This is a genomic window from Bacillus sp. LR_5 (assembly GCF_042709275.1).
The window spans coordinates 1-48047 of record NZ_JAVAXX010000023.1 but is presented as its reverse complement, the minus strand read 5'-3'; the positions used below and the strand labels follow the sequence as shown (position 1 = coordinate 48047).

The window sequence follows — 48047 nt, the reverse complement described above, 5'->3', positions numbered from 1 at the left end:
TTTCATCAACGGGTTTCATGATACGGCAAACGCAATTGCGACTTCGGTATCAACAAAAGCGTTAAAACCGCGCCATGCCATTATATTGGCTGCTGTGATGAACTTTGTCGGAGCAATGACGTTTACAGGTGTTGCCAAAACCATTACGAAAGACATCGTAGATCCTTATACGCTGGAAAATGGCTCTGTTGTCATTTTGGCTGCGCTACTCGCTGCAATTGCCTGGAACCTTATCACATGGTACTACGGTATCCCAAGCAGCTCATCCCATGCCATCATCGGCGCTATTGCCGGTGCAGCCATTGCGGCAGCCGGATTTGCAGCGTTAAACTATAAGGGCTTCATTAAAATCATTGAAGCACTGATCCTATCACCAATTATTGCCTTTGTCCTTGGTTTTATTCTTTATAGCATCGTTAAGCTGATTTTCAAAGACAGCAACTTGGCGAAAACGAATAAGCAATTCCGCAGAGTGCAGATTGTAACAGCTGCCCTGCAATCGTATACACACGGAACAAACGATGCGCAAAAAGCAATGGGAATTATCACAATGGCTCTCATCACAGCGAATTTACATACTTCTGCTAATGATATTCCTACCTGGGTGCAATTCGCCTGCGCGACAGCCATGGGTCTCGGAACATCAATCGGCGGCTGGAAAATCATCAAAACCGTTGGCGGAAAGATCATGAAAATCCGCCCGGTAAACGGTGTTTCCGCTGACTTAACCGGAGCAGCCATTATTTTCGGCGCCACGTTTATTCATTTGCCGGTCAGTACAACCCACGTCATTTCTTCATCAATTCTTGGCGTCGGTGCGTCACACCGGGTAAAAGGCGTAAACTGGGGTACGGCCAAGCGAATGCTCATTACATGGGTCATCACGCTTCCGATTTCAGCGACACTTGGTGCCATCGCCTACTTTATTTTAAATATGATATTTTAATGTCACACCGCTTCTGTCAAAGGAGCGGTTTTTTTGATGGAACAGGAAAACCATCCGGATCTCTCGAATACAATAAGCAGAACCTATTTCAGATATGAGGGATTCGAATATGGTTTTATTCTTTCAGATCATGGTCTGGTGCATCGTGGCCGGACTGGGGTTATACGTGTATGCCACGTGGCGTTTCGAAGCGAAGGTCAAAGAAAAAATGTTCGCCATCCGGAAAACTTGGTATTTGCTGTTTGTTCTGGGCGCTATGGTATACTGGACATATGAGCCCACTTCCCTATTTACCCACTGGGAACGGTATCTCATTGTCGCAGTCAGTTTTGCTTTGATTGATGCTTTTATCTTCTTAAGTGCATACGTCAAAAAACTGGCCGGCAGCGAGCTTGAAACAGACACAAGAGAAATTCTTGAAGAAAACAACGAAATGCTCCACATGTATCTCAATCGGCTGAAAACATACCAATACCTATTGAAAAACGAGCCGATCCATGTTTATTATGGAAGTATAGATGCTTATGCTGAAGGTATTGATAAGCTGCTGAAAACCTATGCTGATAAAATGAACTTAACGGCTTCTCTTTGCCACTATTCGACACAGGCTGATAAAGACCGGTTAACCGAGCATATGGATGATCCGGCAGATGTACAAACACGGCTCGATCGAAAGGATGTTTATTACGACCAATACGGAAAAGTGGTTCTCATCCCTTTTACCATCGAGACACAGAACTATGTCATCAAGCTGACGTCTGACAGCATTGTCACGGAATTTGATTATTTGCTATTTACGTCATTAACGAGCATATATGATTTGGTGCTGCCAATTGAGGAGGAAGGTGAAGGATAATGGAACGTGCGTTTCAAAACAGATGCGAGCCCAGAGCGGCGAAGCCGTTTAAAATCCTGAAAAAACGTTCAACCACCAGTGTCGCAAGCTATCAAGTCAGTCCGCATACAGCAAGAATCTTCAAAGAAAACGAACGGCTGATTGACGAGTATAAACGAAAAAAAGCATGATCACACTAAAAGGACAAGGGAAAACAGCTCTTGTCCTTATTCCTTTTCTTAAAGGGTTACATATAATAAATACAAACAGAGGATAATGTCAGGTGATACAGTGAAAAAATTGGTGAGGCGTGTGAAGTTTGTTGCTTACGGAAGGTTTGGGCTTTCCGGGTACTCGCTTCGGGTGAGGGAGCGCAGTGCTGGAATTATTAAAAAGTTGAAGAAGAAAAAATAAATCCCGGAGCAGCTCCGGGATTTTTATGGTCTGTGATCAGCTTAATTGCGCTGCGATCTTCGCTTTCGTCGCAGGCCCGTAGATACCGTCAGCAGTTAGACCGTTAACAGACTGAAAACGGGCAACTGCGTCAGCTGTTTTCGGTCCGTAAACGCCGTCAATTCCGTTGTTAACAGCGCCTTTATCAGGGTAAAAATACAGAGCCGCAAGTGCTCGTTGCACCTGAAAGACGTGTTCTCCTGAGGTATAAGGTGTTGTCAATTGAATGATACCATCAGGGAGCGGATAGAGCTCGGGTTCTTCAGCGGACGATGGAGCACTTACAATTAATACTTGACCAACGCGAATAAGATTCGGGTCTTCGATATTGTTCCACTCTTGCAGCTGAGCAACCGTAACACCAAATGCTCTCGCTATAGATGTAAGTGTGTCGCCCTGTTTCACGACGTAAGTTTGGCTGCCGCCTCCCCCAATTCCTGCTTTGAACGAATCCCACGTATCTAACAATTTTCGTGGACATTCCTTCCCTGACCAATACTTATGAGGGACGACATTGGCGAGACTGATATTATGTTCAGCCATTAATGTTTTGATGAGCCACTGGGCATTTGCTGTTGCTTTTGCAAAATCGCCATCGGCATTTTCGCAAATTTCAATTCCAATAGAAGCCCGGTTGCCGCTGCCATTTCCGTCTCCCGCATGCCAGCCGTTTTCATTTAAAGGCAGATGCTGATAAATTTCTGTATCATCAACTGTAAAATGCCAGCTTGTCGTCGTATCAGGATTTTTCAAATAGCGGGCATGCGCTGCAGCATCTGCTCCTACTGCGGTATTCGCTGTGTTGTGCACCGTAATGTAAAGCGGCGTCATTGCGTAGCCTGGACGGTTATTTGCGCCAACCGGAATAAAGTCTTGAATAATGTTAACCATTTTCATCTCTCCTTATTTCGTCAGATTATTGTCCCTTAACAAGTCGCGCTGTTTTTTCCCTTTTTCTGTTATATAGTTGTTTTTAAACCAAGCGGCAAGTGTCGTTCCAATTGTAAATGCGATGGAACCGGCTGAATAAAGAGCGTCAGCGAGCTGATTGACCTGCTCCTCCTGAATGTCCAATGGTGATTTGCCGAGCATCAGCATGGTCTGGTTGATTAAAGCAATTAAAAGAAGCACCGTCCTGATGACCGTGCCCTTGTCAAACGTGTTCATGAAAATCCCCCTTTAATGCTGCAGCAGGCTGTACATAATGGCGATGGCTCCGCCAATGATGCCTGTAGACACTGCTGTAATGATGGCACCTGTGATGGTGCGTTTAATCCACGTTGTGTTTTCTTCAATTTTGTTTAATTTCTCATTCAGCGTCATGATTTGCTGGTCTTGACGGTCAGACACGCGTTCTAATGCGGAAACCCTCTGCTCAAGTGCTTTGTGCTCGCCTTTTATGTCTGCTAAGTCCTGCTGAAACACATTCACATCTGCCTCTTGCTGCATTATTCACTCCTCCTTTACATGCAGATCACCTCCCTTCCGAGGGCCAAAACTGTTATGAAACAGCGGTCCCTTTTACCGAGAGAGTACCGCCGGTGATACTGACGATCTCCATGATGATCTCCTTAAACCCTTTAATATCGAAGGCCCATGTCTCAGCTTTTCCTAATGTACTCAAAGCAGAGGTGGCATCATCAGTTTTCACGCCTCTGATCGGCAGTTTCTGTCCTGACACCGATTTGCCCCAAAATTTGACTTCGCTCATTTCCGCTGTGCCGTAGATTTCAACGAGTAAATGCGCGGCACCGTCAACAGGTAAAGCTGCCCCCTCGCCGGCGGACTCTGCATTTTCATGAAAGACAAAGTCAAATGTTTTGCGAGCCTCGACTTTCAGCCGTCCATCGTGTGTTTGATTCTCCGCAAAGTCAATCTGTAAAGGCGTTTTTCCATTGACACGCACATCCATCTCACCCGCACCGACTGATTGGTATAATACAAACTCAGATTGCTGAAGATTCCCGTTCACATAGCGGAAACGGTAATAGCGTTTAGAAAGATATACCCAGTCCGTCGCTGTCAGGACACCTGCTGCGACATTAACTGCTGCTGTCGTTGTCCAAACATTGTTATTGTCACTTTCTTCTATAAAGAGCGTACCTTCACGATCTGCATACGCCCAGCCCTTCACTTTCGAAATCAGAACTGCGCCAAGCCTATCCTGCCCGAGCTGACTGTATGCCTCAGTAGCCTTTAAAGCAGCATTTGTTAAAATCTCCGCTACGCCTGACAAATTCGAAACAGGTGTCACAAAATCATTTTTTCCTCCTCGATAGGGCTTTACAGCGCCGGCTTTTCCAGCCTTATCGAGAGGAAATTCATATTGATACTTCAATATCTTCATCCTCCTTTGATCTAAAAACAGGCAAAATAAAAAAGCCTTACATGGCTTTACCGGTAATTTCTTTATACTGGTCAGCTGTGATCAGCTTTTTGTTCACACCCTCTGCCAGATCCTCAATTGAACAGTCTTTATATGCTAATGCTTGTTTTACCATATCTGCTGTCGCCCACTCATAATAGAGGGCAAGCACCCAATAATTCATTCAGAGTAATCTCCTTTCAAAGAAAGTAGTGAAAGCTTTATACCTGCCAGCTCGTTTCCCAAAGTTTTGTTCAATTCTTCAAGCTGCTTGCGTGCCAGCTTTTCTTGTGACAATTCTTGAGCGAGAAGCTCCACCTGATCAGGCGGCTCGTACGGCGGGTTTTTTTGTGATTCCTCCCACCAGGATTCGAGTTCTTTTTGTGTTGGGATTGGGGCGCGCAGGTTCCACTCGGCTATATAAGACCCTTCCCCGTCATTTTGAACGATAAAATCTCTTGTTGGGTCTGCACTGGGGTATTTAAACATGATTGCTTCTGCGATCATCATTTTGCCTCCTATCTTATACTGTAGGATAGTTAAGTCCTCCAAGTTCTTGGATGTCTATATAGTTGTATAGCTCGTTAAAATCGGATACACCTCTTCTATCATCACCGCTATAATTGCAATAACAATAGATCTCTATATAGTCACCTTTGTTCATAGGAACGGTTACATTACCATTTAATGCAAGGTACATTTCATTTTGCTTATCAACAAAGTCCCCTCTCTTATGGTCAATCGGTTTATACAATGATCCATTGAGATAGAGTTTCAGGTGAAAATTGATGTAAGCCGGTGTATTTATCATATACAGCCCAACTCCCACTAAAAACATTCCATCATTAGGAGCAACGAATCTACTATTATTTGTGTCAAAAGCATTATGAGTATCTTTTATTTTGCGTTTAAACTGAATTTTTGTATGGTTAGCTTTATTTAAATATTGTATGCTGTTGGCCCGAATATTGGCATGTGCAAATCCAGAAATTTTATGCCAGGCTGTCCAGCCTGAATCTGCCCACCAATGGCGAATCCAAGAACCTGTGTTGGCAAAGTAGGAGCTAGATTCATTTCCAGTTCCATAAAAATACTGAGTAAATCTATAATTACTGTGTTTTTCATTTTTTACAATACCATAGGTAAGAGGGTATCCTGTTGTATTATTTGCTCCTATATCCATAAAAGTCAGCCCAGCTGGATACTCATTGCCGCTTGTTCTAGCGTCTTGAATTGCATTGGATCCTGTAAGAACTGTTAATTTATTATTCGTATAATTAGAGTCAACATAGTTTTTAGCATCAGCTAAGGCTTTATCTGCTTTAGCCTGAGCGCTGGTTTCAGTTTCAACCTTGTTCCATCCTTGCCATGCAACAGTACTTCCATCATAATAATTCGTAAAAACGTTGTTTCTGTAATCGGTAGCTAAGACCCAACCAAACATACCTTTCCCCTCAGTTGATTGGCTAGTCAAATGAAATACTCCTCTTATTGAAAATGGTGATGGAGCGTTTACAGCTTTTCCATGTGCATAAAATGTGCCCATACCTCTACCTTGATCAATTATTTTTTGAAGAATGTCCTCTCCTTCGTTTGCTGCAATGGACACCCCTCCTATATCACTTGTTATTTTAGTAAGCTGAGCTCCATTCCATTTACTTCTCTCAACAGATGTAATGTGTATTGCTGAGTCCTTAGCATGATTAGATACCTTTTCCTCTGCTCCAGCTGTTGTCTCTAATTCAATCCAATCTGACCAGATTCCTCCTGAGATCGTCTTTCGATACGTTTTATTTGTATTGTCAAAAGCGATAATTTGCCCGTAATTTCCAGTCGCATTAATAGTCCATAAGCCCCTGACTGAAGTACCAGGGCCGTTTAGTGTATTTGGTGCAGAAGCAAAATGAACCAATCCAGTGTTCTGTGGAACAATTTTATGAAAATCATCTGTTTCGCTTAAGTATAGTTTTCCTTGACCGTTGTCTGCAGTAATTTTAAAAAGCTGGCTGTTATTCCACTTGTCTTTTTCTGCTTGTGTGACATGTATGTCTGAAATGTCTGCATGAGCGTTCACTTTTGTTTGAGCGCCCTCTGTCGTCTCCAATTCAACCCAATTTGACCAGATACCGTTTAAGAGAGTTTTACGAAAAGTTTTATTATCATTTGTCACCACAATTACATGACCATTTAATTTGCTGTCGCTGCAAGTCCAAAATCCTCTTCCTGAGCCGCCTGGTGAATTTAGAGGCGTGCCAGTATAAGAAAAATAAGTCAATGTAGGATAGTTCAACAGTTCCGTATGGAAATCACTCGTTATATTGAACATAGGCTGTCCATCATCTTTTGTAATCTTAGATAATTGACCTTTGTTCCATTTCTCTCGCTCTTCCTCTGTAACATGCCGCACCTGATCTTGCTCATGCTTGTCAAAATCCTTCTTAGCCGCCTGCTGCACATTATCCACGTTCCCCAGCCCGATTTGCGCCTTTGTTGTGTTGTGGGGGTTGTTCATGTCGTTTTTGTGGGCAGCCATGTCGGTGTGGGCGTCTTTTATGCCTTTTTCCCAACGGTTGACGTCATCTTCGTTGATGGGATCATCCGGAAGCCAGTCTGTTTTTTCTTCGTATGCCATGTTTACACCACCTCAAAAGTAAATCTGAAATCGAGTGTTCTGTTTTCGCTAACGTCCAGGTCAGTCTTTCTCTCTGTGATCACATTGCCCAGCTCGTCAAAAATTTGTACCGTTTCGATATGCTTGATGTCTTCCTCACGTTTTGTCAGAACGGTGACTGTCGCACCGTCAATGGCGAGCTCTACTATTTCTGTTTTTTGGCCGTTGAGCAGCACGTGATCGATTCTGCTTTTTAGATCAGCCGCTGTGCGTTCTCTGTATATGGTTGAAATCAAGTTAAAACCACCTCATTGTTGTTAAGAGTGACAGAATAACCGACCTTGAGCTCACTGGCTGTTCGGTATCTGCGGTGATTCAGGATGACTGTATCTTTGATTCGCAGCGTCTCATTCAATCCGCCTCTGAGCGTATACGCCAAATGAGCGGGTTTCATGTTTTCTATCGCTTCGATCAGCTCATTCATGTGCTGGAGGTCATCAACATTGATATCGACGTTAAATCGGTATTCGCCGGGAAGCAGGCGGACCTGTGCAGACGGGTTTTTCAAGAAACGGTTTACCGCCTGCTCAATGGCCCTGTATGTGATTGGCGGGATGTTCGACATTTTGGAAATGAGCCGCAATCGTCTGATCTCATCAGTGTCGCCTGATTCCCGCGGGACGTTTAAAATTTTTTCCCAGCGGCTGAGCCCCCAAGTCGCCGTCGGTACGAATAACTGATCCGTCAGATCAAATATGCTGTCATTTTGTTTATCAAACTCAGGCGCTTCCGCTTTCAGCAGCTCAGCCATTTCTTTAAGGCTGGTAAGAAACGGCGGCAGATACGCTGTCATGTCATCTTGTTTGCTCAATGATCTTCACCTGCCCAAGCTTAGGAATTTCCACGTCGCTCAGCACCAGATTTTCAGACGTGCCGTTGATTTGAATATTGGAGTAGTCACTGACTGATGGTGAATTATAGACGATATTGTTAATTTGAGAAAGGCGGATGACGTTATCTTCAAAAGCCATTTTCTTAAAGAGATTTAAAACGCCTTCCTCAATTTCTGACTTCACTTCATCAATTGAGTGATTGATCTCAGGCAGCACTTCGGCAGAAATCTCAACTTCTTTCCAGACCGCGCTCTCCACTGTGACAACGGCTCCGATTGGCGCCTGTCCCTCTCCCTGTCCTGGTTCAGGGTCGATATAATCTTTCACTTTTTGAATTAAAATAGGAGAAGCGGGCTCAAGATTCGCATTGGTGACGACAATTTTGACAGTGCCTTCACCGTTCCAAAGCGGGAAGATCTTTGCCTTTCCCACACCGTCCACTTCCTCAGCCCACTCTTTATAATGCATTTTATTGGCACTGACGGCCTCACGCCGAACCCTTGTAAAATACCGTTCTCGCAAGCTGTCATCTCCCTCTTCCTCGCGTCCCGGAATCAGGATTTCTTTGACTATGGCCGTTTCTAAACCGGGAATGGTATCCAATGACAATAAATTGCGTCCGGTCAGATTGGCGTTTCCTTCTTCACCAGGTGTTTCACAGATGAGCGTCCCATCTGCCGTATATTGAAAATAAAGATTATCCACGTAAAAGCGGGAGCCGACAGGAATAGTAACTCCAGATGTAAACTCTCCCGCTCTGACCGCCTTTGTCGCGGCTGTCCGTTCAATTCCCGCTTCCGCTGCACGCCTGTCTAAAAATTCGCCTTGTGCGGTATCAGAAAAAACTAGCTCAAGCACAGTATCCAGCCATATATAAGACTTCGCAAGCTCGGCCGCCGCCGGGGCTAACGCATTATAAATGACGCTGCCTTCTCTTGTGTCAATATCTGCGGAAATGCTGTTCAGCATACGCTCCATAATCGCTTCAAAAGTCTGATCTTCAAACATCTTCGCCAATCACCTCCTCAATCTCAAGCGTTCCTTCATCCGTCTCCACCACGAAGGACACATGAAACGCGTCGCCTTGTTTTTCAATCTCAAAATCTGTTACAGCAGATATCCGGTCATCATAAACCAGCGCCTCTTCTATCAGTCTCGGAATCTCCATCTTTTTATACGCATCAGTCGTCTCATGATCTGTCAGCACGTCCTGAAGCTCGTTTCCGACATTATGGCTGTATATGGAATATGCATAGCGTTCTGTCTGTAAGGCGATATACACGAACTGCCTGATCGCTTCAAGCCCGGTAATCAGCTCATTCGTAATTCTTCCGTTTTCAAAATCTATTTTGTACGTTTGCGAGGTTTCAATGACTTCGCTCTCAACTTCAATATCTTCAAACTCCACTTCTGGTGTCAGGGCCATGTTGCCCACTCCTTTTACATGCTAAATAAAAACCCCTTCGTACTGAAGCGGTTTTGTCTATACCTTATCTAAAATAAAAAACGATTGCCCGCCAGTCAGAGCCGCGGTCATGAGGCGATCCCCCGGCTCGAGTGCATCGTCTCCTCCGGACTGCATTCGTTTTGGGATAATGATGGCGTCTTCCGGTATGATCAGTTTGCTGTTTTCTTTTAATTTGATTTCCACAGGAGAAACCGAAACGACTTCAGCCGGGAGCAGTTCTACCGGAGACTCAGCGTCAACTGCGCCGACTGCCAAATGTTTTATAGCCTCACTTAATCTCATCAGGAAACTCCTTCCGGCATCGTATTCTTTTCGACAACATCGATCGTCATCGTATGTTTCGTTCCTTTAAATTCGTGCCGGTCCGTATCTACCCAATAGGTTTTCTTGATGCCGGCCTCCGGAATAGAAATATAGACAGGCAAGCCGCTCTGCACTTCCGGGATGCCCACTGCCTGAATATTTTTCAGTTCTTTTTTCACGCCCTTTTTTTCAGCAAGCCGTACATCTGCCCGCTGCTGAAGCTGTGCCTGGTTGATGTCATCTGTGACCGTTTCCGTATATTGAAGCACACCGTATTTATTTAAGCCTGAACTGTCCTTGGCAGAGGCTTTATATGTCTTATTGTCCTTCTGCCGGCGAAGTACCACCCGAGTAGCAGTGTCGTTTATAGAAGTGCTGTATTGGTAGCCCGTGATATTGACGCCCGTTTCAAGCACCCATACCTCTGACGGATCTGGCCAAGCGCGCAGACCGAGCTTTCCTTTTTCCGAATACAGCTGGTAATGTCGTCCTGTCTGGCTTTTCGTCTGTTTCAGCGCTTTTAATATGATGTCATACAATGTCGTATCATTTTTAATGACAAGACTTTTGATCGTATGGCCTGTGTTTGCAATCGAGGTTGTCGGTATCTGGAAGTCACTCGCAATCCTTCTGATGATCTGGTCGGCCCGCTGATTAGAAAACACGTACATATCCTGGTTTTTGACCAGGTACTGAAGCATGTCATAAGCGCTGAAGGCAAGAGTATGCTCGTCCGGGGTTCTTGCAAAAACAATGCCCCGAAACAGCTCTTTTCCCTTCCATTTAAACAAAACCGTATCTCCTTCTGAGACACTGTAATACGTCTGGTCGCCCTGCTTGGTGACGATGGTCGCTTCAATAGAACGCGGCGCCTGATAACGATGGCCTTCAAGCGATACGCTTTCTGCAACCAGCTCAAGCCACTCTGTGTCTTTAATGACGAACAGTTCTATCATCATACATCACCTGTTTCATTGCGGTATCTTTAATTTTTGGCCGGGAAAAATCCAGTGGCCCGGCTGCCTGATGTTCCGTTTGCTTCGTTTGATCATTGCTGTTTTATTGGCGTTCCAAATTTTGCGCCATTGGGTGCTGTTCCCGTAAAACCTGCCTGCAATGTCCCATAGCGTATCTCCCTTTTTCACTGTGTACGTCTTCGGCGCAGCCTTCGACGGACGTTTTGCCTTTGTTTTTTTCTTCTGCTTGATTTTCCGCGGGGAAGCGGTTTTGTATTCTTTTAATACAATATCAAAATCCCGATCTCCTATTTCATTGTCTCCCTCACTATATTTAAGGCTTTCAATACTGCATGTCATATTGATTTTTGTTCCCGTAATTAAAAATTGAACAGGCTTTTTTGCCTTCATCCATTTTTCAATTTTCGCAATGGCATTTTCCGGAGACGGGAGATTTTGATATTCAGCTATCGGCGTATACTTTTTTGGAAAAAAAGAAGAAAATGAAATTTCTTTTGCTCCGGGTTCTTCAATAAACGTTAGTTCACCCAATCCCGTTATCTTTACTGAGTCATTTTGTACACTATTCGCTATATCAATCGCTTCAGGAAGAACCGGGAATCGCAGCTTTTCTTTCCCCTGTGATATCCAAAATTCATAGATAGACTTAGTCAAAAGCCACGACCCCCTTTGTTCCGGTGTTAATGTCTTTTTGTAATTCATCAAGTAATGCCTGCTTGATTTTCGCAACCAGGCCATCAGCATCCTGTCCATTATGGAAATGCTGATCGCCGTTAAACTCAATCTTTATTTCTTTCGTTCCAGCTGTTTGTATCGTTTGCCGTGTACCGGATGTAACTGCTGAAACTTGTCCTGAAGAAAGCTCAGACTGCTGGGATTGAGACGGATCTGTCACTTCCATACCAAGAGCTTGCGCAGCTCTCTGAAGGAGGTAGCGGCCGCGGATGCCTCGCTCCTCCGGAATGATCCATTCCCGCTTGTTTCCTTCTCCGACACGGGCAATTTGTTCTTTTGTAATCAGCCCGCCGTTTGCGTAACCGACATACGGTCCGCCATGATTCAGGCTTTTAATACCCGGCACATTGTTGATTGATCCATATCTGCTTTTAATATAGCCGATCGCAGCAGCTGCGTTGTGAATCGGGTTTTTAATGTTACCCATACCCGGTGCTTTATGGTCATTAAAGGTGCTTGGGATCGTCTGCATCAGCCCTTGTGACGGATGCCCCGCTTTTGCGTTGCTGTCCCACAAGTTAATTGCATTCGGATTGCCTCCGGATTCATACTGCGCAATCGTCATGAGTCCCGGTAGCCAGCTCATCGGTGTCTTGGTGGCCATGAGAGCAGCCATAATCCATTGTTTTACGTTCCCGCCCATGGCTCCCATTCCGGAATAGGCAGCCGCCAGTGATCCGGCTTGTTTTTCAGCATATTTCTTTACATCTACTGAGCCAAGGCCTTTGACAACACCAATTGAAGCAAAACGTCCCAAGCTCATCATGACACGGGAAGGTGAATGAATATCTAGCTCCTCACGGAAAGCCTGCTCCACTCTCTTGGCCATATCCTTTGCTGCTTGTTTTACTTCACTGGATTTAGAATTCATGCCTGTCACAAAGTTTCCGATCAAACCGGAGCCCCAGCTGTTCGATGTGTCTTTTGAACGCAGGAACGGTTTGTCAACATGTGTACTCACATACTGTGCAGTCCCTGTTTGGGTTGAGTTTTGTCCTTGCGCAAAGCCTTTGACCGTTCCTGTGCCCCATGAAGACGATTTGTTCACAGTGGCTTGGTACGGCGTTTTAACTTTTGATTGCAAAAAGCCGTCTGTTCCAGTTGCAGTGCCGCTTTGGCCCTTGGCATACCCGCTTACCATTTGTTTACCGTAATTTGGTGAAGCAGAAATCATTTGTGTAAATGGCGTATTGATGTTTTTCTTTTTCCAGTCTTCCATTTTGACCGGCTGATCGCTGATGCCTTTACCAAAGCCTTCTGAAAATTGCTGTCCGAGTGTGGACGCTTGGCCTGTAAGATTTGCAGTGTTCATTGCTGGGGAGGCTGAGCCTGATAGAGGACTGACAGCTGCTCCTCCTGAAACAGATGCTGGACTTCCGCCAGAAGACGAAGCTGCGCCCATGTCGTCTACAACTTGCATACCCAGCTTAGACGCCGCTTGTGAAAGAAGCATCTTCCCCCGGCCTCGGTTGTTATCAACCGGGATAACGAATTCCTTGCCGGCTTCACCGATCCACGAGATGGTTGGTTTGGTGATGTAGCCGCCTGTGGCATTTTTATCCGGATCCTTACCTTTATTCGGATCACCGCCGCCGGTTACAAAATTAATTACTTTACTAGCTACGCCGCCAGCTTTATCCCAGATTTGCTTCACCCAGCCGAACGCTTTAGAAAAAGCATCTGAAATTGCTTCTCCCACCTTTGTAAGAGGTTCTTGAATATTCTTTTTAAACCAGCCGCTCAGGCCTTTCCAAATGTTCTTAACGGTGTCTATCGCTTTTTTGAAAGCATCTGAGATTCCCTTACCTACATCTGAGACTGTATTTTTAACCGGGTTCCAAACTGTATCCATGAACCATCCCGATACTGTACTGAAAACACTCTTAATCTTATTCCAAGCACCGGTCATTTTATCCCAGATTGTAGTTGCCGCTCCTATTACAGCAGATTTGACTGGCCCCCACACATTACTCATAAACCATGAAGCAACTGTACTGAACACATTTTTAATTGTCGTCCATGCATTTACGATTTTAGACCATATTGCTGTTGCTACACCCACAACTGCTGATGAAACCGGCGTCCAGACATTGTCCATAAACCATGTTGCCACCGTGCTGAATATCGTTTGAATCGTTGTCCATGCATTTACGATGTTGGACCATATGCTTGTTGCTACACCCACAACTGCGGTTGACACTGGCGTCCAGACATTGTCCATAAACCATGTTGATACAGTTCCCCAAGTATCCTGAATGGCTGACCAGGCATTTTGCGCACCCTCTGTGATGCTGTTCCATGTATCCTCTAGAGCGCCGGCATCAATTGCCTTCCCTAAACTTTCACCGCCGAAAGTACCGGCAATTCCTCCTACAACACCGCCAATAGCCGTCCCGACTCCCGGCACAACGCTTCCAATAGCCGCTCCTGCAGCGGCTCCTGCTAAACCTCCGCCGGCTGAACCTACTTTTTCACCAGCATTATCCTTATTGATACCGGCTAAGTCAGTAAGGGACAGTATTTCGCCTAATCCCGGTATTCCTTTTGCCGCTCCTTTTAAGCCCTTCAGTCCGCCTTTTAAGCCTTTTGATTCACCCAATGTTTTCAGAAGGCCTGAAAAACCTTTGCCTGATGCTCCTTTAGCAGATTTAGGTGTATTCACAGGATTTGTTTTATTCCCTTTTGTTGATGAACCGTTTCTATTTTTCACTTTTTTGCTTTTGCCTGTACTGATTCCGGCACAGCAGCAACCACAAGCCCCGCCCCATTTGCCGCCTGACTTTTTCGATTTTGAACCTGAAGATTTTTGGTTCATAGAAGGTTTTTTAGTGCGGTTTGAATTGTTAGAAGTTGAGTTCTTTGTATTGGCTTTTGAAGCTTTTTGTTTGCTTTTGCTTCCGCTGGATTTGCCGCCAAGCAACCCGCCAATATCCAGATTCCCCAGCTTCTCAGCAATGCCTTTTATAATTTTTTCAAAAAACTCTCCCACTTTTTCAATAATTTTATCAGGGCTGAATTTCTCGAATTTCTTGGCGATTTTTGAAACAATGTTATCAACAAACTTTTCTGCTTTATTAGCGATTTTATCCGGGTTCAGGAAATTAAATTTCTCTGAAATTTTGTCAACAATATTTGTTACAAAGTCTTCCGCTTTAGTAATAATGGCGTTTGGACTGAATTTGCTGGCGACATCATCTACTTTTTTCATAAAGGAATCTGTAAACTTGTCAAGCTCGTTAAAAATCGTTTCCGGGCTGAATTTACTTACGACATCGTCCACTTTTTTCATGAAGGAATCTGTAAACTTGTCAAGCTCATTAAAGATTGTTTCCGGGCTGAATTTACTTACGATATCATCCACTTTTTTCATGAAGGAATCTGTAAACTTATCAAGCTGCTTAAAAATCGCTTCTGGACTGAATTTGCTTGCAATATCATCCACTTTTTTCATAAAGGAATCTGTAAACTTGTCAAGCTGCTTAAAAATCGCTTCTGGACTGAATTTACTTGCGATTGCATCCACTTTTTTCATAAAGGAATCTGTAAACTTGTCAAGCTGCTTAAAAATCGTTTCTGGACTGAATTTACTTGCGATTGCATCCACTTTACTCATGAACGATGTTGTGAATTTATCTAGCTGCGACAAAATCGTTTCTGGACTGAATTTCGTCGCAATTGCGTCCACTTTACTCATGAACGATGTTGTAAACTTATCCAGCTGTGCCAGAATCGTTTCTGGACTGAATTTCGTCGCAATTGCGTCCACTTTACTCATGAACGATGTTGTAAACTTATCCAGCTGTGCCAGAATCGTTTCTGGACTGAACTTCGTTGCAATTGCGTCCACTTTATTCATGAACGATGTTGTGAATTTATCCAGCTGCGACAAAATCGTTTCTGGACTGAATTTCGTTGCAATTGCGTCCACTTTATTCATGAACGATGTTGTGAATTTATCCAGCTGCGACAAAATTGTCTCTGGACTAAACTTTGTGGCGACTTCATCCACCTTATTCATGAACGATGTCGTAAATTTATCCAGCTCTGTTAAGATTGTTTCCGGGCTGAACTTTGTGGCGATTTCATCCACCTTTTCCATGAATGAAGCAGCAAATTTGTCCAGTGCTGTCAAAATCGTTTCTGGATCAAACATGCTCGCAATATCTCCTGTACCTCCTGCTGAAGGCGCTCCTTTTTCGGAGGGACCTGAACTTCCCATGCTGTCAATTCTTTTCTGCAATGAATCCAGCTTATTTGACACCTTGTCATTAATAGCGAGCTCAAGTTTGTTGTCTTTTCCTGTTAAGGCATTAATACCAGCAGAAATACGACCGACTGTTTTCATGACGTGATCAATCACGCGTATCGTAACAGAGTAACCATTTTTAAGTGCAGTTTCCATATAGCGCTGTATTTTTTGCACAGCTGGCAACACTTGATCTTCTGCACTCAGCATAATCGCAAAGCCTTTAAAACCTGCCACGAGCTCTCTTAATCGTTCAAACTTTTCGGTTGCTTGGTCACTAGCATCTATTTTAATAGATACAGATGACGGCAATCCCTGCAATTGAACATTAACCTGCTGAATAATACTGCTGGCTTTATCCTCAGTTGAAATGGAGATCATTTGGGCGCCAAGCTTTTTCTTTAATGATTTTTGTATGCGATCAATTGTCCTTAATACAGTTTTGCTTTCTTTTCGTACATCAATAGCGCTTTTTCGCTGCACCATTTTTCTATATTTTTCAAGAGCTCTAAACCCATTCTGGATCTTTCTTAACTTTTTACTTACACGGTCTTCCATTTCAAACCTTGCTGTCAGCTTTGCCAATTACGATGCCCCTCCTTTCTTTGCTTGTTTTTCAAGGAGATCGAGCTTATATCCAATCAGTCCATACAACAGCGCCTTGAAGTTTCGAGGCGCTTCATACAGTTCTAATAAATCTGATGGAGAATAATGAAGCTCGTGCATCGCATAGTAGAGATACACGGCTTCTTTATGCCCATCCTTGATTAGTTTTTTGCTTCTTCTTCCAGATCCTCTAATTCATCTTCAAATCCATTAATCTCAATCGCTTTGTTTAACCAGTTCGCATACTCGCCTCCAACTGAGAGCACGCGTTTCGCAACTTCTACCGGGTCAGCCGTTTTGTAAGCTTCTCGAAGCTCTTTTGAACGGAAGTCCGGATAAACGGTTGATTCAACTGCGATTCGGGCATAAAAGCGCTGGCTGTCTAAATCTTTTACACGGCCTCTGCCTTTGACATTTTTATACGTTGTTGTTTCTTTCTCCAATTCATCAATGCGCTCCGTCGTGATCGCTTTAAAAATAAATGGCACGATGTTCCCTTTTTTATCAACAAAACGCTTTGAGATCGGCACTTTGATTTCCTCAGCTTCAATTGTTTTTCCCGGCATAAAAAAGGAAAGATCATATACGTTTTCGTTCTTCTCGCTCATGTAAAAAACTCCCTTGTCTATTGTTTGGTTTCATCTTTTAAAAACAGACCTTTCTGAGAAAGGTCTGCGTATGGGCTGATTCAGCTTTGATTAAAACGTGTCAGATAGCTTTTCAGGGACGTCGAAGTCTTCGAATGTAAATGGAACTTCTTCCTCTAACGCTTCTGAATCGACATCAAGGCTTGCGATTTTGGCAGAGTCAAAGTTGACGTCGTACAGCGTGACTCGCTCTGTGCCCCGGCCGGAGGATTGATCATCCAGCACGGCTTGGAGCGTGAAATAAGGGTCGCTGCCTTTTTTGACATAGTCCATCATCAATAGCACGAATTTTGATGTGACTTTGTAGAACGTCGCGGTCCCTGTTCCATTTGCCCCTGTTGTTTTATGGCCTGTCATGCGGCGGCCCATAATGTTGACTTCGGATTTGTTTTTCTCAACGTTTGCTTCAAATGTTTTGATGTGCGCCATTTCCTCACCATCGAGAAATAAGCGGCCTTCTTTTCCTGAAATTGTGTTTTGTGCTTTTAATGCCATATTAGTTTACCTCCACATTAAAGTAGAATTTTTCTGCTGCGTCGACAGGCTGAACAGCCAGGTCAATCAAGAAGCCGTCACGATCTTCATTCATTGAAATTGTGATATCTTCATCGGAATCAAAGCCAGTGATGCCGCCTGCATCCTGAAGCGTTGTCATGTATTGCGTGATCATCGTTTTTACATACTGCAGTCCGTCTTCAGATGCCGGAATATCGCTTCCGCTGCCTTTTCTTGATTTAATTAAGGCTTTCAGCTCGCGTGTTAAATCATTATTCACAGCATCCAGGACACGAACGATTTTGTTCTTCGCAAATTTCTTGTTTTTCTCAGCTGTGAACGTCACGAGTGAGTTAATGTCCTTTTCTACGCTGACGGATTTGTCACGGGCGTCGAATGTGAATAAAAATTCACCTTTACCCAGACGTTCAACAATCGTATCGTGGTCAAGGCGGTGTAACACATCAACTGCGCCTTCGTACTCTACAAATGTAAGTGATTGGTTAAAGGTTGCTCCTGCACTCGCTCCAGCTACCCAAGCTGTTGCTTTGTCCGGTGTAACTTCCGTGCCATCTTCAAGCAGCACACCCTCGGTTACGTTGATGATGCCTTCATAATCACCGGCATAATTGGCTGTGACGCCTTGCACTTTTTGTCCTTGGCCGTCGCGCAGGCGTTTAATGAAAGCAGCAAACGTCGCTTTCAACTGGTCACCTTCTGCAACAGGCAGCGCAATCACATCAAAGCTCTCCGTTTCAGCCGCGGCTAAGAAATCTGTATAGTCGGAGTTGACAGGGGCTTTATCCGTACCGCCAGATAAACGGATTCCCGCGGATGCATTCAGCGTCTCAGCTGCAGTGTCTCCTTCTGATCCAGTGAGAGGAATCGTTGAAGAAAGATCGCCTGTTCCGGTAAAAGTGACATAGCCGTTAGCTGTTAATTCTTCAGCCTTTTTGACAGTCTGTTTATCAACCTCTGATTCGTCCATATATGTTGTCACATCGAAAGAATTAGTATCCAGCACATTTTGATTGATGCGGATGATAATGTCATTTCCTTTTGTTCCGCCATATACTGCAGTTGCTTTGACGCCTTCAGCAATATCAGCAGACGCTCGGACACCTTCGGTTAGACGGTACATCAATACCGTTTTCGCATTTTTCTTCGCTTCACGCAGCAGCAATAAAGACGGGTCATCAATGCTGAGGCCCACTTTTTTGTTTAAGTCTTCAACGCTGGAAATGGAGACGAACGTTTTCGCTTCGCCCCAGCTTGATGCGACCGGAAGTGCGACTGTTCCCCGTTCACTGAGTGATACCCGCTCCTGTGCCGTCGTTTTAAAGTTAAAATAAATGCCTGCACGTTCTTTTTCTTTGCCTGTTGTAAATGTTCCGCCATTCATGATGACATGACCTCCTTGGTTAGAAATGTTTGAATCAATTGGTTGGCTTCTGATTTCGTCATACGTGGTTGATCCACGCCAAATAAAGCCCCCTGAAGAATATCCGGCTTAACGCCGAACAGTTCCTTCGCGTGCTTAATCAAATCCGCTGTATCAAATAGAGCTTCCCGGCTCTTTGTATGTACAGCCTTCTTCTGTTGTTTGTCCTTTGACACCGTTTATTTCACCCCGCTGTTCATGTCGATATCCTGTAAGACAGGCTGTTCTGTTTTGTGATAATAATATCGGCTGCTCCACCTGATCACCATGGCCGCCTCGCCCCTGTCTCCTACCCTTGTCTCGATTTGGGAGAGGCGAACCATATCCCCCGTCTTCTCGCCGGATTCACTCAGCAGCGGAATCATATTTCTCGCTTCTCTGATGGCATCCGCGAGCCTGTCCGCTTCATCCAGCGCCTGAACGGAGTCCAGATGAAACAGTTTTACATTGAGACTGTAGGTTTTTTTAAATGTGGAGACCGTATCTGTTTCCTCGAAAACAGATGGTGGCGGGACGTATAACGACGGCACCTGAAAGTGATCAGGAAGCTCGCGTTCATAAATTGGAACAGACCACCGGCTGTACAAAAACGCCATGATCGATCCTGTTTCACTGTTCATCCTGCTCCTCCTTTACAGCTTCTTCAGCCACTGGCGCAGTTTGCTTTCCAGCGATTTTTCAAACAGCTGTTCATATAAAAGCAGTGCATGATCCCAGTAGCCCGTGCCCGGTATCCATTTTTTCTTGAGCGCCATTCCCGTTGAAGCCGCTGGATCATAAATAAACCGTGAGCCTTGAAAACGCCCCGGCACCCATCTCACATCTTGTTTTGACGTCCAATGGCCGTCATTAAGAAATGAGGCGTAATCAAGCTGTGTCCCCACCTCAAGCGAAAGCCCGCCGCTTTGCACAATCCAGAGATTGTCCTCTGCGCCTTTCTCAAAGGAACTGAGCAGTTTTTCTGTATCAATCGTTTGTGTGCTGATGAGTTCAGATTGGACGATCTCCAGAAAATCTTGCCCGCACTCCTCAAGCCACCGGGACGCCTGTCTGGAAAAACCGCCTGAAGCCGCTTCTTTTAATGCCGTGTTCAGCTGTTTCAATCCCGCTATTTTCATAGGCTTTCATCCCTGACTGCGACGACCTCCCAATGATGATGTCTGATCCTTTTCGGCAGCTTTAGTATATATTTATGATTCTCCCAAATGATTTTATCGTTCACGCGGATGTCCGCTGACAACGGAAAATGGACGAGAAAGCTATGATATACAGTTTGATCCGGCTCCTCCTGAATCAGCTGCTGTGTTTTTTCGGTAAAATAACAAGGAACATCTTGTTCATCGGGTGTATCGGGATATGAAATCACCGGCTGCAGCCTGTCTGCCGGAATCCCAAATCGGCCTGCAGACGGCGCTTGGGCTGCTTCATGATAAATGTCGCAACGGTGAATGAGCATCTGCTTGTAGCTCATAAAGATCTCACCTTCAGTCTGGAGGATTCAGGGACGTAACCCGGCTTGATAAACTCTTCGAGCAAATGATACACCTCTGGCCGCTGAATCCCGCCTTCTCCGGAAACCGTGTAGGAATAATCCCCCATTTTCTCAGACTGATAGCTTGATGAGGCAGATTCATCGCTGTTGACAAGCGCAAAATACTGGGCAAGCTTTACTAAAGCCAGCTTCACCTTGCCGGGCAGCGGATCATACAAGCTGTCTTCAAAGCGGTGGCCCGTGATGAGAGCCGCTTCTGCTTCCGCCTCGATGATATCCTGCGCCAGCAGCTCTTCCGGCCTGTTTTTCACCCGATCATAGACCGAATAGGAGGCTACGTCAGTCGGTTCAATGAGCATGAGCTGACCACCTCGTTTCTATTATTCTTTTACGTTAATTAATTTCGCGCAGGCATCCTCTTCCTCGAACTTGCTGTCCAGCTTGGCCGTTAAGACAATAATGAATTTACGGGAGCGGATGTCTTTGTCGACTTCAATTCGGATATTGCGGGAGAAGCCGAGAATGATATTTTTCGGATGTGTGAGAATGATATCAGAAGCGTCATATTGCGCGTCTCCCTCACCGACTGTGTACGGCTGAATATTGGATACTCCTTTGACCGGTACGCCGAATGCTGTTGACAAGCCGCCCTGAACAGCCTGGTCCCCAAGGTTTGTCTGGCGGTCTGCCACGCGGTCCTTCCATTCGATTTCTAAGCCGTGAGACGTATAGAATCTGAATTCCTGAGGGATGCGCAAATATTTTGGCGGAACTGCCTTTAAGCCTTTCTTGAATGTCGCTCTGGACAGTTCTTCACCGTTCATGTCAACGATATGGGAAACCGCCTGTTTACGGATGCCGTCCAGCTGTGCCAGATACGGATCAGCTGATGCTGTATCACCGTTAACGATCAGCTCTTCAATATCAACTGCTGCGCGCTCTGCTAAAATTTGCATGATTGTCTGCTGCAGGCCGTCTTTTTCAATATTGTTTTCAAGTGTGTCATACGTAATGTTGATTTCCGCAATGACTTCCTTCGTGTTCAGCTGGACAGTGCTTGTCGTTGGAACTGTCAGCTCGTCGTTTGACAGTGCTTTTCCTTCTTGCGCAGCCCGCAGAATACGCTGACCGAAGCCGATTTTCTCAAATTTTTGCGAGTCATTTTCCATTTGAATCACGCGGGATTCACTGAAAATGGTCGGCGTGTTTTGCACCATGCGGATAAAAGCCGATGCTTGCGCAGGGTTCATAAGCCCGCCGCTTTTTAAAGCAGAAAGCGACATTTCCGCTTTCCGAATGATCTCTTGATTTCTCAATTGATTTCCTCCTCCTTGACTGGTTTTACAGCAGTCCGCTCCAGATTGATTTTTTGACTTGCTCTGTATTGCCGCCCGTATCGTCCGCTGTCTGCTTAGACGCGCCCCGCGCTTTTTCCAAAGCCTCGATGCGTTCGATCAGCGGGGCAAGCATGTCTTCAACGAGCTTTTTCAGACGCTCGTCATCACCCGTCTGCTCCGGCTTTTCCTCCGTGTCTGTGTTTTTTTCAATCCGCTCAAGCCGTTTGAGCAGAGGGTAAAGCGCATGCTCGAATGATTCTCTCATGTCTTCTTTTCTCATTTCTTCAGTCTCCTTCACTGTTTTGTCAGCAAGCATTTGCTTGAATACACTAAAGAACCCTGCTTTTTCGACCGGTTCTTCTTCATACACATCTGCAGTGCCCGCCATGCTGTAGCCGGTGATGATTCCAGCCTTGATCTGTTCCCACACCTCGTCAGACGCTCTTGTCACGAGCACCCATGAGCCCTTTGTAATCCGCTTTGACCCGATCATAAAATCATCGGGCGCCACATAGGACTCGACCACGACGCCGGTTCCGCCCTCAAAGCTGTGATTGATATCAATCTCCCGTGCCTCCGCGAGAAAACCGTGCGCCGCTTTTTCAATTTCCTCGGCGGTCATAAAATCGCCGTGTGCATCAGGAACATCAGGCTCATACACGATTCCGTACACGAGCTTTTGTTCATCCTGCTCACTTTTTGTAAACAGCCGAACCTTTTTTTCAAATGACGGAGGTTTGGCTGACTTCGTAAAGAAAAATTCTGTCTGGTTAGCCGCCTTGTCCACATAACTGACAAAGCTGATTTTGGCATTTCTTAATTCTCGCGCCACCTGCTTGATTCACCTCCCTTCAGGACGTTTTGATATCTTCGATGCTTTCTTTCAACTCCTGCATGAGCGCAGTCAGGTTTGTCTTTTCCGCATCCTGTCCTGCAGGCCGTTTATAAATGTCCTCAGGCCACTCCTCAAGTGTTTTGCCAAGCACCCGTCCGGCAAGGTCGCGTAAATCATTCGGCGAGACCGCTCCTGCTGTAATAAAAGGACCGAGCACCTTCGCAATCTCAAGCGGATCACGAAAGTCCGGTCCTTTTAATGTCAGCCTGACGTCATGGATATTCAGCTCCGGCAAAAGCAGCGTGTTCAGTTTATTCACGAGCGTTTTTCGCTCCGGCTGAAAAACCTGCTCCTCCGTAATTTTTCTAGCAGTATCAGCTGTCGCCCGGTTGTATTCCTGGGCCTCGCCTGTATACAGCGGCGGGAGACGGAACGCGGAACGCAGCTTATTTCTGCTTTTTTCATCGTATTCAAGAAACAAGGCGTCGTTTTGGAGAATTTCAGCCAAAGATTTGATTTCCACGGAAACCGGCGTAATATCCTCGCCTCCGTGGAGATCCTTTTCTTTTGCGATTCCTTCCGCTTCGATCAGGAGAAATTTATGTGCGTTTTCCACGCCTTCAAGATCATTCATGTATTCCTGCAGCTCCCGGTAAGAAGCTTCAGACAGCATCCCGTTTTCCACTGTAATCGCAGCGGGGACGTGACGTCCCTGCTTAAAATACATAAAATTGAGCTCTTCTGCTTTTCGGGCCCCGTATAAATTGACAATATTGCCGATCCAGCGGGGTACACCGTATACGCCGCTTCCGATTTTGAGGTGAATGGCTTCATTTGCTTGATACTTCTCTGCCAATGTGTTTACATATTCACCTGTGCGCATATCCATTTTTCGCGGATCGCCGTATTCTTTAAAAAATACTTTCTTTCCATTGATCATCTGCACATATTTTCGGAAGCGTTTTTGCCTTTTGATCCTTTTCATTTTCCCGTTTTCTTCATATACAAATGAAACCTCTACAGGCTCGCCTGCTCCGCATACACGCATATATTCCACATCTAAATATTCGATGCCGGCAGGTTTTCCCGCCCCGTCGCGAAGCACTTCCATAAATCCGTTGCCTGTTTTTTCTCTGTCTTCGATGGCATAGCCTAAAATCATTTCAGCTGATTCATCAAAGTGAAGACATTTATAAAAGGCTTCGAGTCTGGCCCAGTCTTTTTCCGCTCTTTTCTTTTTTGCCTGATCGACATCACTTGCGTTGACATCAAATGTGTACTCAACATCGAATCCAAAGCCTGTAATATTCACTCTGTACGCATCAATGCATTGCTGTAGAATGGTCGAGTATTCGGCAATAGTTTTGAGCTCGATGATATTGTAGGGCGGAGCGATAATGTCCTCTCCGTACAGCTCAGAAAAGTCATCTTCATAGATTTGCTTTGTCTGAGGAGCCGCGGCATTGGCTTTAAATACAGTTGCTCTGACTGTTTGATTGTGCATGATTTATGACCTCCTCCTTTCTCGGTTCGGCCGGATTCGTTTGTGTGCTGTCTCTTTCATATCAGCAACCTCATAATCATCAAGCGCATACCAAATGGCAGAAAGCGTATGCGGGTCAATCGTGAATTCATCCTCAATCAGAGCTCCGTTTTTATCTTTGGCATACGTAAGTGTCTTGAGCTCATAGATGACATTTTCACAGCGGTCCGAACAGAAGATTTTTTTGAACCGTTTTACCTTTTTGGTATATTGAAGCCTGGAGCCGGGAAACTTTCTGGCTCCAACCATCCGAAAGCCCTGCTGGCGGAAATATTGGATGCTTTTCGGCTCAGCCGAGTCGGCTTTGATCAATTCCTGTGTCTCAATAAACTCACGCAGCTCCTCAGCCGTCCTATCATCTGTCATTTTATTTTGATAATACTCCCAATAAATGTAGAGGTATTTTTTTTCAGGATCTACAGCAAGCCGGACGACGGCATTATAGGATTCCTCGAATCCAAAATCCATACCTGTACGAAAGATTGGCTTGCTGATGGCTGCGATACATTTTTTCACTTGATCATGCGGGAGTACCTCGAACTGCGGCAGCACCCTGATCCCATTGACGCCGAATCGGCCTTTGCGGGCAATCCGGTACAGGTCAGGATCATACTCCTTAAGTCCTTCAAGCTGTTTCAGATAGCTTTCCGGGAGAAAAAGATTGTCGTTAGCGGTGGAATGATGGTAATACGTATCTCCCTTCACAATTGTCCGCTTTTCGTAAAGTTCGCTGTCATCCAGCACAAACCGTTTCTTGCGTTCATCCCGAAAAAAATGCCTGTACGTCCAATTGGAGGTGCCGACGGGATTGGTGGTACAGATCATATGAAGCTTCAGCTCTGGGTGGCGAAGACGTCCGATTAACTCCTTGAACCCCTCATACTTCACCTCTGAGCACTCTTCAATCCATATTAATGAAATGTTATGAACCGATTTTAATTTTGCCGGATTGTCCATTCCTTTGAACATGATCCGGCTGCCATTGTGAAATCGCAGCTGCAGCGGGGAAGAAAGAGATGCCACAGCCTTTGTGAGACCGAGCTCTTCGATCACCTCTTGAAACAAGGCGAAGGTCGAATCCCGGTGGGTATCGAACACCTCCCGGATCACAAGGGCCGTCCGTTTTTCCTTCAGCAGCTTTAGCACGATTTTCAATGCGGTATGATAGCTTTTGGAGGAGCCGTAGCCGCCGACGAGAAACTGGTACGTCTGCTCCCAATTGAACACGTAATCTTCGAAATGAGGGTTGATTTCTTTTACAATCATGACTTGCGCTCTTTTCGTTTGATCATAATTTCAATCGGCTCCTGGCTGTCATCTGTTTTCTCCGCTTTTTGTTTGGCAAGCTTCAATTTCTCATTTTCAATTTTTTGTTTAAATTGATCTGGAAACAAATCAAAATATAAGGATAGCTTCTCAAGCGCCTTCATTTTATCTGCAAGCTTGATGGCAATGCCTTCTTTCCCAAGTTTTGCTTCCGTTACAATGGTGCCATCAACGAGCCCGGAGTCTTTGACATCGACAAAGCTGATTTCCTTCATAATCGGATTATCATCTTCATCAAACAGCGGACCCGATTTCCCGACAGCCTGGACCTCTTTTTTTCCAAAGGTCACATAGTCCGTAATATCCGCAAACGCGATCTTGATATAAACCTGCAGCACATCCATCGCTTCAATAAACATCTCATTGACCATTTCTTTTTTAATGCGTCTGATTTCAGCAGCGACCTTTTCGTTTTTTAAGAGCCGGCTGCCCGTCACATGAGCGCTGTCCGGAGAATAGCCCGCTTTGATTGCTGACTGTGTGGCATTGAAGCTTTTGACGTAATACAGGCAAAACAGCCGCTGGCGTTCATTTAATTCATCGTTGTCTATAGGGCGCTGTTTTTGTTCGTTTTTGGACGCAGAAAACAGGGCCTCTTTCCATTTGTCTTGTTTTTTCCAGATGCCGATTGTTTTCGGGGAAACACCGATTGTGTCCGCAATCGCCCGATTTGTGATCTTTCCTTGATGTTGTTGATAGATTGCTAATGCTTGTTCGCGCTGTTGTGTTTTCATGCTACGGCATCACCGCCACCTCCAGCATGGTTGTTTATTCATAAAAGCGGCTGATCATGCCAGCCGCTTATGTGTCATGCTCTATTCACTTATAGGTGGCAAACGTATGACAAGCTTTCATGCAAGTGATCGATTCATTTCTTCCTGCTGTCTTTGCACCTTTACGATTGCCCGTTTGATCGTCGTTTGCACTGTCGATTTTTTCACGCCGAGAAGATCGGCGATCCGTTCATAAGAAAAACATTCTACCTTATGCAGCAAAAACATTTCCTTTTCTCTGTCCGTTAACAGGGCTAATGCTTCTCGAATTCTCTCTCTGTCTTCTTCTGATACCTGTCCGTCCGGCTCAAACATCATAGCGCTGGAAAATGATTCGATGATTCTCGGGTCCTTGATCATCAGCCGCTGGTAGGCATCACGCCGGTCAATCGCCCGTCTGATACCGGGCTGCCTTCCTTTTTCAAGCCACTCTGTTACATATTCAAGATCAGTAATCATATTTCTGATGATTTTTTTATCCTTCAGCTCTTCAGCTGAGAGCACGGATTCATCTGCCTCAGCGAGCGGTTTATATTGGTTTCTTGTTTGTTTGAGCGTTCGTTTATATTCAAATAGTAAGTCTTGCATTCTATGATCCTCCTCATTTTTGGCAAATAAAAAACGGACACCAATCAACGCACAAATGCTGTGCAGTTGATCAGTGTCCGCAGGCTTTCCGTCTTGGACGTATTCTGTTTTCGCTTTAATTTAATTTGTAGCCGATTTCAAATTCCACTCGGGCAAGGTCGCCCTTTCTTGTTTCGACGAGCGTTTTTCCATGCTCGGGCGCTTCTGTGATCCATGCTTCTTGCTTGATGCCATCCACAATAATGACACGGATTTTCCCGTCCTCCAGCTGGCTCTTAAGCGTGACGGAATCGATATGCAGCAGTTTTTTAGGATGAATCATGTTTTATTTCCTCCCCTTTTCGGTGCAGCGCTTGCTTCAGCTTTTTCTAATAGCTGAATGATGCGCTCCTTTGAATGAACAGAATTCCCTTTCAGAAAATCAAGCGCTGCTTTAGACGCTTCCAGCAATTCAGGCGCAGCGGCCATCAAAGCGGCATTGCTTTTTTGCGAATAAGAGCTGAGGTCAAATACAGCGGCAATCAGCCGTCCATTTGAATATGGGAATCTTTCTTTTTCTTCTTCACTGTAAGCTGAATAAATATAGATCGGTTTGGTATCCCCGCACGGGACAGCACGCCACGGCGCAGGGCTTTTCTCTGCCTGTTTTGTTTTTGCCAACACTTTCACTTCCCGTCGTCCTTATACCATTGTTCAATGTTTTTTTCTGTTCGCTTTGCCCGAAACAGCAAAGCGATTAGTGCAGTCAGCTGTTTAATCATAGATATTCAGCCTCGCTTTTCCCGCTGTCAGCATTTGCTCCAGCTTTTGAATGACAGGCGTTAAGTCAGTGCCGGACCGGCAGTTCGGACATGGATGAAAAACGACTCCAATACCGGTATGTTCCACAATGACTTTCTTTGTTTGACAAAGCTTACACATTATCTGACGCCCTCCAATCTATGGTTAAGCTCGTAGGCTGCTCCTTTGATAATCACTAAATAGTCACTGCACATCTCATAGATTCTCGTGCCGAGCGCTTCATCGACCCGTACAAGTCCTTCAATTGTCAGCTCGCTCGAAAGCAAAATCGGTTTATGATTTAAGTAGCGATAGTTGAGTACCGAATACATTTGCTCTAATTGCCAATCTGTAGCGCGGGGTTTGCCGTTAACCGGTTTAAACAGATCATCAATGAACAGCACATCCGCCTGCTTCATCCGGTTCAGCTTCGCTTCTAATAGGGCAAAATCATTTTTCAGATCAGTAAAGCCTTCCACGAACGGAAAATAAATGACAGGCACATAGCATGTTCTCATTAATTCGTTGGCTGCGGCGGTCAAAAGGTGTGTTTTCCCTGATCCGGGCTGTCCTAAAAGGGCAATGCTGTTTTTTCGGCAATCCTTGATTTGTTCATAATCGGCAACATACTCTTTTGTACACTCAAATGCGTCTTTTATGGCCTGCGGCTTTCCCTCCGTGCGGAATTCCTTGAAGCCGAGCTGTCTGAAAGCGTGGGTAATCTCACTTGCACCCAGCAGCCGCTTCACTTTTCGTTCTGCCATGCAGCTGCACATCGTCCAGACTTCCAGGCCATTCTGCCTGACGAGATAACCTCCCTGATCCTTGCAGCGCAGGCAATCATACCTGCTTGCGTCTGATTCGGCCGGTTTGTCCGCCAGTAATGGACGTCTCCCTCTTCTCAGCTCGTCCAAAATCTGTTCGATTGTTCGTTTTGTCATGTTTTTTCATCCTCTCATGCTGAATTGCGGCATTCTTTTTGGCTTGCTGCGCGAAAAATCGATCTTCAATGAATTTCGAGCAGTAGCGAAAAGCCTTGATTGTTTCAGAAGCGGCGGTCCGCCGGTTTTCAAAAGCCTGAAAGCATTCTTCAAGCCATTTGATTGTTTGCGTGACAGGAACGCCGATGGCAACAATGCGGGCGATGGCTTGATAATCTCTTGAGGAAGGATACACGGTGCGTCCTTCTTGAGCCGACCGTAATTGTGTAAACCGCTTCGCAATGTGATCCACTGCATCATCAGCAGCAGTATATTTGTTTGTTTTATCTATATCTGTACGGTCGTTTGTGTCCGGTGTCTGCGGCGAAAATGGCCGTTCTTTTAGACTCCCGTGTACAGTATTGTCCGATCTGAAGCTGAATTTTTTTGAATGCTTGACCGAAATCATCAGTCCGTATGGCGCACGGACGGCCTTTATGTAATCATGGTTTTCGAGAAGCTCCAGCCATCTTCTGACGGTTTTTTCACTTACGCCGAAGACTGCCGCCATTTCTCTCGCTTTTAACGGCTTATGGCCGAGTACGATGCCCCAGCTTACGCCGTCTTTTTCGATTTCTTTTGTTGTTGAGCTGATAAACCAGAGAAACAGCCATAACGCCGGGCCAATTTTGTCATAATGTTCTGAATTCAACAACCCTGAATACGTCGGAAAAGGATAGCTTTTATCGTTTTTCATTGTACGCCGCTTCTCCTTTTAACATCATGTATGCTTGAAACTGTTCCTGCGTTTCAAAGTGAAACACCGGAAGGCCGCATGCGGTAAACGAAATGGTGCCGCCGGATTGTCCGAGATGGCGCTGATCTATGGGATTTTCACTAAAAACGATTTGGATCGGATACATGTGATCACTCTCCTGATCTTTTTTGATACATTTTGTATCGGATGTTACCAAGTATAAACGATACATTCTGTATCATCAAGTTATTTTTGATACTTTTTTTATCATAACTTTATTTTGATACATTTTGTATCTATAATCATAAGTAACGTAGGGAGTTTAAAAAAGAGAGGTCATAGTATGATAGGCGGCAGATTGAAGAGTCTCAGAGGGAAAAGGACACAGGAAGAAATCGCATCACACATCGGTGTGTCACGGGCACGATATTCCCACTATGAAAACGGGCGAAGCGAACCCGATTACGACACACTCCAAAAGCTGGCTGATTACTTTCAAGTAACGACTGATTACTTATTAACGGGGAAAGACAAAAAATCCGATGACGATATGTTCTCAGATCCGGACCTGCAGCTTGCATACCGCGATATGCAGGATTTTTCCCCAGAAAGCAAACAGCAGGCCATCGAATTTATCAACTATTTAAAAGAAAAAGAGAAAAACCGCAAACCGAAAAATAAATAAATCGTTCTCTGTTCTCTAAAACATATAAAAAGTAGACCGATATAAAGAAAAAAGTGTTTATTTTTTAAAGAAAAGGGAAAGATTTCTACACTACCTTCCAGTCCTATACGGGCTTTTCTTTCTCGCTAAAAACAGAACAAATGTTCGAAAGGGAGTATTCAATTGGGCGATTACTTATCACATCTGGAGGAATACGTTAAAAATTTATACGGCCGGCTGGGCATCACATCCCCTCATCACATTGACATGCTGAAAATCGCAAAGGATCTGGATATTTGGGTGCATTTTGAGGATATGGGGAGCATGATGGTGAAATACGACGGCATGTACAGTATCGTATTGAACCAAAAAAAGTCACGGGAAGAGCAATGGGAGGATTTTGGCCATGAGCTGTGCCACGTGTTAAAGCATGCAGGCAATCATTTTCAGATGAACAAGCTCTTCAGAGAGCTTCAGGAATTCCAGGCAAATCAATTTATGTACCACTTCTGTGTGCCAACCTTTATGCTGTTGCAGATGGAACTGCCGCAATGGAGAAGCCAGGCACTCGCCACAATTGCGGCGGTATTCCGGGTAACAAAGGAATTTGCTGATAAAAGGCTTGACATGTTTGAACGGCGTAAAGCAGGTATTCAATTTCAGAAGCGGCTCGCTTATTTATTATCTCACAAGCGGCCAAATGCGTACGAGGAAGGCGATCAGCAGCACTTGCAGGTCGCTGAGGAAAAAGCGTTATATCATATTGGTAAAAACATCTGATCAAATACGGGCTGAGGATATATTCCTCAGCCCAGAAGAGAACCTAACATTTCGACATTGGGGGAACTGTATTATGCAGCCACATGGGCGCCGGTTTAAGATGAGGCGCAGATGCGAACGCAATCGGAGCCGGGATATACCTGAATTCACCCCGGCCGTCAAAGGCTTCCCCATGTGCCCATCTTCCTTGTGAGCTTTCATCTCCCCTGGAAAAGTTAAACAGGTCATAGGAGACTTCCTGCTTTTCGAGCTCACGCGGAAACGTCGTCGGGACGACAATATCCCGTTCTCTTTCCTCCAGCTCTTTAATGGCCGCGTACCACATATTTTGATGATAGGTATCCCTTGCAATCAAAAATGACAGCATATCTCTTACCCCTGGATCATCGGTCATGGCATAAAGCCGTGTCACCTGAAGGCGTCCTTGGGCCTCCGCATTTAAGTTAGCGCGAAAATCGGCCAGCAGGTTTCCGCTTGAGATAATGTATTTTGCATTCCACGGATAGCCCTCACTATCTGATGCCATCGCCCCCAATCCGGACACAATCGCGTGCTGAGGATTCATACCTGACATGACTGCTGCAATAGCGGGATTGCTTTTATAAGCATCCTCCTGTACATCCGCGGGTGCATTGTCCAGAAGTCTGGAAATCATCGTTGCCAGCATTTCTACGTGCCCAATCTCTTCGGTCCCCACATCATATAACAAATCTTTATACTTAGCATCCGCCCTGCAGTTAAACCCTTGAAACAAATACTGCATCATGACGCTAATTTCACCGAATTGGCCGCCGAGCACCTCTTGAAGTTTTTTCGCATAAACCGGATCGGGATGAGCTGGCTTTGCTTGATATTGAAGCTCTTTTATATGATAAAACATGAATCATTCCTCCCCACACTTTCGCACAACCCCAGCGTATGAAGGAATAGGCCCACCGTGCAGGTCCCGTCTAGTTTTATTTATAAAAGCCAAGCTTGACGGCTTCCACATATCGATCAAACAAATCGTTTTGTATGTAGCTTTTATCACGGCACCCAAAATTGCGGAATAGCGCGTTTCGCTGTGCCGTGCTTACCTCCAATTGCAGTCCCATTTCTCTTTTCGTCCGATTGACAATATTGCTTGGGTGTACACCTGCCAGGCGGTCTTTCTCATTAGTGAGCTCGGCGCTGAAACCCGCTTCATTCAGACGCTCACAAATGAGCTTGGCTTTTTTACGATCCGCCCCGCCGACCAATGTATGCGGGATTTTCGGATCATAATACCCGTGAAACGCTAATGCGTAATGGTGGTCATTCACTTTTTCTAAAGCCAGCGGCTCATCAAAACGAATGCTAGTGAGATGCAAGGAACGGTTGTTTCGCTGCTTTAGACCCTCAAACAAATAGATGGAACATCGATCCGAAAATGCCAGCACCAGTTCACTGACGCCAGGCTCAATTCTGCCGCCGTGAGGACCGAGGACGATAAGCTCACTTCCGTTTTTCTCCTCATAAATAATCCGGTACTCCGACTCAGAAGCAGAAAGGGCCGCAAAGCTGTCATACATATCTTCCATCTTGAACGCCCCCCTTTACCAGTCAGCACCAGTTTACTCTACTCATCTATGAATGAAAACCTTTTTTATAGTATGATTTGATAGAATACGCAGAGGAGGTATATGATGGGGTTTATTGATGGATTACTCGGCAATGCATCAACACTGTCAACGGCAGCTGTGAAAGAAGAGCTTGCCCATATTTTGCTGGAGGGTGAGAATGTTGAAGCCGCTTTTAAGCTGGTTCGCGATTTGATTGTCTTTACTGAAAAGCGACTTATCCTTGTGGATAAACAGGGAATCACAGGCAAGAAAACGGAATTTCAATCGATTCCGTACAAAAGCATTTCCAGATTCAGCGTGGAAACCGCCGGCCGCTTTGATCTCGATTCAGAGCTGAAAATTTGGATCTCCGGCGCAGAACTTCCTGCCGTCTCAAAGCAGTTTAAAAAAGATGAGAGCATTTATGATATTCAAAAGGTGCTTGCCGCAGTTTGTATGTAAGATAAAAAGACGGAAGCTTCACAGCTTCCGTCTTTTCATTTACAGCTTTTCCTCCAGCTTCGCTTTCGTTTTCGGACCGTAAATCCCATCAGCCGTTAAACCGCTGACAGACTGAAAACGTTTCACTGCATTTGCTGTTTTCGGGCCATAAACGCCGTCAACGCCGTGATTTTCCGCTCCTTTATCAGGATAAAAATAAAGAGCGGCTAAAGCGGTCTGCACCTGCTTTACTTTTGTCCCTTTCGTCAGCGGGCTTGTCACTTTGATCACGCCGGATGGGAGCGGATATGAGGATGCGGCATGGCTTTTAGAAGCAGATGCCGTCTGAGGCAGTTTGATCACTTGTCCGACTTTAATGTAATTCGGGTCAGTAATATGATTGATGCTTTGCAGCGTTTTCACACTGACTCCGTGTGATGCGGCAATCCCTGACAATGTGTCGCCTTTTTTCACATGATATTCAGACGCTGAAGAAGAGACTGCAGCTTTTTTAGCTGATACGCCCCCGTTTAATTCCTTTTCAATTGCCGCCTTCACTTGATCCCAGCGCCCCTCTGATAAAATGCGGTGCGGGCAATACTTTCCGTTCCAGTCCTGGTGCTTTCTCACCCGATCGATGCCCCAGCCGCGCTCCTTCAAAAGCTGTGCTACAAATGAAATCGCCAAGGCTTCAGCTGCCTCATACTTCGGGCCTCCCGATTTGCTGTAGCAAATCTCAACACCGATTGATTTGCGGTTTCCCGGACCGTTTGTGCCGTCACCTGTGTGCCAGGCGTTTCGGTTAAGCGGCAGACCTTGAATCACCTCTTGATCATCGACCGCAAAATGAAAGCTTGTCGAGCTTGTGTTCCCGATCATATAGCTGATTTCATTGGCCGCTGATGCATCGTTTGCCGTGTTGTGAATGGTAATGTATTCAGCGGACATTGCATTAGGACACTTCAACGCGTATTTCGCCTCAGAAACCAAATTTTTCTTTACTGGAATGCTCACCTATCATCTCTCCTTTTCTTTTTTCATAAATAGGTGGCATTCGTAGGACGAAAAGCTCATATCATCTATCACCGTAATATGGATAAATGTGTTAAACTGAAGTTCACGGAGGGTCTGAATATGTATACATATTTAATGCTGACAATGAGAACGGAGAAATTTAATCAGGAGCATGTGGCTGGGCACTATGAATTTCTGGATCGTTTACAGACAGAAAAGCGTTTAAAAATGTTTGGGCCATTCAGCGACGCCACAGGCGGAGCGTATGTCATCGAAGCAAATTCACTGGAAGAGGCAGCGGAAATCGGCCATGCGGATCCGCTGGTGGCAAGTGGATCTTCTGAGCTGACGATAAAAGAATGGAAGCTGAAGAAATAAAAAAGACCCCTAAGGGTCTTTTTTATGCATCATGTTTGATTGCGTGCCGCAATATGAAATGTTTTCCCTTCTGTGTTTGCTGTTTCACCTGCATGAACCATCACCTGAGTAAAGCTGAACCCGACCGCAACGAGCAACAAACCTGACATCCATTTAGATTTCATATAAACAATCTCCTCTCTGGATTTGTTTTTGTGCGTGCACCATTTTCTCATAAAATGAAAGTGCTTTTTCGGGCTGTCCGTTTTCTATATAGAATTGGGCAGCATCATGCGCCAGCTCTTCAATATAAGGATACAGCATATGTTCTTCAAGAAATTGAAAGGTGTGTGAGACCGATTCTGTGTCAATGTTTTTTCCGTATAACGCATGTAAAAATTGAAAAAGCTCCACAAATAATTCATCACTGTATTGACGGGCGATTTCCAATCCTTCACGATACTTTTTTTGCGCTTCGGCGTCATTTTTTTGTTTATACAGAACTTGTGTTAAAGAGTAGATAGAATGCGGAAGATTATCGAACTTTTCCGACTTGCAAATAGAAACAGATTTCTCAAAGTATTCGGCTGCCTTTTGCAGTTCACCCATTTTCTCATAGCAGTTTCCGAGATTATATAGGGCAGAACTGATCAGGCGGGGATTGCCTTCTTTCTTTGCAAGATCTAAAGCCAGTTCTAAGTGGGGCAATGCTCTTTCTGGATACTGCATATCATCATAATTACCTGCAATAACGAATTCACATTGGATTCTGCGGACGGTGTACGTTTCATACATTTGGTATGTTTCTAATGCCTGAACGGCGTAGCTCATCGAAACATAGGTTTGTTTTAAATTGTAAAAAATCTCAGCCATTTTAAAAGCAAACTCTGCTTTCTCAATATCATCCGAGACGAGGGCAAGATTCTTTTCTGCCCGTTTATAATACATCATGGCACTGACAAACATCTTCTGCTTAAATTCATACATTCCTCGAAAAAAATTAAAGTAATATTCGAGAAGCCCTGTCAGCTTGTACTGATTCCCTTCGATGTCTTCTAACAATTCTGAAAACTCTAGCTGCGACGTGTCCTCTCCAAAAGGCTTAATGTAATCCAGCATGACACGGTGCCTGAACTCCATTAAAGAATAATACAGCAGCAAATCTTGGTCTTCTTCCATATCCTCAATTTCTCTTTCTACTTCGAGCTTGACCCGTTCGGCTTCAGCGACGTGGAACTGCCGGATATGAGTATACCATTCATTAATTTTAAGCCCGACATAAGAGGACGGAATCGTCTGCTTCATCCTCAATTAATCCCCCCTTTTGAATTACCCGAGATATGTCATATTTTATCATATTTACAAGAAAAAGAAGAACGCAAAATAACCGCAATTGTCGAATTTCGGCTAACCGCAACAAAAAAGCACGGGTTTTTCAAACACCCGTGCTTTCTTTTAGTGAAAACCGACTTTGTTTCTTTCCATCCAGCTTCCCCGCTGGCTTTTTCTTTGCTCTCCTGTCATGTCTTTCACCATGGTTTCAATATGGTGATTCCCTTCTTGGTGCCATTGAAGGGCTGAAGATACATATAATTCTCCCAGCTGTGCAAAGGAAAAGCCTTCTGTAAGTTTTGCGGCGTTTTTTATTTCTCCTTCACTCAAAAAGATGCCAAAGCCTCTCATTTTCATATATTCCAGCCGCAGCTCTTCATCCGGAAGCCCGATTTCATAGGCACGGTCAAATCGTCCTGCACGATTCATCAAACCTGGATCGATCTCTTCGGGATAGTTTGTCGTACCGATGAGAAATAGCCCCTCTTTTGATGTCGCGCCGTCCAGCGTATTGAGAAAAAAGGACCGCACATCTTCCGGCATCGAATCTATATCCTCGATGACCAGAACTGCAGGAGCAAGGCGTCTCGCTGCCTGAAAGACTTCTTCTATTGTCTCGCTCGACGTAAATTCAGTAATTTGCCAATAAGCAACAGGTGCATCGATACTGCCTGCGATCGACTTCACTAACGTCGTCTTTCCGTTTCCAGGAGGTCCATATAACAGAATGCCGCGCTTGTAAGGGATGTCATATGTTTGATAAAACGATTTATCACTATGAAAAAACTGATCAATTGATCTGTATATCTCTTTTTTCAATAGCGGATTCATGATGACTTGACTCCGCTGAACCTCTCTGACAATGGCTTCCTGCTCTCTTGAAGTCCCTCCATCTCCATCCGTAAACACGGTCACTTTCCGCTTGCTTTTTTCCCAAAGACGCGGTCTGACTCCCTCCAGAAATGCACGCATCTTTTCATCGTTAACCGCAAACAGACAATCAAAACTCATAATGCTCCCATCTTGAAAATATGGAATTCTGGCAAAAGCAACTCCCTTTTCAGGATACGCGTATACACTGTTTCTTATAGACTTATGGACGGTATAATCCGGTTCTTTCTCATCTTCATCGTAAGCAAAGGTTTTCTTTTCAAGCTTTTCAAATATATATGCCACATGCTCAGGCTCCAATGAACCGCTGCGGACATCTTCTACAAGAAGCTCCCAGTATTCCGTATTTGGATCATCACTGGCATAGAGCTCATAGAATACACCGTATTGATCATAAAGCGTTTCTTCAATCCGTGTGATAAGGTAACCGAAAGTGCCGTAGCCCGCCGCAGCTCTTTCATTCTCTTTTTCTTCGTACTGATAAATGAAAGGTATGTTAGTCATGTTTATACTCCATTTCATGTTTTGTGAACGTTATATATACGATTGACATAGCATTTTGTTTCATCCCACAGCATATTACTTGTGAATTCATAACCGTTGATATAGGATTTCATTGCACCATTTATTTTTACATATGGAGGAGATCATAATGAGCCAATCCAATCAAATTGTCAGCCATTTTTTATCCCATCGAAACGTGACCAATGAGCTTGCCGAAAAAATCAGCAAAGACCACTACAGCTACAAACCGGCAGAAACATCAATGTCAGCAGAAGAGCTGGTCAAACACATTCTTACGTCTTTCCACTTGTTCGCAAATGTCATTAAGGAAGGCAATGCCTCACCATTTCAAAACAAGCAGGAGGAAACAGAAACAGATCTCAATGTTCTGGCAAAAACATATACAGAAAAAACGGCCGCTATCCTTGAACAGCTGACTGAAGAGCAGCTGGACAGAGAAATTGATCTGACATCCGCTTTCGGCAGAAAAGTCACAGGCCGCGCGCTGCTTCAGCTTGCAATGGAGCATGAAATTCACCATAAAGGCAACCTGTTCGTGTATGTGCGGGAAATGGGCCACACTGAGCTTCCTTTCTATCAGCAGCGCATGTAGCGTAAACAAGAAAAAAGATACCTGTTAAGAGGTATCTTTTTTTTGCGCCTTTAGTACTTCTCGATTTCGTCCAGACACTCATTATAGGGCAAATGAATAGAGATATTGAGCATACCAAAATTTCAAGCAGCTAACGTGCAAAAATTCAAAAAATTTAATTGATTAACGCGTCCTAATCATATATAATCTGATAAAAATAGTCGGGTTTTCAGGAGGCCTTTATCATGAGTGTAAGCATCATATTGATGGGTTTGTTTGTCGGAGCCTTAGTCGGATTGACGGGAGTGGGTGGAGCGGCCTTATTAACTCCCCTTTTAATTGTGCTTGGAATTAATCCTTCCATCGCGGTCGGTACGGATCTTGTATATAACTCGATCACAAAGCTGTTTGGCGTTGCCTCCCATTGGCGGCAGAAAACGATTAACTTTAAATTGGTAAAATACTTAGCCATCGGCAGTATTCCGAGTGCTTCGCTAGCCATTGGCATATTGCATTTGTTCCCCGCCTTTCACCAGCATCAGGAAGAAATTATTAAGCACGCTCTAGGATATGTGTTAACGCTGGTTGCCATTTCAATCATCGTTCGTTTGTTTTTGGATAGAAAACTTCGTCCCAACCGCTGGCAGCTGATGCCGCTTGAAGATAAGAGGGCGCTGACGATTCTTATTGGTGTTGTGTTTGGGTTTATCGTCGGATTAACATCAATCGGTTCCGGCTCATTATTTGCAATCGCCATGATTTACTTATTTAACATGAAAGCGTCACAGATTGTCGGAACCGATATCGCGCATGCATTTCTTCTTGTTACGGCAGCAGGCATTTTGAACGCAAGCTTCGGAAGCGTGGATTACATGCTGGCAGCTAATCTGCTCATTGGTTCAATTCCCGGCGTGCTGATCGGAAGCCATCTTTCGCCTCGATTCTCCCCGCGTCCGCTGCAATTTATTATGGCGTCCATTATTTTAGTCAGCGGTTTAAAATTGATTTAATGAAGAAGGCTATCCGCTTGAAGGATAGCCTTTTCTTATTATAGCGTCACACCCGATTTAAAAATGGCAAGTTCTCTGAAATCATTTTTTTCATGGTTCACAAGCTGGCCGCTTGCCACCTCAATCATATAGTGGATAAACTCACGCAGCACATATTCCTCATGAACATCATCCTCTGCTAAAAGGCCTGCGTTAAAATCAATCCAATGCGGCTTCGCTTCATACAGCTCGGTGTTTGTCGCTACTTTCACCGTCGGGACAAAGGTGCCAAACGGCGTGCCTCTCCCCGTTGTAAAGAGGACAATTTGGCAGCCGGCCGCCGCCAATGCGGAGGAGGCGATCAAATCATTGCCCGGTGCGCTCAAAAGAGTCAGCCCTTTTGTCTTGAGTACTTCACCGTATTTCAAGACATCCGTGACAGGAGAAATCCCCGCTTTTTGCGTACAGCCCAGCGATTTATCCTCAAGTGTAGAAATGCCGCCCGCTTTGTTGCCCGGTGAAGGATTTTCGTACACCGGCTGATCATGTTTAATAAAGTATTGTTTGAAATCATTGATTAAATCGACTATCTTATGAAACACTTCTTCATTGGCAGCCCGCTGCATCAGGATGGTTTCTGCGCCGAACATTTCCGGTACTTCCGTCAGCACAGTACTCCCTCCCTGTGCAATGAGATAATCTGAAAAACGTCCAAGCAGCGGGTTTGCGGTTATGCCGGAAAAACCGTCCGAACCTCCGCATTTCAGCCCGATCTTCAGTTCAGACAGCGGAATGTCTTCTCTCTTATCTCCTTTGGCCGCTTCATGAATTTCCTTCAGCAAAGCAACGCCTGCCTCCATTTCGTCGGTCACCGACTGGGATTCCAGAAACTTCACCCGCTTCAAGTTCACATCTTGCAGTGCTTCCTTCATTCTTGCCAGCTCATTGTTTTCACAGCCAAGCCCTAACACCAAGACACCGCCGGCATTTGGATGGCGAATGGCATTCAGCAGGATTTGCTTCGTATTTTCATGATCGTCGCCAAGCTGCGAGCATCCGTATTGATGCTTTAACACCAGTACGTTATCAAATGGAGCGATATCCCCTGTTTCTCTGACAAAACGCTGCAGCATTTTTTCTGCTATTCCATTGACACAGCCGACAGTTGGGACAATCCACAATTCATTCCGTACACCCGCATCTCCGTTTTCTCTTCTAAAACCTTTAAACGTCCGGTTCTCATTAGAATACGGATTTTCATCAAATCTCGGTGTATAGCTGTATGATTGGATATCAGACAGGTTTGTTTTCGTATTATGGACATGAATATGCTCTCCGATCGAGATATCTTGTGATGCATGACCGATTGGAAACCCGTACTTGATGATGCTGTCATTTTCTTTAATAGGCTGCAATGCAATCTTGTGGCCTCTTTTTATATCATCCTTTACTTCAACCGACACACCGTCCGCATGCAGCCTCTCTCCCTTTTGGATATCCCGCAGAGCAAGAAGGACATTATCTTGCTTATGAATCTTTATAAACGACTTCAACGTACCTCTCCCCCTTGTATGCAGTATTGTTCAAGAGCCCGCTGCATGCCCAGCTCATGAATAAGATTCAAGTAAACAGCGACTCTATCAGTCAGCTTCGGTATCTCATTGAGATCTGCCCCCCACAGCCGCTGTTCGCCTAACACTCTTGATGCAATCCGAAGCATGTCGCCATCCTCCTGACACCAAACCTCTTTGAAAAATTGAAGAACTGCCGGATCATCCTGCAATGTCTCGTTATCATGATAAAAATACAGAAGAGCGCTGAAAGAAAACACCAAGCGTTCAGGAAGCTGTCCCTTTTGTTCAGCATATTCCTTAAGAGTCGGCAGGTTTCTCGTTTTGAATTTGGAAATGGCGTTCAATGCAATGCTTTCCAGGTAATGCTTAATATACGGGTTTTTAAAACGGTTCAGCACATCGTCAGCATACTGAGAAAGACCTTCCATTTTTAAAACAGGAAGAATTTCGTCATCAATCAGCTCTCTTATAAATCGCCCCACTTCCGGATGCTCGACAGCATCCCTAACAGTCTTCAAGCCGTATAATAAAGCCACTGGCGTCATTGCTGTATGAGCGCCATTTAAAATTCTTACTTTTTTAGTCCGGTATGGGGTGAGGTCGCTGACGATCTTTGTATGCAGCCCTGCAGCCGCAAAGGGAAGTTCTTTTCCAATCCAATCAGGCCCCTCGATAACCCATAAATAATATTGCTCTCCCACAACTATCAAATCATCCTGATAGCCAAGATCTGCCGTGATCTCATCAATGCTGTCGACGGGAAAACCCGGAACAATCCGGTCTACTAAACTATTACAAAATGTATTGGCCTCATGAATCCACTGTGTAAATCCTTCCTCCAGCTTCCACAGATGTGCATAATGAAGAACCGTTTCCCTCAGCTTTTCACCGTTATTCTCGATCAGTTCACATGGGATCAGGACACACCCTTTTGTCTGATCTCCTTTAAAAGCCTGATAGCGAAAGTAAAGAAATGCAGTTAATTTCCCAGGGAATGCTTTTTGCGGCCTATCCTCTAAACGATCTTTTTCATCACATACAATCCCAGCCTCAGTGGTGTTGGAGATAATAAACCGAAGCCTTTCGCTTGATGCCAATTCTTTGTATGCTTCATAATCAGAAAACAGGTCAATCCCCCGGCTGATTGAGTTGATAATCATATGCTCGTTTACCGCTTCTCCGTCTTTCATTCCTTGTAAAAAAAGCGTATATAATCCATCTTGCTGATTTAATCGTTTGATTTTTTCTGAGCCTCTTGGCTGGACAACTGCCACGCTCCCATTAAAATCAGTGTGTTGATTCAATTGATCAATCTGCCAATCGACAAATCCCCGAAGAAAGTTTCCTTCTCCGAACTGGAGAATTTTTTCTGGATACTGAGTATAGTGATCGTACACATTTTTATTCAGCTTCTGCACCCGTATTGCCTCCCTCTCCTTTTATGCACACGTTAACATTTTTCTTTATAAAGAATGCCCGCTGAAAAACGGGACATCACGTCGTCAATCGTCTGACTGAATCACGCACCATAAATTCTGTGTTTTCCAAGATTTTTTCTGCTCTTGTTTCGGGCTCGCTGATCAGAGACAAGAGTTTTTGCGCACCGAGCACGCTGATTTTCTCCACTGGGCGCTTTACTGTTGTAAGTCTTGGCGTGATGTACTGTGAAAACCCAATATCATCAAACCCGATCACCGAAATATCATCAGGAACGCGCAGGCCCTTTGCGAATATCGCATTCATCGCTCCGATTGCCATGTCATCATTCGAACAAAAAACAGCGGTTGGAGGATTCGGCAGTGCCAGCAGCCGCTCCATCGCTTGAAAGCCGCTTTCCATATCGTACTGTCCTTTGACACTGTATTCATGCTTGATCGGAATATGATGTTGAATCAGTGCAGATAAGTAGCCTTCCTTTCGCTGCTGGGAGGATTTAAAGCCTTCGATCCCCTCGATGATGGCGATGTCTTGATGTCCGGACTGAATGAAGTATTCTACAGCTTCTTGAGAGCCTTCCTTGTCATTGGACAAAATATTCGTGATGGTGCGATCATCAATATCACGATTCAGCACGACAAGCGGAATGTTTTTTTCGCGAATATGGTAAATAAAAGAATTATCAATGTCACTTTGGCTCATTAAAATGATGCCGTCATATCTCATCGGTGTAACGGAGTCATAGTTTTTCAGATCATCAATGCCGCGCACATACAGATTGTAATCCTCACTTATGGCTTGATTGACGCCTTTGATTGTGTCTGCAAAGAAGCTGTGTGAGGTTCCGTTTGTAATGCTTGTAAAGAATAGCCCGATCGTATGCGACTTTTGCATCGCCAGACTTTTCGCATTTACATTTGGTGTATAGTTGAGCTGCTCTGCTAGCTCTAATATCTTTTTCTTCGTATGTTCTTTGATGTAAGGGCTGTTGTTGAGTGCTCTGGAAACGGTTGTGTGGGATACGTTTGCGAGTTTTGCGATATCTTTTATGGTTACCATCTAATTCCCTTCCTTATCATACCGGCTGCGATTATTTACTGTATATTGTATCATCAAATATACCGCCTCTCCCACTATATTTCCAGATTAATAAGACACAGGATTCTCAGCTTCTGTTCCCGCTGGCTTGCCAATGATTGGACGGACAAAACGAATCACAGCAAGTGAAGCGAAGACAGCCAGCCCTCCGGCAAGCAAAAATGCTCCAGAAAACGTGCCTGTTTGGTCAACAATAAATCCGGTTAAAGCCGGGCCGATAATTCCTGCCGTGTTGGCGAGGAAATGCATGAAGCCGCCAACAGAACCGACATTGTTTTGATCAACCACATCTTGAATGACAGCCCAATAGATAGCACCGGTCAAATAAAGAAAGAACACTGACAGAGCGACAAGAGTGACAGCCCCCGCAGTCGTTGCCACAAGCCCGGCAAAACCAATCAGGACAGCTGATGAAAACAAACACGTGACAAGCACAACCTTGCGCGAAAACAGCACACCTTTTCGGGCCGTTTTTTTGTACACATAGTCAGAAACAAATCCCCCCGCAGCCAGCCCGATAAATCCTAAAATCCACGGTATGACCGTGATGACACTCATCAATTCAACACTCAATCCCCGCTCGTCGACAAGATAGCTCGGAAACCACGTCAAAAAGAAGAAGAGGATGTAGTTGTAAGCGAAAAAAGCGAACGCCGTGAACAGGACCGTTTTTTGCTTCAGGTAAAAGGTGAGCGGAATTTTTTCTCTGGGAGACGTTTCTGCTTTTATTGCCGGTGCTTCCTTAATCGTCTCTTGCGGCTTTTCTTTGACAAACTTGAACCAGAGCACTGCCCATATCAATCCAATAATCATAATGAGAACGAAGGATACCTTCCAGCTGAACGCCACTGCGATCATGCCGACTATCGGGCCGGAAATGGCTCCCCCGAGCGGCGTGCCGCTGTTGGTTACACCGATAACAGACGCCCGCTGGGTCGGCGGGAACCAGTTGTTCACCATCTTGTTGATGGTCGCCGAAAGCGGGCCTTCTCCCATTCCGAAGAGAATGCGTATAATCAGCAGGCTGACAAAGCCAAAAGCGAGGGCGACTGCTCCGCTAAACAGCGACCAAACAACCATCGCGACAAACAAGGTCAGCTTTGCCCCATAGCGGTCTGATGCCACGCCCCCAAGAAAGTTAAAAATCGCATAACCAATCGAAAAACTGCTGAAAATCAAGCCCATTTGCGTGGCAGACAATGTGAGATCATCCTGAATAAAAGGAGCTGCAATGGAAAGCGCCGAGCGATCCAGGTAATTAATCACCCCTGCCAGGAACAAAAAAAGGATAACGGGAAGCTTATCTTTTGAAAACATCTCAACCTCACCCCTATGTTGGTTCAGTTTCTGTTGCACCGCTTTCGTTACACACCTGAATAAGCCATAAATCCTCCATCGACAGGAACGGTGATCCCAGTGACAAAACCGGAATAGGATTCATCCGCCAGCCAAAGGAGCGTACCGAGCAAATCCTCGGGTTTTCCGAAGCGCTTCATCGGTGTTCCCGCAATAATTTTGTGAGATCGGCTGGTGAACGTTCCGTCTTGGTTGATCAGCAGATCATGATTTTGTTTTGTCAGAAAGAAGCCTGGGGCAATCGCATTGACCCGCAGCCCGGTTTCGGCAAAATGAACAGCCATCCACATCGTAAAATTATTGATGGATGCTTTCGCGGCACTGTATGCCGGAACCTTCGTCATAGGTGAATAAGCACTCATGGAAGAAAGGTTGATGATCGCCGGTGAATCGGCTTTCAGCAGCTCTTTTCCAAACACTTGCGAGGCCAGAAACGCACCGGTGAAATTGGTGGAGAATACAGTTAGAATGCCCCTCTCATCCATATCAAAAAAGGATTGGCCTTCTCCCGCTTCTTCATATGTCTCCACATCGGTTATCGCGTCAGGATGATTGCCGCCAGCCCCGTTAATTAACAGATCAACAGCGCCAAATTGGCCAAGGATGTCTTCCTTTGCCCGTTCCAGTGACATCCTGTCCAGCACATCCGCAGCAACAGCGCACGCTGTGCCGCCAGCCGCCGTTATCTCCTTCACGACCGCTTGGCCTGTTTCAGCCGTCCGATTCAATATCGCCACCTTCATGCCATGACGGGCAAGCTCCCGGGACATCGCAGAGCAAAGCACGCCGCTGCCGCCAGTGATGACAGCCGTTTTACCTGCCAGGTTCTCATGCAGCGGGATCATACGCCCACCTCTTTTTTTGCCATTGCTTCATAGGCGTCCCACAGCCCGTTCAAATACATGATGCCAAGTGCCCGATCGTATAAGCCATATCCCGGGCGGCATTGCTCGCCCCAAAGATGGCGCCCATGATCCGGTCTGACATATCCTTCGTAATCCTGCTTATGCAGTTCTTCCATCACGCCTTGAATGTTGATCGAACCATCCTTTGTTAAATGAGATGTTTCAATAAAATCGCCATTCTCATAAATTTTCACATTGCGAATATGTGAAAATGGAGCGATGCCGGCATACGTTTTAGCGATCTCCACAATGTCGTTAGCGGGATTGGCTCCCATTGAACCTGTACAAAGGGTGATACAATTAGACGGTGAATCTGATATCGCCCGCAGTTTCTTATAGCTTGCCTCTCCTGTGATAATGCGCGGCAGTCCGAAAATCGGCCACGGCGGGTCATCCGGATGAATGGCCATTTGAACACCATAGGCCTCAGCAACAGGAAGAATTTCCTGCAAAAAGAATGATAAATTGTCCCATAGCTTTTCTTCATCGACCGTTCTGTAGGCAGCAAAAAGCTCTTTGATCCGAGCTAATTTTTCGGGCTCCCACCCCGGCAGTGTCATGTCAGATGCATCCTCCACCGTCCGAATCAGCTCTTGAGGATCAAGGCTTTCCACCTTGGCCTTTTCAAAAAACAGAGCGGTCGATCCATCTTCTAGCGGCCGGAACATGTCCGTGCGTGTCCAGTCAAAAACCGGCATAAAATTATAGCAAATCACTTTCACGCCAAATCCGGCAAGGTTGCGGATCGTTTGCTTGTAGTTTTCAATATACCGGCCGCGTTCTTCGTTCCCAAGTTTAATCGTTTCGTGAACATTCACGCTTTCTACAACTTCAGCATGAAAACCATAGGATTGAATATATTCGGTCTCGGCTCTGATTTCTTCTTTTTCCCACACGTCGCCGACGGGCTTTTGATGGAGAGCCCAAACGATGCCTTTGACACCGGGAATTTGCTTCACGTGTTCAAGTGTGACTGTATCGTTGCCTCGTCCATACCATCGGAATGTCATATTCATGCTCGCACCTCCGGATTCAGTCATTTAATCAAACGTGATGACGGCTTTTCGCACCTGATCTGGATGCTCCTTAATAAACTGAAATGCATGATGAACGTCATCAACTGAAAATGTATGGGTCACCAGCCCGTTATGCACTAACCGGCCTCTATTCAAAAGCTCTACTACTTTTGGAAACTGATTGGTCTGCAATCTCGATCCGGTTATCGTGACTTCTTTTTTTGTAATTGGCAGCTGAGAAATCTGAGCCGCTCTTTCATCAAATCCAAGCACAACCACATGTCCCGCCGGTGACACAGCCTCAATTGAAAGCGCAAAAGTCTCCGGCAGGCAAACAGCATCAATGACCACGTTTGCTCCTTCATTCCCAGTCCATTCAAGGACCCGCTTGGCAACATGTTCTGCTTGGACATTTACAACAGCATCGGCGCCGTTTTCTTTCGCAAATGCCAGCCGCTCGTCGTTCAAGTCAGTCATCATGACAGCAGCGCCCGCCAGTTTTGCCATTTTTAACACACAGATCCCGATGGGCCCCGCTCCCTGGATCAGGACGGTATCACCTTTTTCCACCTGGCCTCTCCACACTGCCTGGGCGCCTATCGTATAAGGCTCGGCCATGACTGCTTCCTCCCAAGGCAAGTCCTTTAAGACCGCGTGAAGCTGCCTTTCCGGAAGCACAATATATTCCCGCATGCCTCCGTCCTCATGTACGCCAAATACAGAAAGCTTGGCGCAAACATTCGGCCGCCCTTTGCGGCAGGCATAGCACGATCCGCAATAAGAAATCGGCTCAATCACCACATGATCACCGGGTTTTAGGCTCTGTACATTCGCACCAACTGCCTCCACTTGTCCCGTTACCTCGTGTCCGATGACTCTCGGGAGGGTAGCGAGCGGATTCGTTCCATGATAAATGTGCATGTCTGAACCGCAAACGCCGACTCGCTTGACTTTCACGAGCACTTCATCATCCTTTGAAAGAACTGGTTTCTTCACCTCCGCTGTCACCAGATCATACGCTTTTCGCACTTGAACCGCTTTCATTTTACTCACCTGCTTTTTAAGAATTCATACACGCTCCGGGCGATAGAAATTCCGTTTTTCTTATTTCTTTCTTCATGCAGCTGCTCGATCTCGCCGGGCACATACACTCTTTCGAATCCAACAGCCGGCGGTGATTGCTGCAGTTCATCAATCATGGCATCCATCTGCTCTAAAAACGTATCCCAGTCAGTAAAAAAGGCTGGATTGATCGCACAAACGTAATGCCCCAGCTTTCTTTTTTGATCAAGGCCGCTGTACATTTTGGCAATATGAGGGCCAAAAGCCGCGCCCGCCAGCAATCCTGAAAATACATCCACCACAATCGATAGTCCATAGCCTTTCGGGCCCCCGAATGTTGAAAGTGAGACGACCTTGTCAGGATCAGTTACTGCTTCTCCGTTTTCATCGACTCCCCATCCTTCAGGAATTTCTTTGCCCTCTTCACGGGCCTGCAGAATCTTCCCAAAAGCCACTTTGGATGTCGCCATATCTAAGATAAACGGTTTTTTATGCTTAGCCGGAACACCGTAAGCAATCGGATTTGTCCCTAAAAAAGGAGTCCTCCCCCCAAACGGGACAACGATACTGTCTGTATGCGTCATTGCCATTCCGAGCAGCTTTTCGTCAGCCGCTTTTTGCACAAAATAGCTTAGCGCTCCGCAATGGCTGCTGTTTACGGCCGTGACCATGCCGACTCCTTTTTTCTTCGCCATGTCAATTGCATGGTCCATCGCCATGTCGCAATTCACATGACCGAAACCATCGTCTCCGTCAAGCACCCCGGTCACAGGCCCCGTTTCTTTAAAAACAGGCTGTGCCCCAGGATTGATCCCTCCCGCTAAAAGCCTGTTCACATAGTGTTCTGTGCGCAGCACGCCATGCGAATGTACATTGCGCAAATCAGCGTGCACGAGAACATCTGCTACTTTTTCAGCATCTCGTTCATTCAAACCGGCACCGGCCAGCTTTTGCCGAACGAGTTCCTTTGCTTCTTCAGCTGCAATTGTTATCGTTTTCAAGCATGTGCCTCCTTCCTTTTCAGTTTTTTGGGCAGTCTCCTAGCGAAACCCCTACAACTGTCTCTTATACCCATATGACGCT

General features: G+C 45.3%; 60 protein-coding genes. 10 read left to right on the top strand and 50 right to left on the bottom strand.

Annotated features, from left to right (window positions below; genetic code table 11):
• From RAC86_RS07885 to spoIISC, 4 genes are all read left to right on the top strand, one after another.
• The coding region (locus tag RAC86_RS07885) for an inorganic phosphate transporter (RefSeq protein WP_377885484.1) at positions 1-946 on the top strand (946 nt) is incomplete at its 5' end.
• 109 nt (positions 947-1055) lie between these two features.
• Positions 1056-1802, top strand: coding sequence for a toxin-antitoxin-antitoxin system toxin SpoIISA (gene spoIISA, locus RAC86_RS07880; RefSeq protein ID WP_089172519.1), 747 nt, complete (start codon positions 1056-1058; stop codon positions 1800-1802).
• Positions 1802-1972 (top strand): three component toxin-antitoxin-antitoxin system antitoxin SpoIISB, encoded by a 171-nt coding sequence (spoIISB, locus tag RAC86_RS07875; protein WP_003232646.1) that lies wholly within the window; start codon positions 1802-1804, stop codon positions 1970-1972. Before spoIISA ends, spoIISB begins: the two co-directional genes overlap by 1 nt.
• 85 nt (positions 1973-2057) lie before the next feature.
• Entirely contained in the window at positions 2058-2195 is a 138-nt protein-coding gene (gene spoIISC / locus RAC86_RS07870; RefSeq protein ID WP_119899277.1) for a three component toxin-antitoxin-antitoxin system antitoxin SpoIISC, read from the top strand.
• A gap of 36 nt (positions 2196-2231) precedes the next feature.
• On the opposite strand, the gene RAC86_RS07865 is transcribed toward spoIISC, so the two are convergent.
• From RAC86_RS07865 to RAC86_RS07690, 36 genes are all read right to left on the bottom strand, one after another.
• A complete protein-coding gene (locus RAC86_RS07865; protein WP_014479567.1) occupies positions 2232-3125 on the bottom strand; it encodes an N-acetylmuramoyl-L-alanine amidase in 894 nt (297 codons plus the stop codon).
• A 12-nt stretch (positions 3126-3137) separates the two neighbouring features.
• Positions 3138-3401, bottom strand: a complete 264-nt coding sequence (locus tag RAC86_RS07860) for a phage holin (protein ID WP_014479566.1) — start codon at positions 3399-3401, stop codon at positions 3138-3140.
• A 12-nt stretch (positions 3402-3413) separates the two neighbouring features.
• Positions 3414-3683, bottom strand: a complete 270-nt coding sequence (locus tag RAC86_RS07855) for a hemolysin XhlA family protein (protein WP_015252265.1) — start codon at positions 3681-3683, stop codon at positions 3414-3416.
• 52 nt (positions 3684-3735) lie between these two features.
• Positions 3736-4575: a phage-like element PBSX protein XepA gene (xepA, locus tag RAC86_RS07850; RefSeq protein WP_029727045.1), complete on the bottom strand. Its 840-nt coding sequence runs from the start codon at positions 4573-4575 to the stop codon at positions 3736-3738.
• Between the two features lie 43 nt (positions 4576-4618).
• Entirely contained in the window at positions 4619-4783 is a 165-nt protein-coding gene (locus RAC86_RS07845) for an XkdX family protein (RefSeq protein ID WP_014479563.1), read from the bottom strand.
• A complete protein-coding gene (locus RAC86_RS07840) occupies positions 4780-5109 on the bottom strand; it encodes an XkdW family protein (protein ID WP_377885483.1) in 330 nt (109 codons plus the stop codon). Before RAC86_RS07840 ends, RAC86_RS07845 begins: the two co-directional genes overlap by 4 nt.
• Before the next feature lie 13 nt (positions 5110-5122).
• Complete coding sequence (locus RAC86_RS07835) at positions 5123-7231, bottom strand: terminase (protein WP_377885482.1); 2109 nt, start codon at positions 7229-7231, stop codon at positions 5123-5125.
• A gap of 2 nt (positions 7232-7233) precedes the next feature.
• Complete coding sequence (locus tag RAC86_RS07830) at positions 7234-7506, bottom strand: hypothetical protein (RefSeq protein WP_003232665.1); 273 nt, start codon at positions 7504-7506, stop codon at positions 7234-7236.
• Positions 7503-8081 (bottom strand): YmfQ family protein, encoded by a 579-nt coding sequence (locus RAC86_RS07825; RefSeq protein WP_220396466.1) that lies wholly within the window; start codon positions 8079-8081, stop codon positions 7503-7505. Before RAC86_RS07825 ends, RAC86_RS07830 begins: the two co-directional genes overlap by 4 nt.
• Positions 8065-9111 (bottom strand): baseplate J/gp47 family protein, encoded by a 1047-nt coding sequence (locus RAC86_RS07820; RefSeq protein ID WP_377885481.1) that lies wholly within the window; start codon positions 9109-9111, stop codon positions 8065-8067. The genes RAC86_RS07825 and RAC86_RS07820 overlap by 17 nt, the downstream gene beginning before the upstream one ends.
• Positions 9104-9529: a DUF2634 domain-containing protein gene (locus RAC86_RS07815; RefSeq protein WP_003232671.1), complete on the bottom strand. Its 426-nt coding sequence runs from the start codon at positions 9527-9529 to the stop codon at positions 9104-9106. The genes RAC86_RS07820 and RAC86_RS07815 overlap by 8 nt, the downstream gene beginning before the upstream one ends.
• 57 nt (positions 9530-9586) lie before the next feature.
• Entirely contained in the window at positions 9587-9853 is a 267-nt protein-coding gene (locus tag RAC86_RS07810) for a DUF2577 family protein (RefSeq protein WP_003244812.1), read from the bottom strand.
• The gene (locus RAC86_RS07805) at positions 9853-10830 is read right to left on the bottom strand and encodes a phage-like element PBSX protein XkdQ (protein ID WP_003245730.1); all 978 of its coding nucleotides are present in this window, start codon (positions 10828-10830) and stop codon (positions 9853-9855) included. Before RAC86_RS07805 ends, RAC86_RS07810 begins: the two co-directional genes overlap by 1 nt.
• Positions 10831-10845: 15 nt before the next feature.
• Positions 10846-11505 carry a LysM peptidoglycan-binding domain-containing protein gene (locus tag RAC86_RS07800; protein ID WP_038828716.1) on the bottom strand — a complete coding sequence of 220 codons (660 nt, stop codon included), beginning with the start codon at positions 11503-11505 and terminating at the stop codon, positions 10846-10848.
• Positions 11498-16417, bottom strand: a complete 4920-nt coding sequence (locus RAC86_RS07795; protein ID WP_377885479.1) for a transglycosylase SLT domain-containing protein — start codon at positions 16415-16417, stop codon at positions 11498-11500. Before RAC86_RS07795 ends, RAC86_RS07800 begins: the two co-directional genes overlap by 8 nt.
• Positions 16418-16558, bottom strand: a complete 141-nt coding sequence (locus tag RAC86_RS07790) for a hypothetical protein (RefSeq protein WP_072692631.1) — start codon at positions 16556-16558, stop codon at positions 16418-16420. It abuts the gene before it with no gap.
• A 41-nt stretch (positions 16559-16599) separates the two neighbouring features.
• Complete coding sequence (locus tag RAC86_RS07785; RefSeq protein ID WP_015715734.1) at positions 16600-17046, bottom strand: phage tail assembly chaperone; 447 nt, start codon at positions 17044-17046, stop codon at positions 16600-16602.
• Positions 17047-17136: 90 nt separating this feature from the next.
• Positions 17137-17580, bottom strand: a complete 444-nt coding sequence (locus RAC86_RS07780) for a phage tail tube protein (RefSeq protein ID WP_003232677.1) — start codon at positions 17578-17580, stop codon at positions 17137-17139.
• Position 17581: 1 nt separating this feature from the next.
• Positions 17582-18982, bottom strand: coding sequence for a phage tail sheath family protein (locus RAC86_RS07775; protein ID WP_213414431.1), 1401 nt, complete (start codon positions 18980-18982; stop codon positions 17582-17584).
• Complete coding sequence (locus RAC86_RS07770) at positions 18979-19197, bottom strand: YqzN/YkzM domain-containing protein (RefSeq protein ID WP_003232679.1); 219 nt, start codon at positions 19195-19197, stop codon at positions 18979-18981. The genes RAC86_RS07775 and RAC86_RS07770 overlap by 4 nt, the downstream gene beginning before the upstream one ends.
• A 3-nt stretch (positions 19198-19200) precedes the next feature.
• Complete coding sequence (locus RAC86_RS07765) at positions 19201-19641, bottom strand: phage portal protein (protein ID WP_128992677.1); 441 nt, start codon at positions 19639-19641, stop codon at positions 19201-19203.
• Positions 19642-19653: 12 nt separating this feature from the next.
• Entirely contained in the window at positions 19654-20139 is a 486-nt protein-coding gene (locus tag RAC86_RS07760; RefSeq protein ID WP_128992675.1) for an HK97 gp10 family phage protein, read from the bottom strand.
• Positions 20136-20492: a YqbH/XkdH family protein gene (locus tag RAC86_RS07755; protein WP_042974265.1), complete on the bottom strand. Its 357-nt coding sequence runs from the start codon at positions 20490-20492 to the stop codon at positions 20136-20138. Before RAC86_RS07755 ends, RAC86_RS07760 begins: the two co-directional genes overlap by 4 nt.
• Complete coding sequence (gene yqbG, locus RAC86_RS07750; protein WP_021479474.1) at positions 20489-20872, bottom strand: protein YqbG; 384 nt, start codon at positions 20870-20872, stop codon at positions 20489-20491. Before yqbG ends, RAC86_RS07755 begins: the two co-directional genes overlap by 4 nt.
• A gap of 21 nt (positions 20873-20893) precedes the next feature.
• Positions 20894-21829, bottom strand: coding sequence for a phage major capsid protein (locus RAC86_RS07745; protein WP_377885477.1), 936 nt, complete (start codon positions 21827-21829; stop codon positions 20894-20896).
• A 25-nt stretch (positions 21830-21854) separates the two neighbouring features.
• Positions 21855-22682: an XkdF-like putative serine protease domain-containing protein gene (locus RAC86_RS07740; RefSeq protein ID WP_015252281.1), complete on the bottom strand. Its 828-nt coding sequence runs from the start codon at positions 22680-22682 to the stop codon at positions 21855-21857.
• Between the two features lie 19 nt (positions 22683-22701).
• Positions 22702-24189, bottom strand: a complete 1488-nt coding sequence (locus RAC86_RS07735; RefSeq protein WP_377885476.1) for a phage portal protein — start codon at positions 24187-24189, stop codon at positions 22702-22704.
• A gap of 3 nt (positions 24190-24192) precedes the next feature.
• A complete protein-coding gene (locus RAC86_RS07730; RefSeq protein WP_128422186.1) occupies positions 24193-25494 on the bottom strand; it encodes a PBSX family phage terminase large subunit in 1302 nt (433 codons plus the stop codon).
• Positions 25491-26288, bottom strand: a complete 798-nt coding sequence (gene xtmA, locus RAC86_RS07725) for a phage terminase small subunit (RefSeq protein WP_041351206.1) — start codon at positions 26286-26288, stop codon at positions 25491-25493. Before xtmA ends, RAC86_RS07730 begins: the two co-directional genes overlap by 4 nt.
• A gap of 117 nt (positions 26289-26405) precedes the next feature.
• Positions 26406-26915, bottom strand: a complete 510-nt coding sequence (locus RAC86_RS07720) for a sigma-70 family RNA polymerase sigma factor (protein ID WP_019712460.1) — start codon at positions 26913-26915, stop codon at positions 26406-26408.
• A gap of 115 nt (positions 26916-27030) precedes the next feature.
• Complete coding sequence (gene xtrA / locus RAC86_RS07715) at positions 27031-27237, bottom strand: phage-like element PBSX protein XtrA (protein ID WP_003244900.1); 207 nt, start codon at positions 27235-27237, stop codon at positions 27031-27033.
• The gene (gene xkdD, locus RAC86_RS07710) at positions 27234-27584 is read right to left on the bottom strand and encodes a phage-like element PBSX protein XkdD (RefSeq protein ID WP_021479479.1); all 351 of its coding nucleotides are present in this window, start codon (positions 27582-27584) and stop codon (positions 27234-27236) included. Before xkdD ends, xtrA begins: the two co-directional genes overlap by 4 nt.
• An 84-nt stretch (positions 27585-27668) precedes the next feature.
• Entirely contained in the window at positions 27669-27836 is a 168-nt protein-coding gene (locus RAC86_RS07705) for a hypothetical protein (RefSeq protein ID WP_003245588.1), read from the bottom strand.
• Complete coding sequence (locus RAC86_RS07700) at positions 27836-28636, bottom strand: ATP-binding protein (protein ID WP_010886492.1); 801 nt, start codon at positions 28634-28636, stop codon at positions 27836-27838. The genes RAC86_RS07705 and RAC86_RS07700 overlap by 1 nt, the downstream gene beginning before the upstream one ends.
• Positions 28536-29372: a phage-like element PBSX protein XkdB gene (locus RAC86_RS07695; RefSeq protein ID WP_003245799.1), complete on the bottom strand. Its 837-nt coding sequence runs from the start codon at positions 29370-29372 to the stop codon at positions 28536-28538. Before RAC86_RS07695 ends, RAC86_RS07700 begins: the two co-directional genes overlap by 101 nt.
• Positions 29359-29538 carry a hypothetical protein gene (locus RAC86_RS07690; RefSeq protein WP_003232712.1) on the bottom strand — a complete coding sequence of 60 codons (180 nt, stop codon included), beginning with the start codon at positions 29536-29538 and terminating at the stop codon, positions 29359-29361. Before RAC86_RS07690 ends, RAC86_RS07695 begins: the two co-directional genes overlap by 14 nt.
• Positions 29539-29715: 177 nt before the next feature.
• On the opposite strand from RAC86_RS07690, the gene xre reads away from it, so the two are divergent.
• Positions 29716-30057: an HTH-type transcriptional regulator Xre gene (xre, locus tag RAC86_RS07685; RefSeq protein WP_003232719.1), complete on the top strand. Its 342-nt coding sequence runs from the start codon at positions 29716-29718 to the stop codon at positions 30055-30057.
• 162 nt (positions 30058-30219) lie between these two features.
• Positions 30220-30816, top strand: coding sequence for an ImmA/IrrE family metallo-endopeptidase (locus tag RAC86_RS07680; protein ID WP_003232721.1), 597 nt, complete (start codon positions 30220-30222; stop codon positions 30814-30816).
• Positions 30817-30859: 43 nt separating this feature from the next.
• On the opposite strand, the gene RAC86_RS07675 is transcribed toward RAC86_RS07680, so the two are convergent.
• Together RAC86_RS07675 and RAC86_RS07670 are read right to left on the bottom strand one after the other, a co-directional pair.
• Positions 30860-31696, bottom strand: a complete 837-nt coding sequence (locus RAC86_RS07675; RefSeq protein ID WP_003245071.1) for a manganese catalase — start codon at positions 31694-31696, stop codon at positions 30860-30862.
• A 76-nt stretch (positions 31697-31772) separates the two neighbouring features.
• Entirely contained in the window at positions 31773-32375 is a 603-nt protein-coding gene (locus RAC86_RS07670) for a poly-gamma-glutamate hydrolase family protein (protein WP_377885475.1), read from the bottom strand.
• 105 nt (positions 32376-32480) lie between these two features.
• On the opposite strand from RAC86_RS07670, the gene RAC86_RS07665 reads away from it, so the two are divergent.
• On the top strand, positions 32481-32858 hold the full coding sequence (locus RAC86_RS07665) for a PH domain-containing protein (RefSeq protein ID WP_015715726.1): 378 nt from the start codon (positions 32481-32483) through the stop codon (positions 32856-32858).
• A 39-nt stretch (positions 32859-32897) separates the two neighbouring features.
• Here the strand turns inward: RAC86_RS07665 and RAC86_RS07660 are convergent, their stop codons facing one another.
• Positions 32898-33851, bottom strand: a complete 954-nt coding sequence (locus RAC86_RS07660) for an N-acetylmuramoyl-L-alanine amidase (RefSeq protein ID WP_377885474.1) — start codon at positions 33849-33851, stop codon at positions 32898-32900.
• 120 nt (positions 33852-33971) lie between these two features.
• Here RAC86_RS07660 and RAC86_RS07655 point away from each other — a divergent pair, with 120 nt between their 5' ends.
• On the top strand, positions 33972-34229 hold the full coding sequence (locus RAC86_RS07655; protein ID WP_377885473.1) for a YciI family protein: 258 nt from the start codon (positions 33972-33974) through the stop codon (positions 34227-34229).
• 29 nt (positions 34230-34258) lie between these two features.
• On the opposite strand, the gene phrA is transcribed toward RAC86_RS07655, so the two are convergent.
• The 3 genes from phrA to yjoB all read right to left on the bottom strand — a co-directional run bounded on the left by phrA (position 34259) and on the right by yjoB (position 36935).
• A complete protein-coding gene (gene phrA / locus RAC86_RS07650; protein WP_003245487.1) occupies positions 34259-34393 on the bottom strand; it encodes a phosphatase RapA inhibitor PhrA in 135 nt (44 codons plus the stop codon).
• A complete protein-coding gene (gene rapA, locus RAC86_RS07645) occupies positions 34383-35519 on the bottom strand; it encodes a response regulator aspartate phosphatase RapA (RefSeq protein WP_015252291.1) in 1137 nt (378 codons plus the stop codon). Before rapA ends, phrA begins: the two co-directional genes overlap by 11 nt.
• A 144-nt stretch (positions 35520-35663) precedes the next feature.
• On the bottom strand, positions 35664-36935 hold the full coding sequence (yjoB, locus tag RAC86_RS07640; RefSeq protein WP_003245490.1) for an ATPase YjoB: 1272 nt from the start codon (positions 36933-36935) through the stop codon (positions 35664-35666).
• Positions 36936-37083: 148 nt separating this feature from the next.
• Here yjoB and RAC86_RS07635 point away from each other — a divergent pair, with 148 nt between their 5' ends.
• A complete protein-coding gene (locus tag RAC86_RS07635; RefSeq protein ID WP_014479541.1) occupies positions 37084-37548 on the top strand; it encodes a DinB family protein in 465 nt (154 codons plus the stop codon).
• Positions 37549-37772: 224 nt separating this feature from the next.
• On the top strand, positions 37773-38537 hold the full coding sequence (locus tag RAC86_RS07630) for a sulfite exporter TauE/SafE family protein (RefSeq protein WP_033884348.1): 765 nt from the start codon (positions 37773-37775) through the stop codon (positions 38535-38537).
• 38 nt (positions 38538-38575) lie between these two features.
• Here the strand turns inward: RAC86_RS07630 and RAC86_RS07625 are convergent, their stop codons facing one another.
• The 8 genes from RAC86_RS07625 to allD form a co-directional block, all read right to left on the bottom strand.
• On the bottom strand, positions 38576-40069 hold the full coding sequence (locus RAC86_RS07625; RefSeq protein WP_377885471.1) for a UxaA family hydrolase: 1494 nt from the start codon (positions 40067-40069) through the stop codon (positions 38576-38578).
• Positions 40066-41508: a tagaturonate reductase gene (locus tag RAC86_RS07620; RefSeq protein WP_377885470.1), complete on the bottom strand. Its 1443-nt coding sequence runs from the start codon at positions 41506-41508 to the stop codon at positions 40066-40068. Before RAC86_RS07620 ends, RAC86_RS07625 begins: the two co-directional genes overlap by 4 nt.
• Before the next feature lie 76 nt (positions 41509-41584).
• On the bottom strand, positions 41585-42586 hold the full coding sequence (locus RAC86_RS07615; protein ID WP_095010688.1) for a LacI family DNA-binding transcriptional regulator: 1002 nt from the start codon (positions 42584-42586) through the stop codon (positions 41585-41587).
• Positions 42587-42673: 87 nt separating this feature from the next.
• The gene (locus tag RAC86_RS07610; RefSeq protein ID WP_377885469.1) at positions 42674-43942 is read right to left on the bottom strand and encodes an MFS transporter; all 1269 of its coding nucleotides are present in this window, start codon (positions 43940-43942) and stop codon (positions 42674-42676) included.
• Between the two features lie 47 nt (positions 43943-43989).
• Positions 43990-44826, bottom strand: a complete 837-nt coding sequence (locus RAC86_RS07605) for an SDR family oxidoreductase (RefSeq protein ID WP_377885468.1) — start codon at positions 44824-44826, stop codon at positions 43990-43992.
• A complete protein-coding gene (uxuA, locus tag RAC86_RS07600) occupies positions 44823-45902 on the bottom strand; it encodes a mannonate dehydratase (RefSeq protein ID WP_377885467.1) in 1080 nt (359 codons plus the stop codon). The genes RAC86_RS07605 and uxuA overlap by 4 nt, the downstream gene beginning before the upstream one ends.
• Before the next feature lie 24 nt (positions 45903-45926).
• Complete coding sequence (locus RAC86_RS07595) at positions 45927-46946, bottom strand: zinc-binding alcohol dehydrogenase family protein (RefSeq protein WP_326146065.1); 1020 nt, start codon at positions 46944-46946, stop codon at positions 45927-45929.
• 5 nt (positions 46947-46951) lie between these two features.
• Positions 46952-47965 (bottom strand): ureidoglycolate dehydrogenase, encoded by a 1014-nt coding sequence (gene allD / locus RAC86_RS07590; protein ID WP_377885466.1) that lies wholly within the window; start codon positions 47963-47965, stop codon positions 46952-46954.
• Positions 47966-48047 lie beyond the last annotated feature (82 nt).

Bases quoted from the DNA above. Each gene is read 5' to 3' on its own strand.
- RAC86_RS07730 (WP_128422186.1), bottom strand. From the start codon at position 25,494: ATGATTGTAAAAGAAATCAACCCTCATTTCGAAGATTACGTGTTCAAT.
- RAC86_RS07785 (WP_015715734.1), bottom strand. From the start codon at position 17,046: ATGAGCGAGAAGAACGAAAACGTATATGATCTTTCCTTTTTTATGCCG.
- RAC86_RS07755 (WP_042974265.1), bottom strand. From the start codon at position 20,492: ATGAGCTACAAGCAGATGCTCATTCACCGTTGCGACATTTATCATGAA.
- xtrA (WP_003244900.1), bottom strand. From the start codon at position 27,237: ATGATTCATCCTAAAAAACTGCTGCATATCGATTCCGTCACGCTTAAG.
- RAC86_RS07790 (WP_072692631.1), bottom strand. From the start codon at position 16,558: ATGCACGAGCTTCATTATTCTCCATCAGATTTATTAGAACTGTATGAA.
- yjoB (WP_003245490.1), bottom strand. From the start codon at position 36,935: ATGACTAACATACCTTTCATTTATCAGTACGAAGAAAAAGAGAATGAA.
- yqbG (WP_021479474.1), bottom strand. From the start codon at position 20,872: ATGCTCATTGAACCGACTGACGTAGCCTCCTATTCGGTCTATGATCGG.
- RAC86_RS07810 (WP_003244812.1), bottom strand. From the start codon at position 9,853: ATGAGATTAAGTGAGGCTATAAAACATTTGGCAGTCGGCGCAGTTGAC.
- RAC86_RS07665 (WP_015715726.1), top strand. From the start codon at position 32,481: ATGGGGTTTATTGATGGATTACTCGGCAATGCATCAACACTGTCAACG.
- xtmA (WP_041351206.1), bottom strand. From the start codon at position 26,288: ATGAAAACACAACAGCGCGAACAAGCATTAGCAATCTATCAACAACAT.
- RAC86_RS07700 (WP_010886492.1), bottom strand. From the start codon at position 28,636: ATGACAAAACGAACAATCGAACAGATTTTGGACGAGCTGAGAAGAGGG.
- uxuA (WP_377885467.1), bottom strand. From the start codon at position 45,902: ATGAATATGACATTCCGATGGTATGGACGAGGCAACGATACAGTCACA.
- xre (WP_003232719.1), top strand. From the start codon at position 29,716: ATGATAGGCGGCAGATTGAAGAGTCTCAGAGGGAAAAGGACACAGGAA.
- RAC86_RS07675 (WP_003245071.1), bottom strand. From the start codon at position 31,696: ATGTTTTATCATATAAAAGAGCTTCAATATCAAGCAAAGCCAGCTCAT.
- RAC86_RS07635 (WP_014479541.1), top strand. From the start codon at position 37,084: ATGAGCCAATCCAATCAAATTGTCAGCCATTTTTTATCCCATCGAAAC.
- RAC86_RS07630 (WP_033884348.1), top strand. From the start codon at position 37,773: ATGAGTGTAAGCATCATATTGATGGGTTTGTTTGTCGGAGCCTTAGTC.
- RAC86_RS07820 (WP_377885481.1), bottom strand. From the start codon at position 9,111: ATGTTTGAAGATCAGACTTTTGAAGCGATTATGGAGCGTATGCTGAAC.
- phrA (WP_003245487.1), bottom strand. From the start codon at position 34,393: ATGAAATCTAAATGGATGTCAGGTTTGTTGCTCGTTGCGGTCGGGTTC.
- RAC86_RS07765 (WP_128992677.1), bottom strand. From the start codon at position 19,641: ATGAACAGTGAAACAGGATCGATCATGGCGTTTTTGTACAGCCGGTGG.
- RAC86_RS07690 (WP_003232712.1), bottom strand. From the start codon at position 29,538: ATGTATCCGATCCAAATCGTTTTTAGTGAAAATCCCATAGATCAGCGC.
- RAC86_RS07805 (WP_003245730.1), bottom strand. From the start codon at position 10,830: ATGATAGAACTGTTCGTCATTAAAGACACAGAGTGGCTTGAGCTGGTT.
- RAC86_RS07655 (WP_377885473.1), top strand. From the start codon at position 33,972: ATGTATACATATTTAATGCTGACAATGAGAACGGAGAAATTTAATCAG.
- RAC86_RS07605 (WP_377885468.1), bottom strand. From the start codon at position 44,826: ATGATCCCGCTGCATGAGAACCTGGCAGGTAAAACGGCTGTCATCACT.
- RAC86_RS07780 (WP_003232677.1), bottom strand. From the start codon at position 17,580: ATGGCATTAAAAGCACAAAACACAATTTCAGGAAAAGAAGGCCGCTTA.
- spoIISB (WP_003232646.1), top strand. From the start codon at position 1,802: ATGGAACGTGCGTTTCAAAACAGATGCGAGCCCAGAGCGGCGAAGCCG.
- RAC86_RS07595 (WP_326146065.1), bottom strand. From the start codon at position 46,946: ATGAAAGCGGTTCAAGTGCGAAAAGCGTATGATCTGGTGACAGCGGAG.
- RAC86_RS07695 (WP_003245799.1), bottom strand. From the start codon at position 29,372: ATGAAAAACGATAAAAGCTATCCTTTTCCGACGTATTCAGGGTTGTTG.
- RAC86_RS07840 (WP_377885483.1), bottom strand. From the start codon at position 5,109: ATGATGATCGCAGAAGCAATCATGTTTAAATACCCCAGTGCAGACCCA.
- RAC86_RS07705 (WP_003245588.1), bottom strand. From the start codon at position 27,836: ATGTGTAAGCTTTGTCAAACAAAGAAAGTCATTGTGGAACATACCGGT.
- RAC86_RS07735 (WP_377885476.1), bottom strand. From the start codon at position 24,189: ATGCACAATCAAACAGTCAGAGCAACTGTATTTAAAGCCAATGCCGCG.
- RAC86_RS07845 (WP_014479563.1), bottom strand. From the start codon at position 4,783: ATGAATTATTGGGTGCTTGCCCTCTATTATGAGTGGGCGACAGCAGAT.
- RAC86_RS07670 (WP_377885475.1), bottom strand. From the start codon at position 32,375: ATGGAAGATATGTATGACAGCTTTGCGGCCCTTTCTGCTTCTGAGTCG.
- RAC86_RS07835 (WP_377885482.1), bottom strand. From the start codon at position 7,231: ATGGCATACGAAGAAAAAACAGACTGGCTTCCGGATGATCCCATCAAC.
- RAC86_RS07860 (WP_014479566.1), bottom strand. From the start codon at position 3,401: ATGAACACGTTTGACAAGGGCACGGTCATCAGGACGGTGCTTCTTTTA.
- spoIISC (WP_119899277.1), top strand. From the start codon at position 2,058: ATGTCAGGTGATACAGTGAAAAAATTGGTGAGGCGTGTGAAGTTTGTT.
- RAC86_RS07865 (WP_014479567.1), bottom strand. From the start codon at position 3,125: ATGGTTAACATTATTCAAGACTTTATTCCGGTTGGCGCAAATAACCGT.
- RAC86_RS07815 (WP_003232671.1), bottom strand. From the start codon at position 9,529: ATGGCCCTGACACCAGAAGTGGAGTTTGAAGATATTGAAGTTGAGAGC.
- RAC86_RS07615 (WP_095010688.1), bottom strand. From the start codon at position 42,586: ATGGTAACCATAAAAGATATCGCAAAACTCGCAAACGTATCCCACACA.
- spoIISA (WP_089172519.1), top strand. From the start codon at position 1,056: ATGGTTTTATTCTTTCAGATCATGGTCTGGTGCATCGTGGCCGGACTG.
- RAC86_RS07760 (WP_128992675.1), bottom strand. From the start codon at position 20,139: ATGAAAATAGCGGGATTGAAACAGCTGAACACGGCATTAAAAGAAGCG.
- RAC86_RS07610 (WP_377885469.1), bottom strand. From the start codon at position 43,942: ATGTTTTCAAAAGATAAGCTTCCCGTTATCCTTTTTTTGTTCCTGGCA.
- RAC86_RS07775 (WP_213414431.1), bottom strand. From the start codon at position 18,982: ATGAATGGCGGAACATTTACAACAGGCAAAGAAAAAGAACGTGCAGGC.
- RAC86_RS07720 (WP_019712460.1), bottom strand. From the start codon at position 26,915: ATGCAAGACTTACTATTTGAATATAAACGAACGCTCAAACAAACAAGA.
- RAC86_RS07855 (WP_015252265.1), bottom strand. From the start codon at position 3,683: ATGCAGCAAGAGGCAGATGTGAATGTGTTTCAGCAGGACTTAGCAGAC.